37 protein-coding genes are annotated in these 53,637 nt (G+C 65.2%); 13 read left to right on the forward strand and 24 right to left on the reverse strand.

Annotated features, from left to right (window positions below; all coding sequences use genetic code 11):
• Positions 1-125: 125 nt before the first annotated feature.
• The gene (locus RMO51_RS21970) at positions 126-1,172 is read left to right on the forward strand and encodes an adenylate/guanylate cyclase domain-containing protein (RefSeq protein ID WP_310398135.1); all 1,047 of its coding nucleotides are present in this window, start codon (positions 126-128) and stop codon (positions 1,170-1,172) included.
• Positions 1,173-1,318: 146 nt separating this feature from the next.
• Here RMO51_RS21970 and RMO51_RS21975 read toward each other — a convergent pair whose 3' ends face one another.
• The 14 genes from RMO51_RS21975 to RMO51_RS22040 all read right to left on the reverse strand — a co-directional run bounded on the left by RMO51_RS21975 (position 1,319) and on the right by RMO51_RS22040 (position 27,022).
• Positions 1,319-4,627 (reverse strand): cyclic nucleotide-binding domain-containing protein, encoded by a 3,309-nt coding sequence (locus RMO51_RS21975; RefSeq protein ID WP_310398136.1) that lies wholly within the window; start codon positions 4,625-4,627, stop codon positions 1,319-1,321.
• 173 nt (positions 4,628-4,800) lie between these two features.
• A complete protein-coding gene (locus RMO51_RS21980; protein WP_310398137.1) occupies positions 4,801-6,228 on the reverse strand; it encodes a T9SS type A sorting domain-containing protein in 1,428 nt (475 codons plus the stop codon).
• A gap of 400 nt (positions 6,229-6,628) precedes the next feature.
• The gene (locus RMO51_RS21985; protein WP_310398138.1) at positions 6,629-7,492 is read right to left on the reverse strand and encodes a glycoside hydrolase family 16 protein; all 864 of its coding nucleotides are present in this window, start codon (positions 7,490-7,492) and stop codon (positions 6,629-6,631) included.
• A 42-nt stretch (positions 7,493-7,534) separates the two neighbouring features.
• On the reverse strand, positions 7,535-8,791 hold the full coding sequence (locus RMO51_RS21990; RefSeq protein WP_310398139.1) for a PKD domain-containing protein: 1,257 nt from the start codon (positions 8,789-8,791) through the stop codon (positions 7,535-7,537).
• Between the two features lie 46 nt (positions 8,792-8,837).
• Positions 8,838-10,370: a RagB/SusD family nutrient uptake outer membrane protein gene (locus RMO51_RS21995; protein WP_310398140.1), complete on the reverse strand. Its 1,533-nt coding sequence runs from the start codon at positions 10,368-10,370 to the stop codon at positions 8,838-8,840.
• Between the two features lie 21 nt (positions 10,371-10,391).
• Positions 10,392-13,538 carry a TonB-dependent receptor gene (locus RMO51_RS22000; RefSeq protein WP_310398141.1) on the reverse strand — a complete coding sequence of 1,049 codons (3,147 nt, stop codon included), beginning with the start codon at positions 13,536-13,538 and terminating at the stop codon, positions 10,392-10,394.
• A gap of 73 nt (positions 13,539-13,611) precedes the next feature.
• A complete protein-coding gene (locus RMO51_RS22005) occupies positions 13,612-16,032 on the reverse strand; it encodes a glycoside hydrolase family 3 N-terminal domain-containing protein (protein ID WP_310398142.1) in 2,421 nt (806 codons plus the stop codon).
• Between the two features lie 451 nt (positions 16,033-16,483).
• Positions 16,484-18,502, reverse strand: a complete 2,019-nt coding sequence (locus RMO51_RS22010) for a 7TM diverse intracellular signaling domain-containing protein (RefSeq protein ID WP_310398143.1) — start codon at positions 18,500-18,502, stop codon at positions 16,484-16,486.
• A 184-nt stretch (positions 18,503-18,686) separates the two neighbouring features.
• Positions 18,687-21,260, reverse strand: coding sequence for a DUF5686 family protein (locus tag RMO51_RS22015; RefSeq protein ID WP_310398144.1), 2,574 nt, complete (start codon positions 21,258-21,260; stop codon positions 18,687-18,689).
• Between the two features lie 703 nt (positions 21,261-21,963).
• Positions 21,964-22,155, reverse strand: a complete 192-nt coding sequence (locus RMO51_RS22020; RefSeq protein ID WP_310398145.1) for a hypothetical protein — start codon at positions 22,153-22,155, stop codon at positions 21,964-21,966.
• A 116-nt stretch (positions 22,156-22,271) separates the two neighbouring features.
• Positions 22,272-23,081 carry an aquaporin gene (locus RMO51_RS22025; RefSeq protein WP_310398146.1) on the reverse strand — a complete coding sequence of 270 codons (810 nt, stop codon included), beginning with the start codon at positions 23,079-23,081 and terminating at the stop codon, positions 22,272-22,274.
• Positions 23,082-23,176: 95 nt separating this feature from the next.
• Entirely contained in the window at positions 23,177-24,511 is a 1,335-nt protein-coding gene (locus RMO51_RS22030) for a family 1 glycosylhydrolase (RefSeq protein WP_310398147.1), read from the reverse strand.
• A gap of 92 nt (positions 24,512-24,603) precedes the next feature.
• Complete coding sequence (locus RMO51_RS22035; protein ID WP_310398148.1) at positions 24,604-26,298, reverse strand: GMC family oxidoreductase; 1,695 nt, start codon at positions 26,296-26,298, stop codon at positions 24,604-24,606.
• Positions 26,299-26,404: 106 nt separating this feature from the next.
• Positions 26,405-27,022, reverse strand: a complete 618-nt coding sequence (locus RMO51_RS22040; protein ID WP_310398149.1) for a gluconate 2-dehydrogenase subunit 3 family protein — start codon at positions 27,020-27,022, stop codon at positions 26,405-26,407.
• A gap of 651 nt (positions 27,023-27,673) precedes the next feature.
• Between RMO51_RS22040 and RMO51_RS22045 the strand changes: the two genes are divergently transcribed.
• Both RMO51_RS22045 and RMO51_RS22050 read left to right on the forward strand, forming a co-directional pair.
• Positions 27,674-28,138: a hypothetical protein gene (locus tag RMO51_RS22045; protein ID WP_310398150.1), complete on the forward strand. Its 465-nt coding sequence runs from the start codon at positions 27,674-27,676 to the stop codon at positions 28,136-28,138.
• Between the two features lie 65 nt (positions 28,139-28,203).
• A complete protein-coding gene (locus RMO51_RS22050) occupies positions 28,204-28,554 on the forward strand; it encodes a DUF3140 domain-containing protein (RefSeq protein ID WP_310398151.1) in 351 nt (116 codons plus the stop codon).
• Positions 28,555-28,810: 256 nt separating this feature from the next.
• On the opposite strand, the gene RMO51_RS22055 is transcribed toward RMO51_RS22050, so the two are convergent.
• Positions 28,811-30,802, reverse strand: coding sequence for a hypothetical protein (locus RMO51_RS22055; RefSeq protein WP_310398152.1), 1,992 nt, complete (start codon positions 30,800-30,802; stop codon positions 28,811-28,813).
• Positions 30,803-31,206: 404 nt separating this feature from the next.
• On the opposite strand from RMO51_RS22055, the gene RMO51_RS22060 reads away from it, so the two are divergent.
• The gene (locus RMO51_RS22060) at positions 31,207-33,285 is read left to right on the forward strand and encodes an OmpA family protein (RefSeq protein ID WP_310398153.1); all 2,079 of its coding nucleotides are present in this window, start codon (positions 31,207-31,209) and stop codon (positions 33,283-33,285) included.
• Positions 33,286-33,385: 100 nt separating this feature from the next.
• Here the strand turns inward: RMO51_RS22060 and floA are convergent, their stop codons facing one another.
• The 3 genes from floA to proS all read right to left on the reverse strand — a co-directional run bounded on the left by floA (position 33,386) and on the right by proS (position 36,626).
• Complete coding sequence (floA, locus tag RMO51_RS22065; protein ID WP_310398154.1) at positions 33,386-34,387, reverse strand: flotillin-like protein FloA; 1,002 nt, start codon at positions 34,385-34,387, stop codon at positions 33,386-33,388.
• 21 nt (positions 34,388-34,408) lie between these two features.
• Entirely contained in the window at positions 34,409-34,879 is a 471-nt protein-coding gene (locus RMO51_RS22070; RefSeq protein WP_310398155.1) for an NfeD family protein, read from the reverse strand.
• A 271-nt stretch (positions 34,880-35,150) separates the two neighbouring features.
• Entirely contained in the window at positions 35,151-36,626 is a 1,476-nt protein-coding gene (proS, locus tag RMO51_RS22075) for a proline--tRNA ligase (RefSeq protein ID WP_310398156.1), read from the reverse strand.
• A 272-nt stretch (positions 36,627-36,898) separates the two neighbouring features.
• Here proS and RMO51_RS22080 point away from each other — a divergent pair, with 272 nt between their 5' ends.
• Positions 36,899-38,341, forward strand: a complete 1,443-nt coding sequence (locus RMO51_RS22080; protein ID WP_310398157.1) for a hypothetical protein — start codon at positions 36,899-36,901, stop codon at positions 38,339-38,341.
• A 78-nt stretch (positions 38,342-38,419) separates the two neighbouring features.
• The gene (locus tag RMO51_RS22085) at positions 38,420-39,991 is read left to right on the forward strand and encodes a hypothetical protein (RefSeq protein WP_310398158.1); all 1,572 of its coding nucleotides are present in this window, start codon (positions 38,420-38,422) and stop codon (positions 39,989-39,991) included.
• 525 nt (positions 39,992-40,516) lie between these two features.
• Here RMO51_RS22085 and RMO51_RS22090 read toward each other — a convergent pair.
• A complete protein-coding gene (locus RMO51_RS22090) occupies positions 40,517-41,557 on the reverse strand; it encodes a hypothetical protein (RefSeq protein ID WP_310398159.1) in 1,041 nt (346 codons plus the stop codon).
• 155 nt (positions 41,558-41,712) lie between these two features.
• Between RMO51_RS22090 and RMO51_RS22095 the strand changes: the two genes are divergently transcribed.
• Genes RMO51_RS22095 through RMO51_RS22105 form a run of 3 tightly spaced genes read left to right on the forward strand, consistent with a single transcriptional unit; the run spans position 41,713 to position 44,514 of the window.
• Positions 41,713-43,953, forward strand: coding sequence for a S9 family peptidase (locus tag RMO51_RS22095; RefSeq protein ID WP_310398160.1), 2,241 nt, complete (start codon positions 41,713-41,715; stop codon positions 43,951-43,953).
• Between the two features lie 31 nt (positions 43,954-43,984).
• A complete protein-coding gene (locus RMO51_RS22100; RefSeq protein ID WP_310398161.1) occupies positions 43,985-44,200 on the forward strand; it encodes a hypothetical protein in 216 nt (71 codons plus the stop codon).
• Complete coding sequence (locus RMO51_RS22105; RefSeq protein ID WP_310398162.1) at positions 44,197-44,514, forward strand: hypothetical protein; 318 nt, start codon at positions 44,197-44,199, stop codon at positions 44,512-44,514. The genes RMO51_RS22100 and RMO51_RS22105 overlap by 4 nt, the downstream gene beginning before the upstream one ends.
• A 4-nt stretch (positions 44,515-44,518) precedes the next feature.
• Here RMO51_RS22105 and prmC read toward each other — a convergent pair whose 3' ends face one another.
• Positions 44,519-45,376 (reverse strand): peptide chain release factor N(5)-glutamine methyltransferase, encoded by an 858-nt coding sequence (gene prmC / locus RMO51_RS22110; protein WP_310398163.1) that lies wholly within the window; start codon positions 45,374-45,376, stop codon positions 44,519-44,521.
• 55 nt (positions 45,377-45,431) lie between these two features.
• Here prmC and ribD point away from each other — a divergent pair, with 55 nt between their 5' ends.
• The 4 genes from ribD to RMO51_RS22130 all read left to right on the forward strand — a co-directional run bounded on the left by ribD (position 45,432) and on the right by RMO51_RS22130 (position 49,009).
• Complete coding sequence (gene ribD, locus RMO51_RS22115) at positions 45,432-46,475, forward strand: bifunctional diaminohydroxyphosphoribosylaminopyrimidine deaminase/5-amino-6-(5-phosphoribosylamino)uracil reductase RibD (RefSeq protein WP_310398164.1); 1,044 nt, start codon at positions 45,432-45,434, stop codon at positions 46,473-46,475.
• Between the two features lie 99 nt (positions 46,476-46,574).
• A complete protein-coding gene (locus RMO51_RS22120) occupies positions 46,575-47,057 on the forward strand; it encodes a GAF domain-containing protein (RefSeq protein WP_310398165.1) in 483 nt (160 codons plus the stop codon).
• Positions 47,058-47,097: 40 nt separating this feature from the next.
• The gene (locus tag RMO51_RS22125; protein WP_310398166.1) at positions 47,098-47,802 is read left to right on the forward strand and encodes a hypothetical protein; all 705 of its coding nucleotides are present in this window, start codon (positions 47,098-47,100) and stop codon (positions 47,800-47,802) included.
• A gap of 31 nt (positions 47,803-47,833) precedes the next feature.
• Complete coding sequence (locus RMO51_RS22130) at positions 47,834-49,009, forward strand: glutathionylspermidine synthase family protein (RefSeq protein ID WP_310398167.1); 1,176 nt, start codon at positions 47,834-47,836, stop codon at positions 49,007-49,009.
• A 195-nt stretch (positions 49,010-49,204) separates the two neighbouring features.
• Here the strand turns inward: RMO51_RS22130 and RMO51_RS22135 are convergent, their stop codons facing one another.
• The 4 genes from RMO51_RS22135 to RMO51_RS22150 all read right to left on the reverse strand — a co-directional run.
• A complete protein-coding gene (locus RMO51_RS22135; protein ID WP_310398168.1) occupies positions 49,205-49,867 on the reverse strand; it encodes a phosphatidylserine decarboxylase family protein in 663 nt (220 codons plus the stop codon).
• Positions 49,868-50,159: 292 nt separating this feature from the next.
• On the reverse strand, positions 50,160-51,446 hold the full coding sequence (locus tag RMO51_RS22140) for a Glu/Leu/Phe/Val dehydrogenase (protein ID WP_310398169.1): 1,287 nt from the start codon (positions 51,444-51,446) through the stop codon (positions 50,160-50,162).
• A 183-nt stretch (positions 51,447-51,629) separates the two neighbouring features.
• The gene (locus RMO51_RS22145; protein WP_310398170.1) at positions 51,630-52,622 is read right to left on the reverse strand and encodes a phosphatidate cytidylyltransferase; all 993 of its coding nucleotides are present in this window, start codon (positions 52,620-52,622) and stop codon (positions 51,630-51,632) included.
• Positions 52,623-52,724: 102 nt separating this feature from the next.
• Positions 52,725-53,637 (reverse strand): CPBP family intramembrane glutamic endopeptidase (locus RMO51_RS22150; RefSeq protein ID WP_310398171.1); only part of this gene is annotated, 913 nt, incomplete at its 5' end.

The raw sequence follows: 53,637 nt of genomic DNA on the forward strand, positions 1-53,637 counted from the left end.
CTTGCCGAAGCATCTCGCTCGCATCGTTGAACAATAGAGTTACCACCCCACGCGAGATGCTTCGGCAAGCGTACGCCAGATGAAGCATGACGTTCTTTTATTGGTTGATACCGACCAACAAGCTTATGAAAACAAAAATCCTGGTGGTCGACGACGAAACCGACCTGGAGCTGCTCATCAAGCAGAAGTTTCGGCGCAAAATCCGCGAGAGCACCTACGAGTTCGTCTTCGCCACCAACGGGCAGGAGGCACTGGAACGCATCTTGGAACACCCCGATACGGCCGTCATCCTCTCCGACATCAACATGCCGGTCATGGACGGCTTGACCCTGCTCACCCACACCCACGCCCAGCACCCGGCCATGAAAACGGTGATGGTGTCGGCCTACGGCGACCTCGGCAACCTGCGCACGGCCATGAACCGCGGCGCGTTCGACTTCGTGGTGAAGCCCGTCGATTTCACGGACCTGGAGCTGACCATTGAGAAAACCGCCGACCAGGTGCGCCAGCTCCACGACACGCTCCGGGCCATTCAGGAAAACAACATCCTGCGGATGTACGTCGACGAAACGGTGCTCAACTTCATGACCCGGCCCGACTTCGAGAACCGCCTGCTGGCCAGCGAAACCGTGGAGGTGACGGTGGTTTTTCTCGACATCTGCGGCTTCACGGCGCTGGCCGAAACGCTGCCCCCCACCGCCGTGGTGAGCCTGCTCAATACCTATTTCGACCTGGTGGTGAAGGAGATAATTGCCCAGGGCGGGCACGTCGACAAGTTCATGGGCGACGCCGTGATGGCCGTGTTCCGCGGCGAGCACCACCTCGACCGCGCCATCGACGCGGCGCTCTCGGCCCGCTCGGCCCTGCAGCAGAGCGACACCGCGCTGCCCGCCGGCTTTGAGTACCGCCCCGAGGTCAGCATCGGCGTGAACACGGGCGAAGTCGTGTCGGGCAACATCGGCTCGGCCTCGCTCAAGCGCCTGGACTACACCGTTATTGGCGACGTGGTAAACATGTCGCAGCGGCTGCAGTCGGCGGCCAAAGCCGGCCAGCTCATCATCAGCGAAGCCGTGTACCTGAAGGTGAAAGAGTCCTTCCAGTGCCGGTTCGTGAGCGAGGTGACGCTCAAGAACAAGGCCCAGCCCGTGAAAATCTACGAGGTGGTGGAGTAGGGCAAACGTTTAGTTGTTAGTTGCTAGTTGTCAGTTGTCAGTTGTTAGGGCGCAAAAAGCACGTCGTGCTTCATCTGGCGTCCGCTTGCCGAAGCAGGACGTGTTTTTTGCGCCCTGACAACTAACAACTGCCAACTAACAACTAGCTACCCCGCCAGCTCGCGCATCTTCTCGTTTTGCTGGCGGATGCGCTGGCACAGCATCCGCATGATGTTGCGCAGCACCTCGCCGCGCTCTTCCATCACGTCGTAAAAATCTTCCTGGTCGAGGCGAAAGGCCAGCCCCTGCCCCAGCGCCGCTGCCGAAGCGGAGCGGGGCTCGGCATCGAGCAAAGCCAACTCGCCGAAGAAGTCGCCGGGGCCGAAGGTGGCCAACTGCTGACTGCCGTTGAAGATGCCCACCTGGCCGTCATGCACGATGAAAAGCGAGGTACCGATGTCGCCCTTGGCAAAAATTGCGTCGCCGTCTTGGAAGGTTACCTCTTTCATGATGGGCACGATGCTGCTCAGCACGTTTTCGGGCGTGTGGGCAAACAAGGCGGTGCTCTTCAGCACCACCACGCGCTCCAGGGCAGACACGCGGGCTTCGGAATTGGCGGGTGAGTGGCTCATGATGGTCAAAGCAGAAGGCGAAACGGGAAGCGGCTGCCCCGCGTGGGCGGCCAGGGCGGCCGCGGCCACCTGCGCGCTTTCGGCCAGCAGCGCGGTGGCCGAGTGCAGGTAGGGCCGCAGCAGGGCGGCCGCGTCGGCCTCGGTGGGGCACCAGTGGCGCAGCGCCACGCTCAGCGTCCAGTCGGTGAAAGCCGCGGGGCCGCGCCGCAGCAGGAGCGCGGGCAGGGCTTCGGTGCGGGCCGCCGCCCCAACGCGGGGCGCGGCCACAACGGCTACGGCGCCGCCGCCGCCATCGGTGGCGGCCAGTCGCGCGGCGCGGCCCGGGCCGGCGGGGGCGGTGAGCACGGCAAAGAGCTGGGCTTTTTCGGCCACCGGCGCATCGTCGAGCAGGGCCTGCAGGCCTTGGTAAAGGGGGCGCGGTATCAGGTTGTCGAGGATTTCGAGGGCGTTGGCCTGGCGCTCGCGGGCGGCGTGGGCCACGTTGCGCTGCGCCGTGGCCACCAGGTCGCCGTCGTAAAGCTGGGCCAGCAGGCCGAACACGCGCTGGTGCAGCTGCGTCAGCTCGTAGTCCACGGCCGCGCGCAGGGCCGGGTCTTGGTCCGTTACGAGGCCGCCCAGCAAGTGGGCCGCCAGGCTGAATTCCTCGCGCAGCAGCGCTTCAAATACGGGCGCATCGGTGGGCACGGCCGCAAAGCGGCGCAGCGCCCGTAACGCCACCGCGCGCGAAAACAGGTCGGGGCCCTGGGCCAGCTCCACCAGCGCCGCGCGGCTGGCCGGGGTGTTGAGGCGCTCCAGCACGGTGGCCAGCCGGTGCGGGTGGCGGGCGCCGGTGGCGTTGCGCAGGGCGTCGCGCACCAACGGCACCACGGGCGGCCCCAGCGCCACGAGGCTGTCGGCCGCCGGCTGCCACCGCTGCTTGTCGCCGAGGGCCGGGAGCAAGTGGTGCGCCAGTCCGGGGTGGCCCAGCGTACCAATCGCCGCCAGCGCCGCCGCCGCTACCCCCGGCGCGCTGCTTTGCAGGCTGGCCTCAACCAGTTGGCTTTGCGCATCGGCCGTGAAGAAAGTCAGTAGCGCCAGCGCCGCGCGCTGGGCGGCGGGCGTCGGGTTGTGCACCAGCCCCTGAAGGCTGCGCCGCGCCGCGGCGTGGGCCGGCGCGGCGTCGAAGCAGCCGCGAATGGCGCCCTGCCGGGCCGCTGGGTCGGGGCCCGCCAGCAGCTCGGCTACTATCGGGGCTTCGGGATTGGCGGCGGCCAGCTGGTCGGCCGCGGCCTCGCGCACGGCGGGGGCGGGGTCGCGCAGGGCCAGGGCTTCCAGGGCGTCAGCGGGCAGGGGGCGGACGTCGGGCGTGGTGAGCAGGGCCAGGCGCACCCGCTCGTCGGCGTGCGCCAGCAGGCCGGGGGCGTGGCCGGCCAGGGCGGCGGGCTCGCGCTGGCGGAGCCAGGCCACGGCGTTTAGTACCTCCATGGGGCGGGCGCTGCGCAGGTGCGTCAGCACCACTTGCCGGGCGGCGTCGGGCAGGGCCAGTTCGGCCGTTTCGGCGAAGCGGCGGCCCAGGCCGTCCTTGAGCTCGGCGAGGTAGCTGAGGTAGGTGCGCCGCAGAAACAGCAGCGCCAGCACCAGCAGCGCGCCCATCCAGGCAAAGGGCCGCCAGCTTTCGAGCTGGTTGGCGGCGCCCAACGCGAAGAACAGCAGCCCGGTCAGGCCCATGCCCAGCGGCTCGTAGAAGCCCTTGGCCAGCGTGTGGGCGGCCAGCCGCTGCGGGGGCGCCAGGGGCTGAAACAGCACGAGAAACACGGGGTCGAACACGGTGCGGCGCAGCACTTCCAGCAGCAGGTAGAGGCCGCAGAAGTAGGCCAGCAGCCCGGTGGCCGTGTAGCCGCCCGCCAGGTGCAGTGCGCCGTAGCCCGCCAGCCCCGCCAGCGCCACCACCGGCAGCAGCCGCAGGCTCCACTGCACGCCGTAGCGCTCCAGCGCCTGCCGGCTCACCAGCAGTTTGAAGAACATGGCGGCCAGGTAAGTCAGGCCCAGTATCCAGCCCACCGACTGGGTGATGTCGGCCGAGTCGTGAAACTTCTGCTTCACGTTGATAAAAAACATGTACTCCACGCCCGTGAGCACCGCCGCGATGGCCACCAGGCTCAGGCACATGGCCAGCACCAGCTCGCTGCCCCCAAACAGCCGCCGGGCCAGGCCGGCTGGTTCGGTTGCCGGGCGCCGCGCCGGCCGCGCGGCCGCTTCCACCACGTGGGTGCCCAGCGTGGCGCGCAGCGTGAACAAGGCCCCCAGATAAGCCAGAAACGACACGCCCAGCAGCACCGGCAGTTGGGCATCGCCGTGGATGAGGGCCGCCAGCAGGGCGCCCAGGGCCTTGGCCGGCATGTCGCCCGAGCTGATGATGCTGAACAGCCGCTTGCTCTGCCGCACGTCGAACACCACCGCCGACACGCCCCAGAACTCCAGGTTGGTGAGCAGGTAGATGACCCGGTAGCCCGCCATGATGGCCACGGCCGCCGCCACCGAATGGCCCACGGCCACCAGCACGCCCAGCACGCCGGTGAGCACCACCACGGCCAGCAGCACCCGCACGGCCAGCTTCTTCAGCAGCAGGTGGTGCTCGAAATGGGTGTAGACCTTGCCCGCGGCCATCATGGCCCCGGCGCCGGCGATGTAGCCCAGCGGCAGGCTGTGCTCGGGGTCGTGTTCGAGCAGCAGCACGTTGGCCGCCACGTACACCAGCACCGAGCCGATGCCGAGCAGGAAATTGTGCAGCAAAAACAGCCCCACGGTGCGGGCTTCGCTGGCTTTGATGCCGAACAGGCGTTGCAGGGAGGTGGCCGAAATCATGCGGAAAAGCGCCGGCACCACCGGGCACGGCTCCTGCCAAAGATACGGGGGCTGCGCGTCCGAGTGAAATATCGGCCCCGCGCCGGGCCCGGGCCTGGCAGTGCCGGCTGGTTCAAACAAAAAAGCCCCCGGCGAGTCCGCCGGGGGCCTTGCTGGCGGGTTGGGTCCGCGCCCTATTTTACGCTCAGCGGGCGGGTGAGGGCGGCGCCGTTCACGGTGAGGCGGCAGGTGTAGAGGCCCGGGGCCAACTGCGCGGCGCTGAGCGCGGCCGAGTGCTGCCCGGCCGGCCGCGGCTCATCGGTGATAACCTGCGCCACGCGGCGGCCCAGGTTATCAAATACGGCTAGGCTCACCACGGCGGCCTTGTCCAGGCGGAAGGGCAACTGGGTGAGGCCCGAGGTGGGGTTGGGGAACGCGGGCGCGAACGCGGCACCGGTCGTTTGCACGGTGCGGGTGGCCGTGGGCACGAAACCCACCAGGCTCGGGCCGGTCCAGTCGTCGAGGTACACGCGGCGGCGAACCAAGGTGTTGGGCGCCACCAGCAGCACAATTTCGTTCAGCCCGGTATTCGGCGTCGCGCTGGGGGCGTTCACAAAGCTGAAGGACAGCGTCTCCCAGGCGTTGGTGGCCGTGGTGGTGGCGGTGTATTCGGAGTTGCGGCCGGCGGGGTAGTTGGTGGGCCCGGCCACGGTGGAGTCTTGCAGCGAAATCTGGAACAGAATGCCCGGCGCCGGGCTAAACACCCGCAGGGTCATGCGCAAGGTGTTGGTGCGGAAGGGCGTCACGTCGGCCAGGGCCGCGCCGCGGGGGTGCACCACCAGCGCGTCAAACTGGTTGGTGGAGCGGGTGTAGCGGGCCACCCGGGTGCTGTTGGCCGCCGCGCCAGCGGCCGGGCTCAGGGTGTCGGCGTTCAGGCCCCCCGACGACTTGTAGGCAATGTACTTGATGGCGCGGGTACCCTGGAAATTGTCGTAGAGCTGGCTCACGGCCGCGCCCGCGGTGGGCCCGGCCAGCAGCTCCGGCCCCGTGATGTCGTCGAAGTAGTAGGTGGCGCCGTTATTGGTGTTCGGGGCCACCAGAAACACCATCTGGTCCACGTCGGTGGGCAGCACCGCGGGGTCGAAGTTGCCGGCGCTACCCGCGGCGTAGGTGAAAGTCAGCGTTTCCCAGGCGTTGGCCACGGTGGTGGTGGCGCTAAAATCGCCGCCAAATTTGCCGTTTGGGTACATGTTGGTGTTCGCCTTGGTGCTGTTCTGCAGCACGGCCTGTACCACCACGCCCGCCGCCGGACTCCGAAACTTGATGGAAATGCGCTTGGTGCCCGCCACGTACGCCGACACGTCGGCCATGCGGCCCGTAATCGGCTTCACGCCGACGATGGCGAACTGCGCCGCCGCACTCCGCGTGTAGAGCGCGCAGGTGCTGCTGCCGTTCACGGCGTTGGCGCCGGGGTTGGGCGCGTTTTGGGTGAAGGTGCCTTCGGCCACCGGGTACGCCACCAGGCGCGTCGTCTCGAAGTTGTCGTACAGCGTTTGGGCCACGGCCGAAGTGGCGCCGGTCAGCACGGCCGCCAAGCACAGCAAGGGGGTAAAAATCTTCATGCGAGTTGAGGAAAAAAGTGAAAGAAACGGCTGCGGTCAGGTCGCCGCGAGGGTTTATTCTTCAGCAGGAAATAAAAGGGCACCCAGCGCACCACCAAGTAGTCGTCTAAAAGCAGACGAGTTGTTAGTCAGACGTTTATTAAGAAGCCAACAACTAATGCCGGACAACTTATTGGCCGGGAAAATGCGCCGCGTCCGCGTCCGGCCGGCCAACGGGGGGGCAGCGCCGGGCTCCCACGGGCCAAGCGCCGCCACCGCCCTATCCGGTCGGCCTACTTGTTCCCACCAAAATGCCAACCGGAATAATGGGCGCCCCCGCGGCTGCGGAGGCGGGCAAGCGTGTGCGATTAGGTGGCTGGCCGCGCCGGGCCAAATGCCTCGCGCGGCCAGCCGCCGCAACCTATTTGTATTGCAGGTGGCGCACGTAGTCCACCTGCATCTGCCGCGGAAACACGGTGCTCGCGTCGGGGTTGCCGTCGAAGTCGCCGCCCACGGCCACGTTCAGAATCACGAAAAACGGGTTGTTGAACGGATAAGCATTGGAGCCGACGTCGGCCTTAGTGAAAGTAAAGTACTGCACCCCATCGAGGAAGAAGCGAATTTGGTCCTCGCTGCGCACCGCCGAGTAAATGTGAAAATCATCGGACAAGTCGTTGGGCTGCACCGCGGTGGTGCCCTTTAGCACACGGGTGGTGCTGCCGAAGTGCATGGTGGAGAGCAGCTCCTTGGGCCGGCTGCCCTTCAGCTCCATGATGTCGATTTCGCCGCACCGGGGCCACTTGTTCTGGTCAATGTCGGCCCCGAGCATCCAGATGGCCGGCCACACGCCCTTGCCCTTGGGCACCTTGGCGCGCACGTCGGTGCGCCCAAACACAAAGCTTTGCTTGCCCTTGGTAAGGATGCGGCCCGAGGTGTAGGCGTTGCTGCCCGATTGCTGCTGGCGGGCCTGAATGGTGAGGTTGCCGCCGGCCAGGAACACGTTTTCGTTCGAGTTGGTGTAGGCTTGCAGCTCGTTGTTGCCCCAGCCGCCACCGCCCAGGTCGTAGCCCCACTTGGCCTGGTCGAGGGCGCCGCCGTCGAATTCGTCGCTCCACACCACCGTGTTGTAGTCGGCGTAGTTGCGGGCTTCCGAGTTCGGGGCCGGGGCCGCCGGCGGGGGCGTGGGCGGGGGCGTGAATTTGTCCGATTTCTCGGTGCAGGCCGCCAGGCTCAGGGCCAGCAGCCAGCCGGCGGGTTGCCGGAGCTTAGCCAGAAAAAATAGCATGGTATAAATGAGGAAGTGGTGAATAGAGCAAAAACAGACGGTTTATTTGGCCACCAACTTGAAGGTGAAAACCGTGCCCCCGGCCGAGCCGCTGCCCGCGCGCAACGTCATTTTCTGGGCGTCGATGGACAAAATCCGGTACACGCGCTCGGTGGGCGAGGCGTCGGTGGTGCCGATGAACGCGCCGGCCCGCGACAGGGTGAATTGCGCCAGCCCAGTGCCCACGGCGGGGCCCAGCACCAGCGGCGAGGTGCCCGACTGCGGCGCCTGGCAGCTGAAGCCATTGGCGGAGAAGGTTTCGGCCTTGGCATCGTAGGTGTACACGTTGGCCGCCGAGAACGTGTACTCGTCGTCGGACTGGCAGGCGGGCAGCGCGCCGGCCGCCACGCCCCCGAAATAGGTGGAGGGGGAGGCTTCGGTGCCGACCACAATGGGGGCCGCCACGGTGTTGTCGAGTACCCAGGTTTTGGAGGTGCCGCCGGTGAGCAGCAGCCGGATGGGGGCCGTGGCGTCGTAGGGCGCATACGTGATGGTGGTGCGGGTGCCGTCGGCGTTGGTGCCGCGCAGGCGCAGGCGGGTGTCGGTGGCTTCCAGGATGTCGTAGGTTTTGTTGGCCACCGAGTCGGTCAGCCCCACGAAGGCGCCCTTGGTCTGGAGCACAATCTGCGGGTTGCCGCCGGCATTGGGCCGGAAGGTGTAGGTGCCCGCGTAGCTGCGCGAGGCGCCGCAGGCGGTGCCCTGGAAGGTTTCGCCGGCGCTCTCGTAGTTGATGGTGAAGCCGTTGCTGAACGTGAACTGGTCGTTGAGCTGGCAGGCGGGCAGGGTGTCCGAGGCCGAGATGCGTACGCCGGCGGCCGTTTCGCGCACAATGGCCTCGGGCTCGCCCGAAAACGCCCACACCCGGGTGCCGCTGCCGGCGCAGTCCACCAGCTTGCTGAAGGCCGCGTTGGCGCAGGCATCGCCAACGGTGACGTTTTGCTTGGCGGGGAGGCTCGTGCCGCCGCGGCCGGCCGATATCAACGACACCTCGTAGGTGCCGCCCCGGGTATAGGCGTGCGTGACCTGGTCGCCGGAGGCGCGGGAGTTGTCGCCGAAGTCCCACTGGTACAAAAAGCCGTCCTGGCTGGTGCTGGTGAAAGAAACCGCGGCGGGAAACTCGGTGGTGTTGGCCTGAAAAGTGAAGCTGGACTGCGGCACCGGACCCTCCAGCTTGCTGTCGTCGCCTTCCTTTTTGCAGGAGGCCAGCAGCAGGGTGCCGGCCAGTAGCGCCCAAACGGCGCCCTTGCGAATATTGTTCATGTCAAATTAAGCTGAAGTCGTGGGTGGGAAGTGGCGGGGGCCGGGCCTAGTAGCCGTCGTTCTGCGTCAGGCCGGGGTTGGCGTCGAGCTCCGATTGCGGAATGGGCAGCACCAGGTTTCTGTCGGTAGGCACGCCGCGTTGGATGCCCAGCGTGCGCAGGTAGGCCGACTGCTGCGCCATGCGCGAAACCAGCCGGCCCGTCCGCTTCAGGTCGAACCAGCGGTCAAACTCGAAGGCCAGCTCGTAGAGCCGCTCCCGCAGCACGGCGTCGGTGAAGTTGGGCGTGCTGGCCGTCAGGTCGCGGGCCGAGGGGGCGTCGATGGGCAGCCCGAAGGCCCGGCGCCGCACCTTGTTGATGGCTTCCAGGCCCCCATCGGGCCCGCCGGTGGGCCCGACGGCCTCGGCCAGAATCAGGTACACGTCGGCCAGGCGCAGCACCGGAATGTTGAGGGGCGAGTCCCAGATGTTGGTGTTCACCTTGCCCACAAACCACTTCTTGCAGTTGTAGCCAAACGGCGAGCCGGGGGCCTGCCCGAGCTGCGCGGGCACCGAGCTTTCGGCCGGATACGCGTCGCCGGGCACCCAGATGGTCACGGCCTTGCGCGTGTCGCCGGCTTCATAGCCGGCCACGAAGTCCGGCTCCGGGATGTTGAAGCCGTAGCCGCCCCCGGCGGGGGTTGTGCCCGAGCCGCGGGGCGCAAAAAACTCGTTGCCGCTGAAGCCCACGTTGTTGCGGTCGTAGCCGTTGCGGCCGCTCACGTACTGCACTTCAAAGAGCGACTCCTTGCCGTTCTCATTCTCGACCTTGAAGTTGTCGCCGTAGTTGGCCCACAGGCTTTTGCCCGAGTTTTTGATTACTTCCAGGGCCCACTTGGCGGCGTCCGGCTTATTGCCTTCGGTGAGGTACACCTTGGCCAACAGGCCCGCGGCGGCCCACTTGGTGGCCCGGCCCAGGTCGGCGCCGCTGTAGGAGGGCTCCAGGTTGCCGAAGGCATCGGTCAGGTCCTGCTCGATTTGCTTGTACACCTCGGCCGCGGCCGTCCGCGGGATGTTGACCGCCGCTGCGTTGGCGGGCGGCGTCGTGAATAAGGGCACGTCGCCGTAGGCCCGCACGAGGTCGAAGTAGTATTTGGCGCGCAGGAACTGCGCCTCGCCCAGGCAGCGCTTCTTAATGGCGGGGTTCATGGCCGCGATGTCCGGCACTTTTTGCAGCACCAGGTTGGCCCGCTGCAGGCCAATGAAGCACCCGCTCCAAAGGCGGTTCGCCACGGTGTTGGTCGTCGGAATGTTGTAGTCGTCGAGCTGGGTGTACTCGATGCCGTCGCTACCGCCGCCGCCGCCCGTGGTCGACACGTCGGCCATGATGTCCATGCCCCACAGCGCGAGGTTGTACTGGCCTTCCTTGGTAAGTTCGCTGTAGGAGGCCGTTACGGCCTGAATGGCGTCGTTTTCGGTTTTGTAAAAGTTGACGTCGGTTATCTGGTCGGTGGGGGCTTCTTCCAGAAATTTCTCCCCGCAGCCGGTGAGCAGGCCCAGCGTTAGCAGCAGCGCCCCGCAGGTGTATTTTGAGATGGTCATGATGGGTGGGAATTAAAAAAGTTAGAACCCGATGTTGAGGCCGCCCAGGAACACGCGCGTCTGGGGGTACACGCCCAGGTCGATGCCACTGGCGCTTACTTCCGGGTCGAAGCCGGTGTAGCGGGTCAGGGTGGCCAGGTTTTGGGCCGTCACGTAGAAGCGCACCTGCGAGGCCGCGATGCGGCCCAGGATGCTCTGCGGCAGGGTGTAGCCCAGGGTCAGGTTCTTGAGGCGCGCGAAGGAGCCATCCTCCACGAAGTGGCTGGACACGCGCAGGTTGGTGTTCGGGTCGCCGTCGATGGCGCGGGGCACGTCGTTGCTGGTGCCGGGGCCGGTCCAGCGGTCCAGCACGCGGGTGGTGCCGTTGTTGGCCCCGTACAGGGCACTTTCCGTGATGAAGCGGTTGATGTTGTACACGTCGTTGCCCTGCACGCCCTGAATGAAGAAGCTCAGGTCGAAGCCCTTGTAGCTGAGGTTGTTGGTGATGCCATATGTGAAATCCGGGTTGGGATTGCCAATGAACGTCCGGTCGCCAGCCGTGATGACGCCGTCGCCGTTCAGGTCCTTGAAGCGGATGTCGCCGGGCGCGGTGCCGGTTTCCTGCTTGGGGGCCGCGGCTACTTCATCGGCCGTCTGGAACAGGCCTTCCTTTACAAAGCCATAAAACGAGCCAAAGGCCTGGTTCACGTCGTAGCGCACCACGGCGCTGTTGCTCAGGTAATTGGGGCCATTGTAGGGCGCCCCCAGGCCCAGCGACTCCAGGCGGGTTTTGTACGCCGAGGCGTTCAGGGTCGTGGTCCAAATCAACCCATCCCCGGCTCCCTGCACGTTGCGCGAGGTGAAGGAGAAATCGATGCCCCGGTTGTAGGCCGAGGCCGCGTTGGCGTTGACGGACTCGTACGTGCCCGACACCAGCGACGGCGGAATGGGCGCAATCAGGTTGGGCGAGCTGCGGTTGTACAGGTCCAGGCTGGCTTCGAAGCGGTTGTCGAGGAAGCCGACGTCCACGCCCAGGTTGGTTTGGTTGTTGTTTTCCCAGCGCAGGTCGGCGTTGGGCAAGCGGATGGGGGCGCCGCCCGTGTTGATGGTGCCGTCCGGCCCCAGCGGGTAGATGGCCCCAAAATTGATGGTGTAAAGGTTGGCGAAGCGACCGGCGTTGTTCGGGTTGCCCACCCGGCCGTAGCCCGCGCGCAGCTTCAGGCTGCTGATGGTGGAGTTGTCCTTCAAAAACTCCTCGTCCGAAATGCGCCAGCCCGCCGACACGCCGGGGAAGAAGCCGAATTTTTCGCCGGGCGGAAACACCGACGAGCCGTCGTAGCGGGCCACCGCCGAGAACAGGTACTTACCGGCAAACTCGTAGTTGAGGCGGCCAAAGTAGCTGGCCAGCCGCTGGGGGTCGTTGATGGTGCCGCCGTTGGTGAGCTGGGTGTTGATGGGCCCGGCGTTGATGACCGTCAGGTCGTTGCGCACGTAGCCCTGGCGGTTGGCCACCACGTTGCTGAAGTTGAATTCCTGGGCCGACTGGCCGAGCAGCACGGTCACCTGGTGCTTGTCGGCAAACAGGTGGTCGTAGGTCGCCGTGTTTTCAATCAGGTAGGTGGGTGCGTAGCTGGCCGTGGCTTCGGCGCTGGCCGTGGAGTAGCGCTGGGTGAAGCCGGGCAGCTCGGGTCCCTTCGGCGTGAACCGGTTGAAGTTGTCAAAGATGAAGTCAACCCCCACGTTGGTGCGCAGGCGCAGCCCCTTCACCGGCTCCAGCTCGGCGAAGAAGGTGGTCAGGGCCCGGTTGCGCACAAACTTCTGGTCGTTTATCAGCGCGCTGGCCAGCGGGTTCTCCTCGATGAAGTTGTCGGTGGGCGAGCTGGGCTGGTACCAGAAGCCGTCGGGCCGGTAGGGCCGCACGGTGGCCGGAATGCGCAGCATCTGCTGCACCGTGCCGTACTCCGTGTTGCCCCGGGTGCCGTCGGCATTGATGCCGCCGTTGCTCGTCACCTGCCGGTCCTCCAGGTGGGTTAGCTGGATGTTGTTGCCCAGCTTGAGCATTCTGCCAACTTGCACGTCGCCGTTGGCGCGCAGCGTAAACCGCTCAAAATTGGAGCCGACGATGATGCCATCCTGCTGAAAGTAGGTGCCCGACACGGCGTAGCGGGCCTTGTCGCTGCCGCCCGTGGCCGACAGGGAGTAGTTCTGAATCTGGGCCCGCCGGAACACCAGGTCCTGCCAGTCGGTGCCCTCGCCCAGCACCGCCGGGTTGCGCAGCGTGTCCACCACTATCGGGAGGCCCTTCGCCAGGCGGTTCTCGTTGTTGATGACCGCGTACTCCCGCGCGTTGAGCATGTTCAGCCGCCGCGCCACGTTCTGCACGCCGCGGTAGGCGTCGAGGTTGATATTCGTCTTGCCCGCCTTGCCCCGCTTGGTGGTGATGAGCACGACGCCGTTGGCCGCCCGCACCCCGTAAATGGCCGTGGCCGAGGCATCCTTGAGAATGTCAATCGTCTCGATGTCGTTCGGGCTGATGGCGTTAAGTTGATTGTCGCCGCCCTCGGGCAGCGGGAAGCCGTCCACTACGTACAGCGGGTTGTTGTTGCCGGCCGACGTGATGCCGCGCACCCGCACCGAGGTGCCCGCCGCGCCCCCGGGCGCGCCGCCGTTCGAGGTAATGGTGACGCCGGCCACCTTGCCCTGGATGGCCTGGCTGAGGTCGGCCACGGGCTGGCGCGCAATTTCCGGCGCGCCCACCGACGAGATGGCGCCCGTTACGCTGCCGCGCTGCTGGGTGCCGTAGCCCACCACCACCACTTCGTTCAGCTTCTGCTCGTCCACGGCCAGCGTGATGTTGATGACGCCGGTCGTGCCCACCGCCGTCTCCTGGGTGCGGTAGCCGATGTAGCTGAACACGAGGGTGGCGTTTTCCGGGGCGTTCAGAGTAAAGCTGCCGTCGGTGTTGGTCGAGGTGCCCAGCGTAGTGCCTTTAACCAGCACCGTTACGCCGGGCAGGCCGGCGCCGTCGGGGCCGGTCACCCGCCCGCTCACGGGTACGTCGGCCGCGGGCCGAGCCAGCGGCCGGGCTACGGCCGCCGCTGGGGCGCTGTGCGCCAGCGCCGGTGCTGCGCAGGCCAGCAGCACGGCTGCGCGGCGCAAGAGCGCAATCAAGTAACTGTTTCGCTTCATAGTGGGAGTTTTGAAGAGGTTGAAAAGACGCAGAAAGTCAAGAATGTCAAGCGGGAGCCGCCGCGGCCGCCGGCTATTTGGGGGTAGTTTTTTCGGCCGCGGTCGCGTCCGTCCGGGAAGGGTTGGGGGCCGCCGGTACGAAACCCGTGGTGCCCGCCGGGGCCGTGGTGGCGCGGGCGCTGGGCCCGCCCACGTAGCGGAACCGCGCCGACTGGGTGCCCACGCGCAGGGTATACCAGCCGTCTTCCAGCTGCGGGCGGCCCTGGCCGTCGGGGTAGCTCAGGTCGCGAAGCGGGTCGATGCTGAAGTTCAGCTCCCGGGTTTGGCCGGCGGCAAAGAGCTGTTTTTCAAAGTGCTTGAGCAGGCGCACCGGCCGGGCCACGCGGGCCACCTCGTCGGTCAGGAACCAGAGCACGGCCTCCTGGCCGGCGCGGGGGCCGGTGTTGGCCACCCGCACCGTGGCCCGCAGCCGCGCGGCCGGGCCGGTCAGCACGGTGTCGCTCAGCGCCAGGCCCGTGTAAGCGTAAGTGGTGTAGCTCAGGCCCTGGCCAAACTCCGTCAGCATGGAGCTTCTGTACTTCGGCCCGCGCTGCTCAAAGCCGGCGCCGAAGTCGCTCAGTTCTAGATTGTTTTCGTTGTTGTCGTGGTGGTAGTTCGAAATGTGCCCGGCGAACTGCGGGTAGGTGAAGGGCAGTTTTCCGCTCGGGTTGGTTTTGCCGCTGATGATTTCAGCCAGGGCGGGGCCGCCGCCGTAGCCCGGCAGCCCCGCCCAGATAATGGCCGACGTGCCCGCCGCCACGTCCCGAATGATGCTGGGCCGCCCGCCGATGAGCAGCAGCACCGTGGGCTTGCCGCTGGCCTGCGCCGCGCGGGCCAGCTGCTGCTGGTCGTTGGGCAGGGTCAGGTCCGAGGTGTTGCCCAGGCCTTCGGTGTAGGGCCGCTCGCCCAGGGCCAGCACCACGGCATCGGCCTGCTTGGCTGCCGCTGAAATCTGGGCCAGCAGCAATTTGCCCTTGGCGTCGCGGTAGGGCAGGGTTTCCACGCGGGCGCCCGGGTACTCCGTGCGCAGGGCCTCCACCAGCGTGGGCACGTCTTTGGGATAGGCTTTTTCGGGGCGGCCCTGCCAGGCCAGGGTCCAGCCGCCGCACAGGTTAGCCCGGCTCTCGGCCGAAGGCCCGATGACGAGCAGGCGTTTCACGCGGGCCGGCGCCAGGGGCAACACATTCCTTTCGTTTTTGAGCAGCACCACGGCCTCGCGCGCTGCGGCCACGGCCTGGGCGCGCAGGGCCGGGTCGCCCACGCGGCCCAGCCGGTCGGCGCGCGGCATGGGGTTCTCAAACAGCCCGATGTCGTCCTTTAACTGTAATACCCGGCCGGCCGAGAGGTCGACGCGGGCCGGCGTGAGGCGGCCTTCCTGCACCAACTCCTTCACGTAGCGGCAAAAAGCGGTGGTGTAGGGCGTCATGGCCATGTCCACGCCCGCGTCGATGGCCATCCAGGTGGCTTCCTTCTCATTGGCCGCCACTTTCTGGACGCGCACCAGCCGGATAATGTCCTCCCAATCAGTCACGGCCACGCCCTTAAAGCCCATCTGGCGGCGCAGCAGGTCGGTGAGAATGGCCTTCGACGCGTGCACCGGCTCGCCGTTGATTTCCCCCGAATTAATCATGATGGTTTTCAGACCGGCATCGATAGCGGCCTGAAACGGGGGGCGGAAAAACTCCTGCAGCCGCTGGTCGGGAATGAGGGCGTTGGTGCGGTCCCACCCGTTGCGCGGGTCGGAATAGCCCAGGAAGTGCTTGCCGCTGCCCGCCACTTTGTAGGGCGCAATTTCCGTGTTGGTTTGCAGCTCCCGCACGTAAGCGGCCCCTAAGACGCTGGCCACCAACGGGTCTTCGCCGTAGGTTTCGTAGAAGCGGGGCCAGTAGGCGTTCACGCCCAGGTCCAGCACCGGCGCAAACACCCAGTGGTGGCCCAGGTCGGCCGACTCCAGCACCGTGGCGCGGGCCGTTTGGCGGGCCAGCTCGGGGTTGAAGCTGGCGCCGAGGTTGATGTTGTGCGGAAAAATGGCAGTGCCGCTCACGTAGCTGGCCCCGTGCATGTGGTCGACGCCGTAAATGACGGGGATGCGCAGCCGCGACTCGCGCAGGGCGATGCGCTGCAGCGCCGCCGAATAGCGCACCCACTGGGCCGCTGGCACGGCCTCGCCGTTGATGAAGGAGCCAATGTGAAAATCCCGGACCAAGGCGGTGGCCTTGGCCGAATCCAGCACCACGTCTTTTTGCACTCCGGTGGTGTTTATCACCGAAATGTTGAGCTGCGTCATCTGCCCGATTTTCTCTTCCAGGGTCATCTGCGCCAGCAGTTGCTGCACGCGCGGGCTGAACGAGGGAGCAGGTTGCTCGGCCGCCGGGGTCGATGCCAGCGGCGCCACGGTCGCGGCGGGCACGGCACCCCGCTGGCAGGCGGCCACGAACGGCAGCGCCAGCAACACCGCGCGCCCAGCCGAAGTCCTGACGAGCGCTGCTAACAGCGGACGGAATTTAATCGCGGAAAAGACGACGACGGGGAAGCAAAACACAGACATCGTACAAGTGGTGGTGCCCAAATGTAGGAGTGAGTGTTTTGCAAATGCAACCACGAATAGGCCCTGAAAGGCACCTATTGGCCTTTTTCCGACCTGAGTTAGCTCGGCACTATACGCTTGCTACACACGCGTAAATTCATCTTTCTGGCTTGGGGTTGTAGCCGTGAGGTTTCCCCGGCTTTGACCTTCGAGCTAAAAAACAACAAAAAAAAGTTGCCGTATCCTAAAAAAAAAGAGCAGGAATCAAGTCAGTCCAAATACTACCCCCGCGCATTGGTCAACAGGGCTAAAAAAGCCGAAATTTCGGGCAGTGTTTTATTGCAATCGTTGCCGGAAAAAACAGGTGGCATATTCTGGATTAGGACGGCTCAATCTCAGCTAATTCGGCTTCCACCGTAGCGTCTAGCAGCACGTGGGTCCACGGCTCGCCGTCTTCGTGGTCGGGGGCCAGCCGGCGGCGCTGCAGGGCGGCGAGCACCTTTTGGGCGAAGGCCCAGCTGGTGGCCGGCCGCAGGTCCAGCACCCGCGCCAGTTCCGAGGGGGAGTAGTTGCCCCGGTGCGCGTGCAGCAGGAACACCGCGTACAGCGCCTTGACGATGCTGAATTTGCATTTTTGCAACAACGTGCCGGCCGTGGCCGACTCTACGTAGCGGCAGCGGGTGCAGCGCCGGGCGTGGGGCTCGCGGGCCTCGCAGCTTTTTTCGTGGCCGCATTTGCGGCAGCGGTAGCCGTCGTGGGCCCATTTCAGGTCGGCCAGGTAGCGAAGGCAGGCGTCCTTGTCGGGGTAGATTTGGCTGAATTCGCCAAAGTCTACTTCCCGGGCTTCGATGCGGGCCGCTTTCTCGGCGTGCAGGTCGCGGCTAAGTTCGCCGTTGAGTTTCTCGATGGCGGCCGACTGCAGCGCCAGCAAGCCGTTGGCTTCGAGCAGTTCCCGGTTTTGAGTGGCCACGGTTTCGTTCTGGCGGCGCAGCTCGCCGGTGCGCTGGGCCACCAGGGCCTCCAGTTCGGTGTTCAGCTGGTCCTTGAGGTGCTGGTTCTCGCGCATCTGCTCCACGAGGCGGTCCTGGGCCTGGTGCTTTTTGCGCAGTTGCTTGAGCAGGCGGTGCTGGGTGAGCAAGGTCGTGTCCATCATGCCTTTAATCTTCTCGCCCAGCGCGTAGCTCAGGATGACGACTTCCAGCACAAAGGCCACGTTGAGGCTGTACACGGTGTAGGCGTTGCTGTAGAAGTTGATGCCCAGCTTGCGCATGATGAGGAAGGTGAGGCTGGTGGCCACCAAAGCCTGGGCCAGCAGCAGGTAGCGGGCCGGCCGCAAGCCGCTGCGGAACGCCTGCCAGCCCACGTAGTACAGCATGCCGTAGGGCAGCAGGTACAGCCAGAAGCTGAAGCCTGAGTGCACCACGGCCGCGTCGAGCAGCAGCAGGCCCGTGCTGCCCAGCACCACCCCGCGCCCCAGCCGGTGCAGCGCCGGCAAGCGCGAGCCGGTGTCGAGAAAGCTGCTGGCGTAGGCGGCGAACGTGAGCAGCAGCAGCACCGGCGCCACGGCCCCGATGAAGTGGTTCAGGTCCGGCCCGTGGGGCCAAAAGTACTGGAAGCCCAGGCCGTCTTCCGACAAAAAAAGCAGGGCGCCGCTCAGCACGTACAGCACGTAGTACAAGTAGGTCCGCTCCTTTAGGAAGAAGAACAGAATCAGGTTGTAGAGCACCATGATGGCCAGGACGCCATAAAAGCACCCCAGCAGCCAGTATTGCAGCGACAGCTCCGGGATGAGGCCCGCGCCGCTGTGCAGCATGGCCCGGAAGCTGGTGCGGGTGTCGGAGCGCAGGCGGAGATAGTAGGTTGCGGTTTGGCCGGGCCGGGGCGGCAGGTCGAAGAGAAAGTTTTTGTAGGGGTGCGGGCGCGTGGCGAAAGGTTGGCGGGCGCCGGTGGCCACGCTGTCGTAGGCCGTGGCTGCCCCGCCCGGCACCGGCCGGAAAAACACCGCGCTGCCAATGTGGGAGTCGTACAGCTCCAGGTACCACGCGGCCGTTTCGGTGGGGGCGTGGCGCACCGTGAGGCGCAGCCAGTAGGTGCTGCGCGGGTGCTGGATGTTGGGCGGGTGGCCCGAGCCCCGCAGCTGCTGAAAGCGGCGGCCCCACGCCGGTCCCCGCACATCGGCCAGCGTGAGCCGGTCCGTGGGGTCTTCCAGCACGCTGTAGTAGTTTTCCTCCAGGTAGAGCTCCGGCCGGGCGGGGGCCATGACCAAGGTGTCTTCGGGGTGGGCCGCGGCCTGCAGGCTGCCCGGCAGCGCCCACGCCAGCAGCGCGGCGCGCCAGGCACATCGCAGCAGGCGGGCCCAACGGCGGGCGCGTGCCGCCAAAAGTAGAGGGTTCGGCATAGCGAAGCTAATTTACAAAAAGCTGGCTGGCCCCCGGCCGGTTAGCCCTGGCCAGGTAGCCGGCGACTAGCAAAACCGGGCCACCCGGGCCGCCAGTAAGCCGCGGCTGAGCCGGCTGACCGGGGCCGGATGGCTGCCGTTACCCGTTTACGTCGAACCGGGCAAGTCGGCCGTTCCCGGCCGCTCACAGGCGGAGCTGGGCGCTGAACTTGACGCCGAAGTTGCGGTGCCGGGGCGTGTTGGGGCCACTCTCCGCCGGCTGGTCGCGGTAAGTGACGCGGTGCAGGAAGTCGACCCGGATGAATTTGAAGATGTTCTCAACGCCGTAGCCGGCTTCCACGTACGGCTGCTGGTCGAGCGTGGGGATGGGGGGCAGCTCGTTGCCCTGCATGTCGCGGCGCGGCTGGTCCACGTTGGCCGCCGACAGGCTGCCGTAGAGCAGGTTGGCCGTGGCCACCAGGCGCCAGTTCAGCGCCCGAATGCCGGGAATGCTGTTCAGCAACAGCCCTTCGAAATGCTGGTCGAGCCGCAGCGACACCGAGCGGTCGGTCACGAACTCGAAGTAATTCATCAGGTTGAACGCGTTGGCGTTGTAGAACGGCGTCTGGTTGCCGAGCGGCGTTTTGAGGACGAGGTAGGGCACCGCGGTCGGAATCAGGCTGCCTTCCATCCGGTAGCCCAGGCGGCCCAACTGCCCCAAGGACACGCTGTGCGTGACGAGCAGGTTGAACTTCTGGTAGGGGGGCGGGTCGTTGCGTTCGCGCACGTTGCGAAACCCCACCGTGTAGCGGAACGTGAACACCGGCAGCCGCTTGAGCCCGATGGACTTGCGGCGGTTTTCGGTTTGCACCAGGTTTTCATCGGGCGCAAAACGCGACTCCAGCACCACTTCCGAGAGCGTAATGTTGCGGCCAATGGGAGCGGTAGGGCTGCGGTCGGACGTGCGGAAATAGGCAAAATCGTGTTGCGGCGTGATGTCCTGGTGGCGCAGGGTCACGGTTTGGGTGAAGCCGTGAAACAGGTCGCGCTGCATACTCACGGCGTATAGATTGCGCAGAATGGGGCGGCCCTGGATGAAGCGGCCAAACCGCGAGGCGGCCAGAAACAAGTTGTTGTCCGGCAGAAAGTCGTTGTCGAGCAGGGCCACTTGCTCCACGTCGTGCCGGTACTCGGCCCCGAACACCGTCCAGTGCCGCCGCTCGGCAATGTAGCTGCTGCGCAGGCCGTACTTGAGGCGCCCGTCCTGGGTGCCGTAGGCCAGGTAGCCCTGGGTGAGCCAGTCGCGGCTGATGTCGGGCGTGGTGCGGAAGCCGAAGCGCAGGCGGCTGCCCTCGTAGTCGTTGCGGGCGTAGCTGCTCAGAATGGGGCCGATGTCCCAGCGCCCCACCCGCTTGTAGCCATTCACGAACAAGTCGACCCAGTCGAGCACGTTGCGCACCGAAGGCAAGGCCTTGGCCGAGTCGAGCACGGCAAACGTCTGCTGCTCCGACAGCGTGAGCGTGTCGGGCCGGTGCTGGTCGAAGTACCCGTCGCCGGGCGGCGGCCCGCCGGGCACGCGGCGGCCGGCGTCCCCTTCCGCGGCTTCCATCAGCGTCGACACCACGGGCTGGTCGTAAAAGCCGCTCTCCTCGTGGAGCTTGTTCCGCACAAAATTGCTGCTCACCGTGGTGAAGCGCACCAGCATGGCGGCCTGCTTCTCGTAGGGCCGCACGCCCAGCACCAGCCGGGTGCGGGCCGGCAGGCCGGGCCCCTCGGTGGGCGAGGTCATGTCCTGGTAAATGCGCAGGTCGCTCACGAAGTTGAGGTTGGCGTCGGGGCTGGCCACCAGGTCGGCGCGGCGCAGGGCGTAGCCCTCGGCGGTAATCCAAATGGTGCCCTTGAAGGCCAGGTCGTGGGGCCGTTTGGGGGCCACCGCAATGCGGTAGCACCAGTCCCGGCCCACCATCACCGAGTCCTGCAGGGTGTAGTCGTACGTCAGGCGGCCGCCTTCGGCGATGGGCGAGGTAAAGTCCTTGCCCAGCACGTTCAGCCAGTTGGGGTAGAAATCAAAATTCTGGAAGTTCGAGCCCAGCATTTGCGAGAGCACCGAGCCCTCGCGCGGGCCCACGCCGCGCATTTGCCGGTGCAGCAGGTCTTCGCGGCGGCGCAGGGGGGCAAATTTCTGGTACACCCGGGAGCCCACCTCCGAAGCGAAAATGGGCAGCGGCGCGTCGGCATCGGCGGCGGCGGCGGCGCCCTGGCGCACGGCCAGGGCTCGGATGTCCTTAATGACCTTGCGCTTGGCCAGGTTGGCGGGCAGCTGGGTCAGGCTGGTTTCGATGCGGTTGTACGAGTCGAACTCGGCGGCTCGCAGGGCGTTGCGCCCGTTCTCGGGCTTGTGCTTCTGCACCTCGCGCAGAATGCGAAAGGCGGGGTTCTCGGGCTGGCGCGACAGCACCACCACTTCGGCCAGGGCCACGCCGCCGGCCCGGAGCCGGAACAGCACCGTTTGTACGGCGGCATCGGTGAGCTTGCGCCGCTGGGTGGCAAAGCCCATGGCCGACGCCGCGAGGGAATCGGCGGGGCCCGGCACGGCCAGTCGGAACTTGCCCTCGGCGTCGGCGGTGGCGCCCGTGCCGGTGTTGGGAATAAAAACCGAGGCGAACGGTACCGGCTCGCCGTTGGTAGCTTCCACTACCTGGCCACTCACTACGATACGCTGGGCTGCGGCCGGCAGCACCCACAGGCACGCCAAGAGCAACGAAGCAAGAAACCTCATAGAGATGGAAGAAACGGCCAAAGGGTAGAATTGTGGAATGTGGAAGCCACGCAATTTACGCAAAGCACCACACGCTCCCAACTAGTTCCGCCCCAAATTGTAGAAACTTAAGCTGAAGCAGGGTGCCCGGCGAAAAAAGCAAGTGCCGCAAGCCGGCCCAACGTAGAATTGCCAGCAGCCAGCAAACGCGCCCTGATTGCCAGCCATTAGCCGTGCGGCGGTGGCCAAGCCACTGCCGGGCCCGCCGGAGCCGCTTCACAAAGGCGGGGCGTTTACTTTTCATCAGGCCTTACGCAAACCGCCAGAGCGGTTTCGGCGCCAGGGCACGCGTTTTTGCAGCGACGCAGACACGCATCTTCACTGCGAGCACCAACTTGAAAACTGTTCAAGAAGCTAGTTGAGTTATTTTTTGGTGGCATGAGAACGATGTAGAGACGCCAGGATGCGGCTCTACATCGACCAGCGGCTAATTCAAACAGCTTCTGAGAACAGTAGATGCCCCGACCGCCAGTGAAGATGGGCCGGGTCGACCTGCGACTCCGGCCCGCCAGACGCTGGCGCCGGGCGGCATCGAAACAAAGGAGGTGGAGCCAAAATCGAGCAGCAGGCCGTGTTCGATGGTACCGGGGCGGGTTATCGCCCCACGGCCGCCCCGTAACGGAGCCGAAGGCTAGGGCAGCCAACGACTGGGCCGCCGCCTGGGTTAGCTGCCGGGGGCCGGCTGCACGCTTTCCCATTTCAGGGCGTCGATGATTTCCTGTTTGCGGTGGGCCAGCAGGTGCAGCTCCCTCAGGCGCGCGGCGGCCCGGCGCCAGCCGGCCAGATAGCCCAGCGCCAGGCCCGGCAATAAGCCCAGCAGCAGGAGCGGAACTTCTGATTTGGCCAGGTGGAGCATTGTCCAAAATTACCGGCCGCGGATGCGCAAGGAGTAGCCGACAGGTTATTAATTCTTCAACTTGGTGTGACGCACCGGTGGGGCCGCCGTTGGTTGCTGGCCGATACTGGCCAGTCTCACGCCTTCGGGTTTGGGTCGGGGTAATGAGGCGGAGTGGTGCCGCCGAAGGAAACCGGCCCCGGGCCGGGCCGCAGCGCGCGGGCCAGCGGGTGGCCGCGGCGCCATTTCCAGCCCACCACGGCCAGCCAGGCCGCCAGGGGCGGGGCGGTCCAGTACACCCACAGGCCCCGAAACTCGCCGGCCAGCAGCGCCGTGCCCAGCGAGCGGGCCGGGTTGAGGCTCATGCCCGAGAGCGGGGCCTCCAGAGTGATGTAAACAGCCAGCAGCGCCGCCACCAGCGCGCCCGTGGCTTTCTGCAGAGCAGGCGAGTGCAGCGCGACCAAGAGCACCAGCATCAGCCCCCCGGTGATGACGAATTCGGCGCCCCAGGCCAGGGCGGTGCCGCCGGGCTCGGGCTTGGGTTGGGTGAGCAGGTGGTGAATGGCGGGGTGGGCCAGCCAGCGGCCCACGGCCAGGTGCAGCAGCGCGGCCCCCGCAGCAGCGCCGGCTACTTGCGCCAGCAGGTAAGCCCCGGCATCGGCGCCGCTGATGCGGCCCAGCTGCCAGAAGCCGAGCGTGACGGCCGGGTTGAAATGCGCGCCCGAGCGCTGGCCCCAGGGGTTGTAAGCCAGGGCGCTTATCACCCCGGCCACCAGCAGGCCCACGGCCGCGCGGTGCGCCAGCGGGTGGGCGGGCAGGGCCCGCGCCACTGGCGAAGCGGGGTGCGTGGCCAGCAGCGTGGCCAGCCCGCTGCCCACCACGAAGCAGGCCAGGCTCACCCCTTCGGTCAGGTAGTAGGGCCAGTGCTGGCGCGCGCGCGGGAGCAAGGGGAACGCAGAAGGCATCAGAATTCACGAGGCCCGCGTGGAGGCAGGCCGCCAAAGGCCAAACGGTGGATGGCGGCCGTGGTTGAGTCGTTCCCCTATACCTCCACCTTCAGCGTGGCGGGGGCCGTGGTCACCTCAAACAACTCGCCGTGGGGCACGATGGTAATCTGGCCGTACTCCTGGAGCAGCATTCTGTAAGCGTCGGCCACGGGGCGGGGCTTGCGGTCGAGGTCGTAGAGGCCACAGGGGTTCACGGTGCCCACCTTGCGCTCCAGGCCAATGTTCCAGTCCACCTGGTCGATGAGCGAATACCAGGTGAAGCCCAGCACGGGCACGCCTTCCTTGCGCATGCGCAGCACGTTCACCCACTGCTTCCAGAGCCAGGTGGGGGCATCCCCAACTTCGAGCACGTTGGTTTCGGTGTGCATCACCGGCTTCTTGTAGCGCTGGTAGTAGTCGTGGGTGATGTTGTACCAGCCCAGCACGTCCATACTGGTCACAATTTCGCCGTTCGGCAGCATGATTTTCTCGTTGCGGCCGTAGTAGTCGTTGCCCATAATCTGGTAGCCGGGCGGCTCGCCGGCCATGAACCAGTCGTACTCGCGGCGGGTCAGCCCGTTGTCGTATAAGTAGTTCAGCACCTCGCCCTCGGGGTGGTGGGCGTAGAGCAAGTCGAGGGAAGTGAAGCGCAGCAGGTTCTCCAGCTGCACGGCCGGGGTGCGCTCGGCGCGCAGCTCGTGGGTGAACTCGGCCGACTCGCTCTGCACAATCACGCAGTCGGGCCGCTGCTTGGCAATCTGCTGGGTGCCCATGATGCTGGCCGCCACCAGGTGCTTGAGCGCCGTCACGAAGGCGTGGTCCGACTTGAGCTGCTCGTTCCAGATGCCGTCCTTGGCGCTCATCTTGGCCGTCACGTAAATCTCGTTCACCGGCGTGTAAAACCGCACCCAGGGGTAGCGCTTGGCCACCGCCCCGCAGTAGGCCGCAAAGTGCACCGGCAGCTCGGGGTTCTGGCAGTTGCCCAGCCAGTCGGGCACCCCGAAATGCATCAGGTCCAGGATGGGCGTGATGCCCAGGCGCTGCATCTCGGCCAGGGCCAGGTCGGCAAATTCCCAGTCGTACTTATTGGGCCCGCGCTGAATGCGGTAGTACGGCAGGCCGTAGCGCAGCACCTTGAGCCCCAATTCCTTCACCAGGCCCAGGTCCTCCTGGTAGCGGTTGTAGTGGTCGCACTCGGCCAGCAGGTCGCGGCGGGTCCGGCCATTATCAATGGTGGGGTAGCTGCACTCGATGCCCGTGGCGAACATGAAGTTGTTGGGCAAGCCCGTGGGTAGGCCGTTGCCGTTGTGGCCGGTAGCACCCCCAAATTGGTCGCCCTCGTAGTTGCCGTCGCCGAAATGGGCCTTGATTTCTGTGAGAAAGGACTTCATGGTGTAGTTGTTAGTTGTTCGTTGTCAGTTGTCAGGTCCGTTGAATGGCCGCCGGCGGCTGACAACTGACAACGAGCAACTAACAACTAAAGTCAAGAATCCCGCCGCCGCTGCTGCGCCAAAAACTTGTCGGCCGTGCGCAGGCTCAGGGCCATGATGGTCAGGGCCGGGTTCACGCTCAGGGCGCTGGGGAAGGTGGAGTTGTCGGAGATGTAGATGTTGGGCACGTCGAAGGCGCGGCCGTCGGCGTCCACCACGGCGTCGTCGCCGCTCAGGCCCATGCGGGCCGTGCCAATGACGTGGGCGTAGCGCCCAAAGGCCCAGATGTCGGTGGCGCCGGCGGCTTCCCAGATGCGGCGCATCAGGGCTTCGGCGTGGGCGTTCATGCGCTGCTCGTTTTCCTGGGCCGTGAAGTGCAGCCGCGGTTTGGGCAGGCCGCGGGCGTCCTTTTCCTCGGCCAGCTCCAGGAAGTTGTCGGCGTGGGGCAGGCAGTCGCCGAGGATGTTGATGCCGGCCACGTGGTTGTAGTTCCGCATGTAGTCGCGCAGGGGCTGGCCCCAGAGCTTGCGGCCCCGGGCCACCTGGCTGGCAAACGTCACGGGCATCACGCCGATGCTCTGCAGCAGGTAGCCGCCCGCAAAGTCCGCGTCCGCCGGCCGGTGGGTGTCCTGCGAAATCAAGCCGCCCGGAATGCCCTTGTAGGGCCGCACGGCTTCTTCAAACGTGCCCCACACCTGCAGGCCGGGGTGGGCCATCAGGTTGCGGCCCACCTGCCCGCTGGTCAGGGCCAGCTCGTTGAGCAGCAGCAGGCGCGGGGTTTCCACCGAGCCGGCGCAGAGGAACAGGTGGCGGCAGCGCTGCCGCATTTGCTCCCCGTTTTGGGTGTATACCACGCCGGTGACGCGGCCCCGGGCGTCGCGCTCAATCTCGGTTACGAAGCTGTTGGGCTGGATATCGGCCCCGTGCGCCACGGCCAGCGGAATGAACGTCACGTCCATGCTGGCCTTGGCGCCGTTGGAGCAGCCGGCCTGGCAGAAGCCGCGGTTGGTGCAGGCCTCGCGCCAGCCCACGCCGTCCTGATAGTAGCGGGCCGACAGCGCCGCGTTGGCCGCCGGGGAGGTGCGAATACCGATTTTCTCCGCCCCGCGCACCATGAGCTGGGCGGCGCCATTCAGCGGCAGCGGCGCCAGCGGGTAGCCCGTGCGCCGGGCCGGGCCCCAGGGGTAGGGCGTGGGGCCCGAAATGCCCAGAAACCGCTCCAGCTCCTCGTAGTACGGCTCCAGCTCCTCAAACCCCAGCGGCCAGTCCTCGCCTCGGCCGAAGTCGCGGTTCAGGTGCAGGTCGTCGGGCAGCGGGCGGGGCGTGTAGGCGGTGTAGTGCAGCGTGGAGCCGCCCACGCCGGTACCGGAGTTGTTGCGGCCCATGGCCAGCGGGTCGTGGCCGGCGGCCAGCCGCTCGTCGTTCCAAAACAGAAATGCCTGCGCTTTCTCGTCGGTGGCAAAATCCTGCCCGGGGTTGTGCCAGGGGCCGGCTTCCAGGGCCACCACCTTCAGGCCGGCCATGGCCAGGCGGGCCAGCAGCGGTGCCCCGCCCGCACCCAGGCCAATGACTACGCAGTCTACTTCGTCGGCCTCGGCCGGCACGGCCTGGGACTGCTCCAGCGGGGTATCAATTGGCGCAGCCGCAGTCGCGGGCTCGTCGGCCAGCAGCGCCCGCAGCAGCGGGTCCTGGATTTCCGGCTGCACCGGGTTTAGGACGCTTTCTTCAAGAACTTCTTCGTCGGGCATGGTTGGTAGTGATGAGGTGATGGAGGGATGAGGTAATGAAGTGAAAAATGCTTTGGGCGGAGAGCACGTCTAGAATTGACGTGTGCTTCTCGCCTTCATCACCTCATCACCTCATTTCTTCATCACTCGCAGCAGGTTCCCGGTCTTCTTTTTCATCGAGGCCGATGCTGGTCCAGGCCGGCAGGTCGGCCATTCCCGCGTAGCCAATTTCTTCCTGGGCCAGCGGGTGGGCGTAGTAATTTTCGGTGAGCTCAGCCAGCAGCTCCTCGAAGAAGCGGCCGGCGTCCAGCGTTTCCCAGGCGGCGCCGGGCGGGTGGCCATCGGCCAGGGCGCGCAGCACGGCGTCCTGCTGCTCGGGTGGCAGGCTCGTAAAGTCGGCTTGAAACAGCGCCTGGGCAACTTCCTGGATGCCGCCCAGGCCCAGGCGGTAAGCCTCGCGGTCGGGGGGCAGGGCGTCGTAGCGCCAGCCGTCCGACTCGCCCGTGGCCAGGCGCTGGTCCACGGCCGGGGCCAGGGCAATGGGCTGGCCGGGGCGGTCGGGCTGCGGAAACAGGCGGGCGGCCACGGCTTCAAGCAAGGCGTAGGTTTCGGGAGCGAGCAGTTGCGGCTCGTAAGTGGCGGAGGCGTCGAGTCGGCCTTGCAGGGCGGCGCGGGTAGCCTCGGAAACGTGGGCCGTGCCGAGCAGCGCGCGCACGGTACCGGGCGGATAAGGGGAAGCGGACATGCGAAGAAGCGGGAGCGGGAGCTGATGCTGCGCCGCAATGGGCGGCTCAGCTACCAACCCCTTACGTATGAAATCTTCCCGGGATGTTAGGAGGAATGGAGGGACGCTACATCTTTCTCATTGATAGCCCAGTCGCGCGAACCCACATTTGACGCCTTGGGGGTAAAGCCGCCGGTCAATTAAGGAAAGCGCCCGTGGCCTTGCCGCCACGGGCGCTGTTGTATCACGGGCCGCCGCGACCCCGGTAACGACGCGCGAGCACGGGAATGAGCAGTTGAGACAGGAAATTGCCCACTCACGTTCGGCGGCCGGTCCCGCGCCCAGGGCCCCCCGCCACGTTCGCGCAGCTTGTGGCGTTTCTGGAGCAGTTTCGAGGCCAGCGCACCGAACGGGGTGGGGGGTGGGGCTGGCCCGGCCCGTCGCTGGATGGCACTCGGACCAACCGTTCAACCACGGGCGGTGGCCAGCCCCAACGGGAACGACCCTGCACCCGGCCAGCAGCCCGTGTACCCAACTGAGAACCGCTCTAGCAACTACTGCCCAGACCCAAATTAGCCGGTTTGCGTATAGCAAGGCTGAGGATTTTGGGCCTGGCGCGTCGATGCGGGCACCCTTATTTCTTTTGTTCAACGCACTTCTCGCCCCGTTGTCATGGCTGCCAAATCGCCGGCTAAACCCGCACAGAAACCCGCCGCGGCGGCCCGGCGCACTCCGGCCGATACCTACACCGACCCGCCGCTGCGCGAGCGGCTCAAAGAGGAAATCAGGGCCGGCGACAAGGGCGGGGAGCCGGGGCAGTGGAGCGCCCGGAAGTCGCAACTGCTGACGGCCGCGTACAAAAAGGCCGGCGGGGGCTACAAGCACCGCGCAGCCACCGAGGCGCAGCAGCACCTGCAGGCGTGGACGGGCCAAGCGTGGCAGACCGCCGACGGCCAACCGGCCCGGCGCGCCGGCGGTACCACCCGCTACCTGCCCCAGAAAGCCTGGGACGAACTGTCGCCCGCCCAGCAAAAGGCCACCAACGCCAAAAAGCAAGCCGGCTCCCGCGCCGGCCACCAAACCGTCGACAACACCGCCGCCGCAAAGGCCGCCCGCCGACACGCCCGCGACGAATAGGCCCGGCCTCGCTGCCGACTCCAGCATTTCCCTGCCGCTTTCTCTCACTCACGTCCTTCTCTCCCATGGCCACCGCCCCCAAATCCAACGACGACATCCGTGCCCAATTCAAGCAGGACGTCAACATGACCGCCGCCGAACTGGCGAAGTGGCTGCAAACCGAGGAATCCAAAACCGTGGGCCAGGCCAGCGGCGACGGCAGCAGCATTGGCCACCATTCGGGCGAGCGAATCGTGGAAATTCTGCACAAAAAACAAGCCGACCTGACCGCCCACGACGACGAGCACATGCACAAGGTGCACAGCTACGTCAGCCGCCACCTGGCCCAGGGCCCGCACAATAAGGACGACGTGAAAACATCCCGCTGGCGCTATTCTTTAATGAACTGGGGCCACGACCCGCTGAAAGATAAATAGCGCTTCATTTTTTGCAGCAAACCTCGGCTGCCGACAACCCAACGACAGCCCCAGCGGGGCGGCATGTCGGTAGTAAAACCAGGAGGAGTAGGTTCATACAAGCCCCAGCGGGGCGGCACTTGCGCTAACGAGTGTCGCCCCGCCGGGGCTCAATAACCCGTTTTACCTGCCTTCGCTACCGCTATGCCGCCCCGCTGGGGCTGTCGTTGGGTTGTCGGCAGCCGAGGTTTGCAAGTTTTGGGTTGGTGTACGCCATCTACCGCCGCCCCCGCCCCACGCGCCACTCCGCCGTCAGCTCGAAGTAGGGCAGCAGCCGGCGCGTCTCACGGGCCAAATCCAGGGCCGTGTAGCTGCTGCCGATGAAAGCGCCCGGCCCGGTGGTGTAGGTCGAAAACGTGCGCAGCCACTGCAGCCACACGCTGGCCACCAGGTTGAAGCCGGCCGTGGCGTGGCGCTCCACGGCCAGCTCGGGGCCCTGCTGCCGGGTGATGCCGCGCAGGTAAATGAGTGAGGAAGCCGGGCCGGTGGGCGCGTCCGAGAGCAGGGCGGCGCGGCCGTAGTTGCGCTGCTCCAGCAGGCGGTAGCCCAGGCGCAGGCTGGTGCCGCCCTGGCGGCCGGCCCAGCTCTGGCGCAGGCCCACCGTGAGGTCGTGGGTCACGCTGGTGTCGAGCGGGCTTTCCCGGAACCGCGCCCAGTCGAGCTGGCCCACCCGGTTTTCGCGGCGCACGTAGTCGGCCAGCAGCAGCAGCCGGGGCCGCAGCTGGTAGCTGATGCTCTGGGTTTGCTCCAGCACGCGGCTGGCGCGGTTGCGGGCCTGCTCGCTCTCCCGGTCGCGCACCTGGTAGCTCACCCACAGGTGGTAAGTCGAGCGCAGGCTCAGCTTACCGGGCGCCCAGGTGAAGCCCGGCTCCCAGTGCAGCAGCCGGTCGGTGTAGTTTTCGGCGCTGAGCCCGGCCCGGATGAACACCGTTTGGCGCACTTCGCCGGCCACGCCCAGCGTGGTGCGGAAGGCCCCGGCCCAGCGGCCGGTCCAGGTCAGGCGCAGCAGGTGCTGGGCCTCGTCGCGGGTTTGCTGGTTGTCTTTGCTGGGGGCGTCCACCCGCAGCAACTGGGCGGTGCCCAGCAGGCCCAGCGCGTGGCGGGCCGTGGGCAGCCAGGTGAGGGCGAATTGGTACTGGGTGGTTTGCTCGGTAATATCCTTCACCTGCTCGCGGGTGAGGGCATTGGCCAGCCGAATGGCGCTCAGGTTGCGGGAATTGTCGAGGTAGTAGGCCCGGGTTCGCTCGCGGTAGCTCAGGTTGAGGCTGGTTTGCAGCGCGGGGCGGGCAAAGCGCAGCTCCTGGCGGGTGTCCAGCTCCCGCTGGCGGTAGCCCACGTCCTGCAAAGTGTCGGCATCCGCGCGCTGGCGGCGGTACCCAAACGCCCGGGTGGGCAGCAGCACGCTGTTGTCGGAGCGCAGAGTGGTGAAGGTGTTGAGGCGGTAGGAAGCGCCGGCCTGCGCGGCCACGGTATCGGACTGAATGCGCTGCACCGAGCCCTGCAGGTAGTCCTCGGCGCGGTTGGTGCGGTAGCCCAGCCGGCCCTGCACCGTGAGCGGCGCATTGGCCAGAAACGTCCGCTCGCCCGCGGCTTCGGCCACCAGGCGCTGCATGGTGCGGGGGCCCAGCGCCGCGCGGGTGCCCAGCACGCGCACCGCCAGCGGGGGCGCGGCCGGCCCACTGGCAAAGAAAATAGCCGCCGCGTCGAAGCCATAAGCCACGCCCGCGTCGTTGCGGCCGTTGCGGCGGTCGGTGGCCAGGCCGCCCAGCGCCGTAACCCGCAGCTGCGACAAAGTATCGGTGGGGCTGGCCGGCCGCAGGCGGCGCTGGTAGCCCAGGCGGCCCAGCCACAGGCCGGTGCGGGTGGCGTTGGCCCGGCTTTGGTCGTAGTGGAGTTGCTGGCCGAGCTGCCAGTGGTTGGCCGCGTCGAGGGCGAACACGTGGGCCACGTCGGCGCCGTAGTCTTCCCGCACGAAGGGCGGCGTGCCCCGCGAGTCGTAAATCATGTCGGTGCCCAGGCGGTAGCGCAGTTGCTGGCGCGGGCCCAGCCGCAGGTAGCCCCGCGCGCCGGTGGTCTGCACGAAGGTGCTCAGGCCCACCCGCCGGGCGCGGGCCACGAGCAGCAGCGCGGTGTCGGCCCCGGCCGGGCGCAGCCCGCTGAACACGGGCCCAAACGGCGTGGCGCCCACCAGCACCTGGGCTCTTGCCACCAGCGGCAGCAAGGCCAGCGCAACCAACAACAGTCCCGCACTACCGGCGCGCCGAACCCTGGCGCGGCCCGCGGCAGCTCTCAGGTTGCCATACCAGTCGTTCGGCTCTCCTCTCCGCGGGAGCGGGGCCGGCCCCGTAGGGGTCGCGTGAGGTTTCCGGCCGCGCCCTGCACACGAACCCGAGAACCGCTCTAGATGCGCCGAAAACCACCGGATTGCCACGCCTGCGCGGCCGGCGAATGACCCCTTCGCAGTGCCGCAGTGGGAAGGTAACACATCGGTTCGGGAGGCCCACCAAATAGTTTTTTAGTAGGTTAGCTGTTGAAATCTTCTTTGCTTCGTAGATGGGTTGGCGCGGTTTATTGCGTTTAAAGCTAGTGTTTCCTTATTCTGCTATTGGTACTATGAATAGTTATCCGATGAGTCGCCTGCTGGCCCTGGGGTTGGTGGCCTTGCTGCTGGCGGTGGCCGCGCCGGCCCGGGCCCAGCGCGTGCTGTGGGCCGCCCGCCTGGTAGCCGCCTCCTCCCAAAAAGCCGACGGCAAAGACCCCTTTTCTCCCTCGCAGGTGCTGAGCACGCCCAATGCCCTCCCGCTCGGCCAAATCAGCAACGACGCCTGGATTCCGCGCAAGGAGGGACCCAATGAATTCATCGAAGTGCGCTTTGCCCGCTCCATCGCCGCCCAGCAGGTGACGGTGGTCGAAAATTTCAACCCCGGCGCCATCACCAAAATTGAGCTGGTGGATACCAAAGGCGAGCGCCACGAGGTGTATTCCAACGACAAGCCCGGCCCCCTGCCCGAGGCCTACCGCACCCTGGAAGTGCGCTTCCCGGCCGCCGAGTACCGCACGCTGGGCGCGGTCGTGCACATGAACACGGCCAAGGTAGAAGGCGTGAACCAGATTGACGCCATCGGCATCGCCGACGTGGCCTCCACCATGGTGAAGCAGGCTTTTGAAGGACCCAAAGGGCCCGATGCGGTGAACTCCGCCCAGTTCGACTCCTCGCTGGTGAACCTGGGCCCGAACGTAAACACCCGCTACGTCGACACCCACCCGGTTATTTCGCCCAACGGCCGCACCCTGTACTTCGCCCGCGAGAGCAACCCTGGCAACGTGGGCGGCAGCCGCGACCCGCAGGACATCTGGTACTCGACCCTGACCAGCGGCAAGAACAAAACCTGGAGCCCGGCCAAGAACATGGGTAGCCCCGTGAACACCCCCGACGACCCCAACGGCCTGGCCTCGGTGTCGGCCAACGGCCAGAGCGCCATCCTCATCAACATTTACAACCGCGACGGCACCCTCGACCCGCTGGGCTGCAGCCTCACCAAGCGCAGCCGCGTGGGCTGGACCCAGCCGGTGAAGCTCGACATCAAAGACTTCGTGAACAACGACAAGGAACACGTCGACTTTTTCCTGGCTACCTCGGGCAAGGCCCTGCTCATGGCCGTGGACCGCCCCGACGGCCTGGGCGGCCAGGACCTGTTCGTGAGCTTCCCGGTGCCCGAAACCACCAACACCTGGACCAAGCCGCGCGGCCTGGGCCCCAACGTGAACACGGCCAAGGCCGACTTCGCCCCTTTCCTGGCCGCCGACGAAAAGACGCTGTACTTCGCCAGCGAGGGCCGCGGCGGCTACGGCAAGTCCGACATTTTCTACACCAAGCGCCTCGACGACACCTGGACCAACTGGAGCCCGCCCCGCAACCTGGGCCCGGTGGTGAACTCGCCGGATTTCGACGCCTACTACACCATTTCGGCCGCCGGCCAGGACGCCTACCTGGTGTCGTCGCGCAACGGCATCGAGAACTCGCGCGACATCTTTCGCATCTCGCTGGCCCCCGCCTTCCAGCCCGAAGTGGTGACGCTGGTGACCGGCCGGGTGGTCGACGTGAGCACCGGCAAGCCCATCCGGGCCATCATCCACTACGAAAACCTGCTCACGGGCGAGGAAATCGGCGTCACCGAAACCGACCCCGTCGACGGCTCCTACACCATCGTGCTGCCCACCGGCGTGCAGTACGGCTACCGCGCCGAAGCCAAGGGCTACCTGGCCGAAAACGCCAGCCTCGACGTGACGGCCAAGGACAAGTACTCCGAGCAGAAGCAGGACCTGTTCCTGGTCCCCTTCAACGTGGGCCAGACCGTGAAGCTGAACAACATCTTTTTCCAGCAGAGCCGCTACTACCTCAGCACCAGCTCCTACCCCGAACTGGCCCGCCTCATCCGCATCATGAAGGATTACCCGACGGTGGAAATTAAGATCAACGGCCACACCGACAACCAGGGCGACCCCGCCCTCAACCTCAAGCTGAGCCAGGACCGGGTGAACGAAGTGAAAAAGTACCTCAGCAGCCGCGGCGTCAAAGGCGACCGCATCACCACCGAAGGTTTCGGCGACACCAAGCCCGTGGCCAGCAACGACCAGGAAGAAACCCGCTCCAAAAACCGGCGCGTTGAATTCACGATTACGAAAAAGTAGTGCCTTCGGAAATTAAAAATTGAGAATTAAGAATTAAAAATGCCCGCTTGACGATTCAGGCGGGCATTTTTAATTCTTAATTCTCAATTTTTAATTGACCCTACGACTGCCGCCCCTCCTCCCGGCCGGGCTTGATGCTGCCGCTGCTTCCGCCGGGGTTGGCAATGGAGTCGCGCATTTCGGTGTCGGCCTGCACGTTGCGCATCTTGTAGTAGTCCATCACGCCCAAATTGCCGCTGCGGAAAGCTTCGGCAATGGCCTTGGGAATCTCGGCTTCGGCCTCGACTACTTTGGATTTGGCTTCCTGGGTTTTGGCGCGGTTTTCCTGCTCCACGGCCACGGCCATGGCCCGGCGCTCCTCGGCGCGGGCCTCGGCCACGCGCAGGTCGGCGCTGGCCTGGTCGGTCTGAAGCTTGGCCCCGATGTTCTCGCCAATGTCCACGTCGGCAATGTCGATGGACAGGATTTCGAACGCCGTGCCCGCGTCCAGGCCCTTGGAGAGCACCAGCTTGGAAATCTTGTCGGGGTTTTCCATCACCTCCTTGTGCGACTTTGACGAGCCGATGCTCGACACAATGCCCTCGCCCACCCGCGCCAGAATGGTTTCCTCACCGGCCCCGCCCACCAGTTGCGCGATGTTGGCCCGCACCGTGACCCGGGCAATGACGATGAGCTGAATGCCGTCCTGCGACACTGCGGCCACGCTGGGCGTGTTAATCACCTTCGGGTTGACGCTGGTGGTCACGGCCTCGAACACGTTGCGGCCCGCCAGGTCGATGGCCGTGGCCTGCTTGAAGGTGAGCGGAATGTTGGCCTTGTCGGCCGAAATCAGGGCCTTGATGACGCTGGGCACGTTGCCCCCGGCCAGAAAATGGGTTTCCAAGTCGTTGGCCGTAATCTGCAGGCCGGCCTTGGTCGAGGTTATCATCGAGTTGACGATGAGCGACGGCGGCACCTTGCGCACCCGCATAAACGCCAATTGCAGTAGGCTTACCCGCACCCCCGAGAACAGGGCCGTCACCCACAGGCTAACCGGGAAAAAATAGAGAAAGACCAGCAGCACGACGGCTGCGATGGCCAGGGGAATGAAGGGAAAATCCATGGCGTAAAGTAACGCCGAATTCTACGCCGCGCCCGGCGCCGCGGCCACTACAATACGGTTCTCCTCAATGCCCAGCACGCGCACCTCGCTGCCGGTGGCCACGAACTCGCCGCGCGTCACCACTTCCCGCCGCTCGGCCCCGAACAGGGCCGTGCCCGCCGGCCGCAGGGCCGAGAGCGCGCGGCCCACGGTGCCCGGCGCCACGTCGGCCCGCCGCGCGTCGCGCACCGACGAGTTGTTCACGCTGGTCAGGGCCACCCGCGCCAGGTTTTTGGGCCGCAGCCCCACGAACACAATCAGCCCGCTCAACACCACCACGCCGGCCAGCGCGTAGTGGCCCCCCGGCGTGCCCAAGTCGCGGTAGCCGAGCCAAACGCCCGCCACCAGCAGCACAAACCCCACGAAGCCCACCACCGTGGTGCCCGGGATGAAGATAACCTCAGCCGCCAGGAACAGCAGGCCGAACAGCAACAGCAGCGCAATGGTGAGCATGGGCGTGGTGATGAGGTAACGGAGTGATAAGGTGATGAGGTGATGAGGTAAAAGAACGTCATGCTGAGCGTAGCCGAGGCATCTCGCTCGCTTCGTCCGCCCGGCAAACCTCACCCCCGACCCCTCTCCAAAAGAGAGGGGAGCCTGACGTCAGCGCATGTCCGGTGCCCCCTCTCCACGGGAGAGGGGGTCAGGGGGTGAGGTTGACGGGAGAACGAGGCAATACGGCGCGGACGCCAGATAACACGACGTTCATTTCTAATTTAATGAATCAATACGCCCGGGCGAAGTACGCGCGCCGTACGCTCGGCTGGCCCGTCACCATGCAAACGCCATCCTCGTCGGGCTCGTTCAGGGCCAGGCAGCGCACGGTGGCCTTGGTTTCGTCCTTGATGCGCTCCTCGGTTTCGGAGGTGCCGTCGTAGTGGGCCAGCACGAAGCCGGCCTCGTCGTCCAGCACCCGTTTGAACTCGTCGTAGCTGTCGACGCGGGTGGTGTGGGTTTCGCGGAATCTCCGGGCTTTGGCGTAGATGTTCGCCTGAATATCGGTCAGCAGCTGGTCCACGCTGGCCACGATGTCGGCCAGGGGCAGGCTCAGCTTTTCCTTGGTATCGCGGCGGGCCACTTCTACGGTACCCGCGTCGAGGTCGCGCGCGCCGATGGCCAGGCGCACGGGCACGCCCTTCATTTCCCACTCGGCAAACTTGAAGCCGGGGCGCTCCGTGTCGCGGCTGTCCACCTTCACGGCAATGCCCCGGGCAATAAGGCCCTGCTGGATGGGCCGGATGCGCTCCAGCAGCGCGTCCAGCTCGCCGGTTTTGTAGATGGGCACGATGACCACCTGAATCGGGGCCAGTTTGGGCGGCAGCACCAGGCCTTCGTCGTCGGAGTGCGCCATCACCAGGGCGCCCATCAGGCGGGTGCTCACGCCCCAGCTGGTGCCCCACACGTGCTCCAGGCCGCCTTCCTTGGTGGCAAAAGTCACGTCGAAGGCCTTGGCGAAGTTCTGGCCCAGGAAGTGGCTGGTGCCGGCCTGCAGCGCCTTGCCGTCCTGCATCAGCGCCTCGATGCAGTATGTGTCCTCGGCGCCGGCAAACCGCTCGTTGGGAGTTTTCACGCCCTTCACTACGGGCAGGGCCATGTGCTCCTCGGCAAACTCGGCGTACACGTCCAGCATCTGGCGGGTTTCGGCCACCGCTTCCTCGGCCGTAGCGTGGGCCGTGTGGCCTTCTTGCCACAGAAACTCGGCCGTGCGCAGAAACAGGCGGGTGCGCATTTCCCAGCGCACCACGTTGGCCCACTGGTTGATGAGCAGCGGCAGGTCGCGGTAGCTCTGCACCCAGTTCTTGTAGGTGCTCCAGATGATGGCCTCCGAGGTGGGGCGCACCACCAGCTCTTCTTCCAGCTTGGCGGCGGGGTCCACGCGCAGCTTGCCGGGGCGGTCGGGGTCGGTTTGGAGGCGGTAGTGGGTCACCACGGCGCACTCTTTGGCGAAGCCCTCGGCGTTTTTCTCCTCGGCTTCAAACAGGCTTTTGGGGATAAAAATGGGGAAATAGGCATTTTCGTGGCCGGTGCGCTTGAACATGTCGTCGAGCTGGCGCTGCATTTTTTCCCAGATGGCGTAGCCGTAGGGCTTGATGACCATGCAACCGCGCACGGCCGAGTTTTCGGCCAGGCCGGCGCGCTTCACTAACTCATTGTACCAAAGTGAGTAATCTTCTTGACGGGTGGGCAACTTTTTGCTCATGGAAGGCATCTAAAAGGTAATTGAAATAGCTCCGAACTCTGGTACAAGATTTGACTTAACCAAATGGCACCGTTTCGAAGTCAAATTACGTTACTAATGCGCGGACCGCCGATTGCCCGCGCCAGGTCTGTTTGCCGCGTTGAGGCTGCCAGAACTGCCCGTTTTTCGCCGCCGTTTGGTCGAATAGCAGTTGGTTGCTAGCCTCTTCGTCCCGCGGCCACCGTTTGCGTCGTTACTTTACCGTAAGCCCCTCCACTCTCATATCTTTAGCCATGAAAAACCTGCTCACCGCTTTCCTGCCCGCTTTGGCCTTGTTTGCGCTGGGCGGCTGCGCGGGCACTTCGGCGCTCACTTCTTCGGAAGACGACGGCGTCTATTATTCTTCTCAGGACCGCACCACGGCCGTCGTGAGCGCGGCCCCCGCCCCGGCCAGCACCGACGAAGCCGCCAACCCCGACTACAATGGCAGTGCCGGTAGCTCATCGGCCCGCCAGGGCAGCGGCTCGGACCAGTACTACGACAATACCTACACCTACATGCGCGGCGTGCCGGGCCGGGGCCTGAGCTACTACTCGCCCTATGGTCCTTACACCAGCCTCGGCTACGGCGTGGGTCCCTTCGGCGGCTACGGTGGCGGGTTTGGCGGCTACGGCTACGGCGGATTTGGCGACTTTTACGACCCGTTCTACAGCCCTTTTTATAGCCCCTTCTACAGCCCCTTCGGCTACGGGTACGGCTCGGGCATCAGCATTAGCTTTGGGTTTGGGCGGCCCTGGGGGTACGGTGGGTTCGGCGGCTACGGCCGGCCCTATGGCTACGGGTACGGGCCCGGTTTCTATGAGCCGTACTACTACGGCGGCCCCCGCTACGGCGGCTACTACGGGCGGGGCGGCTATTACGGCAACAACTACTACGGCGGGAATTATGGCGGTGGAAATTATGGTGGCGGCAACTACGGCTCCGGTAACAACGGCCGCCCGCGCACCTCGCGCCAGCGCAGCGACCGGGCCTCGGATGGCCGCTACACCTCGGGCGGCAACGCAGGCACTCCCGTTGGTGGCACCCCCGGCACGCCCAGAACCGGTGGCCGCATGCGAAGCAGCGACCAGGTGCTGGCCCCCAATCCCGGCCCGGGGCTGCAGGCTGCGCCGACTGTCGTTGCTCCCGAACGCACCCGGGCCCGCAGCGAAACGGTAACGACCACACCCACCACCCAGCCCGACCGGGCCGAAGAATCATTCAACCGCCCCCGGCGCATAGAGCGCGCCGAAAGGCCTCAGTATCGCAATATGGAGCAGTCCGCGGCCGGTCAAACCCCGCTGGATGCCAGTTCCGAACGGAGCCGGGTGGCGCGCGAGGAAAACCGCGGCCGCTGGCGCAGCACCGACATCGTGCCCTCAAGCGACCAAGTGCAGCCGCAGGAAGCCGTGGCGCAGCCCCAGGAAAGTACGCGCCGTCGGGGTGGCCTATTCCAAAGCCCACCCTCGCAGCCGAGTGACAACCAAGGTCAGGCCGCTGAGCAGCCTACGCGCCGCACCTACGAGCAGCCTCGCCAAGAGCGCACCGAGCAACCCCGCCAGGAGCGGACGTACGAGCAGCCGCGGCAGGAACGGACTTATGAGCAGCCGCAGCGTTCGTATTCGGCCCCGTCCAACAGTGGCGGTGGGAGTAACGGAGGCGGGGGCGGCGGCGGTCGGAACCGCGGCCGCGACTAGGCAACTTACCTCTGCTTTTTGCAAAAACTTTTTCCAAGTGAGCCGGCCCAACGGCTGGCTCCTTTTCTTCCTGCTCCTATGAAAAAACGGATAATCGGGCTTAGCCTGGCCCTCGCAGCGGGGTCGGCCGGCTACGCTTTTGCCCAGGGCGCGAGCGATGCCCTGCGCTATTCCCGCCTGCAATTTGGCGGCCCCGCCCGCACGCTGGGCATTGGGGGCGCCAATGTGGCCCTGGGCGCGGATTTTGGCAACCTGAGCAGTAATCCGGCCGGCTTGGGCCTGTTTCAAAAGTCGGAGGTGCACTTCACGCCGGGCATTGGTCTGGGGCAGGGTGACGCCCGCATCGAGGGCGGTCCGGCCGGCGCGCAAACGGAGAATAAGAACAGCTTCCACATTGCCAGCGCGGGCCTGGTGCTCACCAACCGGCGCCCCGACAGCGACCAGAGCACCAACTGGCGCGGTGGCGCTTTTGCGCTGGGCTTTAGCCGACTGGCCGACTTCAACGCCAGCTCGCGGTACCAAGGCTCAGTCGGCAACAACCAGTCGTACCTGGCCCGCTTGCGGCCCGATGCGGACGGGGCCCGCGGCGAAAGCGCCTTTAACGACTTGGATGACCAGGTCGACAGCAACGATTACCGCACGGACCTGGGCTTGGCTTACGGCGCTTACCTGGCCAACATTCGAACTTCCCGCACGGGGGCCGATTCGGCCGTCGTGCTGCGGCAGCAGGGCAATGTGCTGACGCAAAGCGAGCTGATTACGAATTCGGGGTCGGTGTCGCAGTTTGATTTGGGCTACGGAGCCAGCTACCGCGACCGGCTGTACATCGGCGGGGCCCTGGGCATTCTCGGTTCCAACTATTCCCGGGTGCGCACGCTGACCGAGGCCGACAACGACCCCAACACGTACTTTAATAGCCTGACCAGCAGGGACGAACTGAAGACCACCGGCACCGGCATCAACGCCCGATTGGGGCTGATTTACCGGGCCAGTGACAAAGTGCGGGTGGGGGCCTCGGTGCAGACGCCCACCTTCATGCGGCTCAATGACACGTACAGCGAAAGTCTGACGGCTAATTTTAGTGCGACGGGTACCGACAGGGTGCCCGGCGACCTGCCGGTGGGCGACGCCCCCCGGGTATTGCGCACACCGCCCCCGTACGCCTACACCCTCACCACGCCCTTCCGGGCCAACGGCGGGGTGGCCGTCACGCTGGGCAAGTACGGCTTCGTGACCGGCGATGTGGAATACGTGGGCTACGGCCAGGCCCGCCTGAACAACGACTCGCAGGACGCCAACGGCGACGACTACACGTTTGCCGCCGAAAACAACGACATTCAGGCCCGTTACCGCAATACCGTGAATCTGCGCCTCGGGGCGGAAGGCCGCTTCGACGTGTTTCGGGTGCGGCTGGGCTACGCCCGCTACGGCGACCCCTACCAGGCCGACGCCAACAACGAGCGGGTGCAGAACTACTACACCGGCGGGGTGGGCCTGCGCCAAGGCAACTTCTTCCTCGACGCCGCCGCCGTGTACACCACCGTGGACCAGATTTACACGCCGTACTCGCTGGAAAATGGCTCGCAGCCCGTTATCAGGGTGAATAACAACCGCTACACCACCAGCGTGACGGCGGGCATCACGTTCTAGCGCGGCCAGCTGTAATCCCCGTCATTAAAAAGGCTGCTCGTTACGGGGCAGCCTTTTTTAGTTACTTAAACTCCATTCAAACAAGGCATCATCTGAGCTTGTCGAAGCACCCGGCGTGGGGCAGTAATCCTTCTTAGAAGCTGTTTGAATTAGCCGCTGGTCGGTGTAGAGACGCATCCTGGCGTCTCGTCGTTGAACGCAATGGGCCGACCTGCGCGCACGACGAGACGCCAGGATGCGGCTATACATCGTCCTCATGCCACCCAAAAATAACTCAAACAGCTTCTTAAGGAGTTGAGGCGATGCTCTGGCAAGCTCAGCACGACGTTCTGCTATTTTCCCGCGGCCTATCTGGACGGCTTTTTAAAGCGGCTCCCAGGTCAATGGATACGGCGCGACCGGCGAAACCTCACGAGACCCCTGCGAGGCGGGCCCCGGTTCGCTTAAAGCGCGAAGCCCAAGGAGAGGGGAGCCGAGAAAGATGTATACTGACCTGGAAACGGCCTTTCAGTAGCCTGTTTTATTTTATTTCTGCACCTTGACGCTGCATTTGAGCAGCGGCGCGGTGCCGGCGGCCACGTCGGTTACGAGAAGGAGTCCGTTATACGTCGTCTGGCCGCTTTCACTGGTGCGGAAGGCGATTACCTGGTCTTTGGCCAGCGCGCCGGTCGACGAACTATCCGGCGCAAACGAGCTCCCGCCGGTGAAGGCCGCAACAAAGGCGTCGGTGGTCACGGCTCCGTTGAATTGAGTTATCGTAAAAGCGGTGCGGCGCAGCTCGGTGGCCCGCCGGTTGGCCGGGGGCCAGGCTTGCAGCGAGAGGTTGACCACCGAATTGTTCGTGGGCGTGTTGAGGCTGATGGCGGTGCTGTTGGCCGCGCATATCAGGTCAATCAGTTGCTGGTTGGCCTGCACCGACGCATCCTGGTTCACGAGGGCGTACTTGGGCAGCAGTAGGCCAGAGCGCAGGTTCAAAAAGACGCGGGCGCGGGCCTGGGCCGGCAGCCGAACCGAATCGGGAGTGGTAACGGTGCTGGGCACGGGGCGTATCAACGCCGTGTAGCTGTGAAATACCGCGGTGGAGTCCGGGTTGCGCACCGTGAGGCGGTAGGCGCGGCTGGCGCTTTGCCCGGTGGCGTCAGTCACGGTGTAGCGCCACAATTCCGTACCCGAGGTGGAGCGGGCCGTGAATCGGTTTTGAAACACGTATTCGCCGCCCCGCGGAGCATTAGCGGCACCTGTTTCGACGGGCGTAATCAGCGAATCCAGGTAAACCAATTCCTCGTCATCAGGGGTGTCAGTGGGGTCGTACGCCGTGAGCGGCAAGGGATAAACGATGGGGTTCTTGGTGGGCTCGTACTTGACCGTGATGAGCAGGCGTTTCAGGCGGTTGTCGTTGCCCACGGCGTAGGCGCGGGTCGAGAGCGTGTCGTTGGGGTTGGCCAACCGATTGCCGGACACCAGGGCGGCAGTGCCGATGAAATCGAGCCGCACGGGGCCGTTGGTCTTGTCGCCGCAGGCGGTAATGAGGGCGGGCAGGGCCAGCAACAGAAAGCGAATGCGCATGGTGCAAAGGTAGCGGGAGCCACGGCCCGGCAGGTGCTGCGGGTGGCTGTTACCTTTAACGCCCGGTTTCTTTCCTTATTTTGGTTGCTGGTTGATTGTTGCCGGTTTCTGGTTTGGAAACCCGAACTTTCAATCTTCTCTCTTTATCCCCCGCTATGCGTTTTCGCTTTTTCGTTTTGGCCGCGCTGCTGGCCGCCAACGGCCCGGCCCTGCTGCCCGGCTTTACTTCTGCCCCCGCCCTGGCCCAGCAGAAGCTGCCTCTGACCCTGGACGATATCTGGGCCAAGCCCACGTTCCGGGCGGCCAGCGTGCCGGGCTTTAACTGGATGAACGACGGCCGCTACTACTCGGCGCTGGAAAACGGCAGCCTGGTGCAGCACGAGGTGACCACCGGCAAAACCGTGCAAACGCTGGTGGCCGCCGCCGACCTGCAAGTGGCCGGCGCTGCTAAGCCCCTCGACGTGGACGGCTATTCCTTCAACGCCAACGAGCAGAAAGTCTTGTTCACCACCGCCACCGAGCCCATTTACCGGCGCAGCGCCCGGGCCAGCTACTACGTATTCGACCGCGGCGCCAAGCAGCTGACGCCGCTGAGCGCGGGCGGCAAGCAGGGCTACGCCACGTTCTCGCCCGACGGCCAGCGCGTGGCCTTCACCCGCAACAACAACGTGTTTGTGACCGACCTGGCCACGATGAAGGAAACCGCCGTGACCACCACCGGCGCCAAGAACCAGCTCATCAACGGCTCGGCCGACTGGGTGTACGAGGAGGAATTTGGCTTCGCGCAGGGCTTTTTCTGGTCGCCGGATAGCAAGCAGCTCGCCTATTATACTTTCGATGAAAGCCAGGTACCCGAGTACGACATGCAGGAATGGGGCGGCCTTTACCCCAAGGAAAACCGCTTCAAGTACCCCAAGGCCGGCGAGAAAAACTCGGTCGTGAGCGTGAGCACCTACGACGTGGCCAGCGCCCGCACCACCAAGATGGACGTGGGCCCCGAGCCTAACCAGTACCTGCCTCGCGTGCAGTGGACCCAGGTGCCCGGCACGCTCAGCATCCAGCGCCTCAACCGGCTGCAGAACAAGCTCGAAATCCTGCACGCCGACGCCGGCACCGGCAAAACCAAAGTGGTGCTCACCGACACCAATCCGGCCTACGTGGAAATCAACGACGACCTGAACTACCTGGCCGGCGGCAAGCAGTTCGTGTTCACCAGCGAGAAGGACGGCTACCAGCACCTCTACCTGCACGACATGAGCGGCCGGCAGGTGCGTCAGCTCACCCGGGGCAACTGGGAAATCAGCGCCATCAACGGCTTCGACCCCAAGACCGGCTTCGTGTACTACACCAGCACCGAAGGCTCGGCGTTGCAGCGCCACCTGTACCGCATCAACCTGCAGGGCACTGGCAAAAAGCGCATCAGCGAGGCCGGCAACGGCACCGACGTGGTGAACATGAGCCCCGACACCAAGTATTTTCTCAACACCCACTCCTCGGCGGGCGTGCCGGCGGTGGTGAGCCTGCGCGAGGGCAGCACCGGCCGGCTGGTGAAAACCCTGGAGGATAATGCTAAACTGCGCCAGACCCTGGCCCAGTACGACCTGGGCAAGTTCGAGTTTCTGACCTTCAAAACCTCCGAGGGCGTGGACCTGAACGCCTGGATGATAAAGCCCAGCAACTTCGACCCGGCCAAGAAATACCCCGTGCTGATGCACGTGTACGGCGGCCCCAGCTTCGGCAGCGGCAGCACCCAGACCGTACTCGACAACGCCGGCGGCGGCACGGCCCTCACCAACTACCTCTGGCACCAGATGCTGGCCGCCCAGGGCTACATTGTGGTTTCGGTGGAAAACCGGGGCACTTCGGGCCGGGGCGCCGCCTTCCGCAAGGCCACTTATGCCAACCTGGGCAAGCTCGAAACCATTGACCAGGGCGAGGGCGCCAAGTACCTGGCCACGCTGCCCTACGTCGATAAGGCGCGCATTGGCATCTGGGGCTGGAGCTACGGCGGCTACATGACCTCGCTGGCCCTGACCAAAAACCCCGACCTGTTCAAGATGGGCATTGCCGTGGCCCCGGTCACGAACTGGCGCTACTACGATACCGTGTACACGGAGCGCTACCTGAAAACGCCCCAGGAAAACGCCGCCGGCTACGACGACAACTCGCCCGTGCAGTTCGCCCAAAACCTCAAAGGCAAGTTCCTGCTCGTGCACGGCACCGGCGACGACAACGTGCACTTTCAGAACTCCATCGCCTTCGTCGACGCCCTCATCAAGGCCAACAAGGACTACCAGACGCTGTACTACCCCAACCGCAACCACGGCATTGGGGGCGGCAACACTCGCCTGCACCTCTACCGGCAGATGACCAACTTCGTGCTGCAAAATTTATAGGCCGCCCTAATTTTTGGGCGTAAATTGACGTATGAAAACCTACCTCTTGAGCATCGCCGACGAACCCACCGACCGCGCTGTGCGAGCCGCGCTGGCCGATTTACTCGCCAAGCGCCTCGTAACGATTGAATCAGAGAGCGACAGCGCTCCGCCGCCGACGGAAGCCGCCATCGAAAGCGACATCCTGCAGGCACGGCAGCAACCTGGCATTTCACTGTCGGAAGCCAAAACCCGGTTCGGACTGTGAGTGAACTGCCGCTGGCCGTGGTCGTAACCCCGGTTTTTATGGACCGGCTGTTCGGGCTTGAGCAGTACATAGGCCGCGAAAATCCGGCGCGGGGCCGCCGGTTTGTAGACGAGCTATTCGATTTCATTTACAGCGCCGTTGGGCCTTACCCGTTGGCTTTCCCAGCCTACGTATTGGCTAACCATCCAACTTTATCGTTGCGACGGGCAGTGTTTCAGCGACGCTACAACCTGATATACGAAGTCACTACTTCAGAAGTAAAGTTTCTGACAGTTTTTGGCACGGCGCAAAGTGCGGCCGACGTTTCCTTGTAGTCAGCTAACTACGCGTGCCCCGCACCACGCGCGGCTTGCCGAACATGTCGGGCAGCACGCGCACGTCGGCAAACCCGCGGGCGACGAGCAGCGCCGCCGTTTCCGGGCCCAGCGCCTCGTTGATTTCCAAGTAGAGGCCGCCGCCCGGGCCGAGCAGCTCGTGGCCGACCGCGCACAGGCGGCGGTAGAACAGCAGTGGGTCGTCGTCGGGCACGAACAGAGCCGCGGCCGGCTCCCAGGCCAGCACATTGGCGCGCATCAGGGGCCGCTCGCTTTCGCGCACGTAGGGCGGGTTGCTCACCAGCACGTCGAGCGAGCCGGGGGCCAGGCCGGCGGGTAGGGCTTGCAGGATGTCGACTTGCTCGAAGGCCACGGCCGGGGCGTAGCGGGCGGCATTGCGGGCGGCCACGGCCAGGGCCTCGGCCGAAATGTCCACGGCCAGCACCTGGGCGTTGCGCAGGGCGTGGGCCAGGGCCAGGGCCAGGCAGCCCGAGCCGGTGCCCACGTCCAGCACCCGCAGTCCGGCGCGGCCCCGCTGCTCCAGCTTGATGACGCGCACCAGCTCCTCGGTCTCGGGGCGCGGAATGAGGGTGGCGGGGGTCACCTCCAAGGCCATGTCGCCGAAATAGGCCGTGCCCAGCACGTACTGCACCGGCTCGTGGGCCAGCAGGCGGGCCAGCAGCGGCGGCAGGGCCGCTCGAGCGGCGGGGGGCACGGGCTGCTGGGCGGCCATCATGCGCTGCAGCGCGTCGATGTTCAACAGGTGCTCCACCACCAGCACGGCAATGGCCTGCGCTTCGGGCTCGGGGTAAATGGCTTGGAGGGCGGCAGCAAGGGAGGTCGTGAATTCGCGCGTGGTCATTGGAACAAAGCTAGGCCCCCGGCGTAGCTACGGCCCTCGCCCTACCTTCGCCCCGATGAATCCTGACAACCCCGACGACGCCGTTTTCATGCGCCGCGCCCTCGACCTGGCGCACCTCGGCACCGGCTACGCCCGCCCCAACCCGCTGGTGGGCTGCGTAGTCACGCACCAGGGCCGCATCATCGGCGAGGGCTGGCACCGGCAGCATGGCGGCCCCCACGCCGAAGTGAACGCCCTGGCCGCCGTGGCCGACCCGGCCCTGCTGCGGCACAGCCGCGTGTACGTGACCCTGGAGCCCTGCGCCCACCACGGCAAGACCCCGCCCTGCGCCGACTTGCTCATCGAAAAAGGCGTGCCCGAGGTCGTGGTCTGCAACGAGGACCCGTTCGCGCTGGTGGCCGGCCGCGGCATTGGGAAGCTGCGCGCCGCCGGCGTGCGGGTCGAAACCGGCCTGCTCGCCGACCAGGGCCGTTGGCTGAACCGTCGCTTTTTCACCTTCCAGGAAAAAAAGCGGCCTTACCTGGTGCTGAAATGGGCCGAAACCGCCGACGGCTTCCTGGCCGGGCGCTACTTCCAGCCGGTGCAAATCAGCAGCCCCCAGGCCGGTCTGCTCACCCACCAGTGGCGGGCCGAGGAGCAGGCCATTCTGGTGGGCACCCGCACGGCCCTGCACGACAACCCCCGCCTGAACGTGCGCGACTGGTCCGGCCCCCAGCCCACGCGCCTCGTTATCGACAAAAACCTGTGCCTGCCGCCCACCCACCACCTGCTCGACGGCTCACAGCCCACGCTCATCTACACCTACCGCCAGCCCCACCACGCCACCAACCTCGACCACATCCGGCTCTCGGAAGCCGACGACCTGCTGCCCCAGGTGCTGGCCGACCTGCACCAGCGCCAGGTCCAGTCCGTGCTGGTCGAGGGCGGCCCCACGGTGCTGAATGCCCTGTTGCACGCCGGCTTGTGGGACGAAATCCGGGTGTTCCGCGCGTCCCGGAAGCTAGGCCAGGGCATTGCCGCGCCGCGCCTGGGCCTGAGCGGCTTGCGCGAGAAGTTGAACGTTGGGCCCGACGAGTTGTTCTGGTACGTGAACGAGTAATTTTTTTAGTTGTCAGTCGCTCGTTGTCAGTTGTCAGTTTAAATGACCAACTCAACGGACCTAACAACTGACAACGAACAACTGACAACTAACTCAAACATGGCCGAAACCCTCGCCTTCGACCCTAACCTCACCAAAGCGGAGCAGTACGAGCAGTTGCTGCCCCAAATCGAAGCCCTCACCGCCGTCGAGCCCGACCTCACGGCCAACCTCGCCAACACCGCCGCCGCGCTGCGCCAGGCATTTGGCTTCTTCTGGGTTGGGTTTTACCTGGTGAAGGGCGACGAGCTGGTGCTGGGGCCGTTTCAAGGGCCCATTGCCTGCACCCGCATCCGGCACGGCCGGGGCGTGTGCGGCGCCAGTTGGGCCCGGGCCGCAACCATCCTCGTGCCCGACGTGGAAGCCTTCCCCGGCCACATTGCCTGCAGCTCCGATTCCAAGTCGGAAATTGTGGTGCCAATCATTAAAGCCGGCCAGGTCGTAGCCGTGCTTGATGTTGACAGTGACCGGCTCGATGACTTTGCTGCTGCCGACCAGGCCGCCCTGGAGCAGCTGGCGCAGCTGGCGGCGCAGTGGTTTTAGGCATTGCCGTGTTACTTTCAAGCTCTTTCCAACCCGTCCCATGAAAAAGCATTTTCACTCCCTCGGCGACTGGCGCCGCAACGTGCTCATGATTGCCGCCGCCAGCAGCCTCGGCCTGGCCCTGCCCGCCTGCTCTTCCAATGACACCGTGGAGAGCCGCCGCGACCAAGCCGGCGGCGACCAGGGCAACGGCGCCGAGGGCGGCTGGGGCGGCGAAACCTACAGCCAGGGCGTTATCACCGAAATGACCGAGGTGAAGGCCGGCGAGTGGAAAATCACGGCCGAGCGCCCCGCCGGCAAAGAAGAAGTGGCCGCCGTGCTTCACCACCTCGACGGCAAAACCGACACCCTGCAAGGCCAGGCCCTGCAACGCCAGATGCAGGAATACAGCCGCGCCAACCCCGAAAACCGCGCCCAGGGCAACGGCCTGATGAACGTGCTGATGTGGAGCAGCATCGGCTTCATGGCCGGCCGCTTCCTTACCCCCAACATGGGCTACTACGCCAATCCCGGCGTGATGCGGCAAAACCAGGGCTGGCGCACCAACGTGGCCAACGAGCGCGCCACCGGCCGCGGCTTTTTCGGGCGGGGCTTCAGCGGCAGCGGCACCTCCGCCACCGCCGGCATTCAGGAAAGCCGCTCCACCGCCAGCGCCGCGCCGCGGCCCAGTGCCCGCAGCAGCGCGCCCGCCGGCCGCAGCAGCGGCTTTGGCAACCGCGGCGGCTTTCGGGGCTTCGGCGGGTAATTATTTGAGTGAGTAGTGAGCAAACAGAAACATGGTAAACCTGCTTCCGCTTCCCGGCGATGTCTCCCCCGCCGTGCGCGCGCTGGGCTGGGAATGGGCCATTGAGGAAGCCTGCCAGAACTACGTGGCCAAGGAAGCCGTGCAGTTGGCCGAGGGCGAGGCCGAAATCCTGCTGCAAGCCGCCGACACGCTGTACGACATGCTGGTGCAAGCCATCCCAGACCCCATCTCCGATGATTTTCTGCAAAAGCTGGCCATCCCGGCCAACCTGTGGGCCGCCGTGCGCCACTCCTGGAACGACGAGCGCCACTGGCACCTCTACGGCCGCTTCGACCTGGCCCTGACGGCCGACGGCCCCAAGCTGTTAGAATTCAACGCCGACACGGCCACCAGCCTGCCCGAAACCGCCGTGGTGCAGTGGGCCAGCCTGGTGGCTGCGGGCCAAGGCGAAGAAGGGCAGCAGGCCAACGGCCTGTTCGAGTGCCTGGAGGACCAACTCCGCCACTGGCGCGGCCTCAACAACGACCGCCAGGCCACGCTGCTGCTCGCGTACCTACCCGGCAGCGCCGAGGACGAGGCCAATTGCGCCGTGCTGGCCGAAGCCGCCCGCACGGCCGGCTTCGCCGATGTGTACATCTGCCCCGTCGACGACATGAAGGTGTCAGTAGACGGCGCCGACCGCGGCGTGTGGGCCGAAACCGTCCCCGGCCAGTGGCAGAAGTTCGACTTCCTGTTTAAGCTCGTGCCCTGGGAAATTTTGGCGGAAGAAGAGCCCGACCTCACGGCGGACTTCACCAACCTGCTGCTCACCCGCGACGTCATCATTGCCAACCCCGCCTACGGCCTGCTGTTCCAAAGCAAGGGCCTGCTGGCCCACCTCTGGGAAGCCTTCCCGCACCACCCGCTGCTGCTCGAAGCCAGCCGGCAGCCGCTGGCGGGTCACCACGTGCGCAAGCCCCTTTTCGGCCGCGAGGGCCAGAACGTGGCTGAAACCCAAGCCGATGGCCGAGCTGGCGCCGAAGTGCCGGGCGAGTTTGGCAACCAACCCCAACTCTACCAGCGCTGGGCTGAGTTGCCCACCGATGCCCAGGGCCGCCGCTACCAAGCCGGGGTGTTCTGGGCCGGCGAGGCCTGCGCCATTGGCTTCCGGCGTGAGGCCGGGCTCATCACCAATCTATCGGAGTTCGTGCCGCATGTGCTTGTCTGAATCACGGATTCCTGCGGATTTTGCGGATTCCACGGATTTCGCGCACGGCGCAAAGCACTGTTCTTTCGAGCTACGAAAAGAAAAAAGGCCATTCAATCGAATGGCCTTTTTTCACGGGTTATACCTACATGCTTTACTCAAAAAAGGACGTGCACAAAATCCGTAGAATCCGCAAAATCCGCAGGAATCCGTGATTCAGACTTTCAGCTGACAGATGACGGTTTCGCCGCCTTTCACCTTCTGGCCCAGGGTCACCTTCACTTCGGTGTCCATCGGCACGAACACGTCGACGCGGGAGCCGAACTTGATGAAGCCGAACTCCTCGCCCTGGCTCACTTCGTCGCCTTCGTTCACGTACCACACGATGCGGCGGGCCATGGCGCCGGCAATCTGGCGGAAGAGGACCAGCGGGCCGGCGTCAGACTCGACCACCACGGTGGTGCGCTCGTTTTGAGTGCTGCTCTTGGGGTGCCAGGCCACCAAGTAGTTGCCGGGGTGATACTTAAAGTATTTCACCAGGCCCGAAATCGGGTTGCGCGTCACGTGCACGTTGATGGGCGACATGAAGATGCTGATTTGCTTGCGCTCGTCCTCGAAGTACTCGGGCTCGAATACGGTTTCAATCACGACCACCTTGCCATCGGCCGGGGCTAGCAGCAGGTCTTCGTGGGTGAACAGGTGGCGGAAGGGGCTGCGAAAAAATTGCAGGATTAGCAAAAAGATAATGACCGTGGCCCCGGCAAACAGCCGGTTGACGAGGTCATTCCCCTTGTTGTATTGAAATACCAATAGGTTGAGCGCCAGCAAAACCAGTAGCGTAACGAACAGAATTCGTCGTCCTTCTTTGTGAATCTTCATAAATCGCAGATGGTGCTGATTACCCGAGATGTCGCTGATTTCAACGAACTCGCTCAGGGTAACAACAGAAGCGGCATATAGTAGCGGCCAGACAAATTACGGCCAGAAATAAAGAAGGCACGGACCATGGGGCCCGTGCCTCTGCTTACGTAACAAAATGACAACTAACCGAACGGCTCGTCGGCCAGTTCGTGGCCCGCGCGGGTGGCCGAAACTTTCATCGTCGCTGCGCTACCCGCCGCGTCGCCTGTCATCCGCAACGCCTCGGGCAATCAGCACCATCTGCGATGAATTAGAAGCCGCCGCGGAACTTGTAGGTCTGCGCGACTTTGTCGATGGCCACGACGTAGGCCGCGATGCGCATCGGGATGTTGTATTTCTGGCTGGTCTGGTACACCTTCTCAAAGGCGTCGTTCATGATGCGGTCGGCGCGGTCGGTCACCATGTCAAGGCTCCACTTGAAGCCCTGCTTGTTCTGCACCCACTCGAAGTACGACACCGTGACGCCGCCGGAATTGGCCAGAATATCCGGCACCACCAGAATGCCCTTCTCGTTGATGATGGGGTCGGCCGAGGCCGAGGTGGGGCCGTTGGCGCCTTCCACGATGAGCTTGGCTTTGATGTCGTGGGCGTTGTGCTCGGTGATGACGTCCTCGACGGCGGCCGGCACGAGCACGTCCACCTCGGAGGTCAGCAGGTCGTCCGGGTCCATCGACGTGGCGCCCTCGAAGCCGTAGAGACGGCCGTTATGGGCGTTTTTGTAGGCAATGGCTTCGTCGATGTTGATGCCGTTGTCGTTCCAGTACGCGCCGGAAATGTCGGAGACGCCCTTGATTTTTACGCCCTGGGCGTGCAGCAGGACGGCGGCCCAGGAGCCCACGTTGCCAAAGCCCTGGATGGCGGCCGACACCGCGGTCGGCTCCAGGCCCAGCTTTTTCAGCGCGGCCATGGTCGATACCATCACGCCGCGGCCGGTGGCCTCGGTGCGGCCCAGCGAGCCGCCCATCACCAGGGGCTTGCCCGTGACGACGGCCGGCGAGGTGGTGCCGTTGGTTTTGGAGAATTCGTCCATCAGCCACGCCATTTCGCGGGGGCCGGTGCCCATGTCGGGGGCCGGAATGTCGCGGTCGGGGCCGAAGATGTCCTTCAGGGCCAGGGTGTAACCGCGGGTCATGCGCTCAATCTCGCCGGCGCTCATCGCGGTGGGGTCGCAGATGATGCCGCCCTTGGCGCCGCCGTAAGGGATGTCCACCACGGCGCACTTCCAGGTCATCCAGGCCGCCAGGGCCTTTACTTCGTCGAGGTGCACGTTTTTATCGTACCGAATGCCGCCCTTGCTGGGGCCCAGAATCGTGTTGTGAATCACGCGGTAGCCCTCGAACACGCGGATTTTGCCGTTGTCCATCGTCACCGGAATGTTGACGATGACCTGCTTGTCGGGCGCTTTGAGCACGTTGTACGTCTCGTCGTCGAGGCCGAGGATTTCGGCCGCGATGTTGAAGCGCGACATCATCGATTCGAGCGGGTTTTCGCGGTCTACTATCGGAGCCGGCTCTTTATACACGGTTTGGGCTGCCATTCGGAGGGGGATTAAATGGAAAGTGTTGGGTGGGAGTATGCGTACGGTTTAGGGCCGCAAAGGTATAGTTTTTGGCAGGATGCGGCATGCGTCTTTTTCGGGGCGACCGCACCCCCCGACTCCCGCTTTTGAGGAGAGGGGAGAGGGGGGCAGGGGGTGCGGTGGGACCCGGGCACCCGCGCCCTACCCGGCCAGCAGTTGCAGCAGGGCCAGCACCGGCAGCACCAGCAGGAAGGCGTCGAACCGGTCGAGCAGGCCGCCGTGGCCGGGCATGATGCTGCCCGAATCCTTCACCCCCACGCTGCGCTTGAGCATGGACTCGGCCAGGTCGCCGAGGGGCGCGAACACGGCCACCACGCCGGCGGCCACGAGGCGGTGGGCCAGCGGCAGGTCGGGCAGCAGGGAGCCCAGGGCCCAGCCCACCAGCAGCGTGAGCAGGAAGCCGCCGGCCCAGCCCTCCCAGGTTTTGGCGGGCGAGATGCGGGGCGCCATTTTGTGTTTGCCGAAAGTCTTGCCCGCGGCAAAAGCGCCGATGTCGGACGCCCAGATGAGGAAGAGCAGGGCGAAGACCCGACGGTAGTCGTAGGCATTCGGATGTACAGAACCTGCAGACAAATTATAATTATCAGGAATTAAGGCAAAATTGTAAGCCAGCCCAATTAGTAAGCACATGGGCAAAGACACGTAAACCAGTCCAGCAAGGGTTACCCCAATATTGCTGAAAGGCTTGTCGTATCGCGGCCACAGAAGCATCTCACGCAGCATCAACAGGACTGGCAACAATAAGAACGGCCCGAGTATCCAGGCAAATGGCAGGATTACTGTGTGCCAGCCTGGGTTGCCAGCCGTCGCAAAATCTATCCGAGTGATGTCGGCGTACATGTTGAACTTCAAAATAGCCGATATAGCAAATACATAAACACTCACCCCCACCCCAATCCACGCGGCCGGCGCGTACCCGCCCGCCCGCATCATCCGGTAGAACTCCCACAGCATGATGGCCTGCACCAGGCCGAAAAATAACCCGAACGTCCAGGGGCCGAACCACACGCAGCCCAGCAGCAGCGCGGCGCCGATGATGCCCCAGATGAGGCGCAGCCGCAGGTTGCTGGGCTTGCGTTTCGCGGCGGGGGCATTGGAAGAAACAGGAGCAGTCGGGGGCGTAGAGTCGGGCAAGTCGCGGGGGGTGTGGAGACGCGTCCTGGCGTCTCGTCGTGGCTGATGGCGTGAAGTCTGCGCAGCCTTCACCGGTCACCGGCGAGCCGCAAAGATGCGTCCCTACGGTTCATTGCGCCGCCCGGCTACGCCGGCGCTGCTCAGGGTGAGCATGGCGGTGGGCGCGGGCGGGGCCGTCATGCGCTGATGCAGTACGTAGAGCAGCCCGGCCGAAAGCACGGCCGAGGGCAGCACCAGCGTCCAGGGCAGGGTGTCGGTGGAGTCGGGGTTGAAGCCCCAGCCAAACTGCCCGCGCTGGGCCAGGTACAGCACCACGAGCTGAAAGGCATTCTGGGTGAAGTGCGCGGCCATGCTCACCAGAATGTTGCCGCTCCAGAGGTACAGATACCCCAGCACCAGGCCCAGCACCAGGCGCGGCACGAACCCGAAAAACTGCAGGTGAATGGCCGAAAACAGCGCCGCCCCCAGCCACACGCCCACGTGCGGCGAAAACCAGCGCACCAGGTTCTTCTGAATTACGCCCCGGAACACCAGCTCCTCGCCCACGGCCGGCACCACGGCAATGACGACGACGGCCCCCAGAAAGCGCCCCGCGGAGTTGAACTGGGTGAGAAACTTAATGAGGCCCTGGGCCCGGTCCTCGCTGGCCCGCGCCCACAGCTCAAACCCGCGCAGCGCCTCGGGCAGGTGCGCCCCCGCGTTCCAGGCAATGACGACGGACATGAACGGCAGGACGACGACGATGAGCGCCGCCGCGCCCAGCAGCCACCAGCCGGCGCCCAGCCGCCGCGGGCTGAAATACTCGGCCCAGCCGTAGCCCAGCGCCGAGGCCAGCGCCAGCGCCCCGCCCGCGCAGGCCGAAATCAGCAGCAGTCCCTGCGCCGCCATCAGCAGGCCCCAGCCCTGGGGGTAGCCGGTGGGGTACGCCATGACCTTCGCGGCTTCCGTCAGCGAGAGCCCGTAGCCCACCCGGGCCCAGGTAAAAACCAGGGTGTAGCCCACGCAGGCGCCCGCC

Origin of the sequence: Hymenobacter sp., from assembly GCF_031398885.1 — a bacterium.
Taxonomy (GTDB): Bacteria; Bacteroidota; Bacteroidia; order Cytophagales; family Hymenobacteraceae; genus Hymenobacter.

What these genes read in the sequence shown, in the direction of transcription:
- RMO51_RS21970 (WP_310398135.1), top strand. Translation starts at nt 126, where the DNA reads ATGAAAACAAAAATCCTGGTGGTCGACGACGAAACCGACCTGGAGCTG.
- RMO51_RS21975 (WP_310398136.1), bottom strand. Translation starts at nt 4,627, where the DNA reads ATGATTTCGGCCACCTCCCTGCAACGCCTGTTCGGCATCAAAGCCAGC.
- RMO51_RS21980 (WP_310398137.1), bottom strand. Translation starts at nt 6,228, where the DNA reads ATGAAGATTTTTACCCCCTTGCTGTGCTTGGCGGCCGTGCTGACCGGC.
- RMO51_RS21985 (WP_310398138.1), bottom strand. Translation starts at nt 7,492, where the DNA reads ATGCTATTTTTTCTGGCTAAGCTCCGGCAACCCGCCGGCTGGCTGCTG.
- RMO51_RS21990 (WP_310398139.1), bottom strand. Translation starts at nt 8,791, where the DNA reads ATGAACAATATTCGCAAGGGCGCCGTTTGGGCGCTACTGGCCGGCACC.
- RMO51_RS21995 (WP_310398140.1), bottom strand. Translation starts at nt 10,370, where the DNA reads ATGACCATCTCAAAATACACCTGCGGGGCGCTGCTGCTAACGCTGGGC.
- RMO51_RS22000 (WP_310398141.1), bottom strand. Translation starts at nt 13,538, where the DNA reads ATGAAGCGAAACAGTTACTTGATTGCGCTCTTGCGCCGCGCAGCCGTG.
- RMO51_RS22010 (WP_310398143.1), bottom strand. Translation starts at nt 18,502, where the DNA reads ATGCCGAACCCTCTACTTTTGGCGGCACGCGCCCGCCGTTGGGCCCGC.
- RMO51_RS22015 (WP_310398144.1), bottom strand. Translation starts at nt 21,260, where the DNA reads ATGAGGTTTCTTGCTTCGTTGCTCTTGGCGTGCCTGTGGGTGCTGCCG.
- RMO51_RS22020 (WP_310398145.1), bottom strand. Translation starts at nt 22,155, where the DNA reads ATGCTCCACCTGGCCAAATCAGAAGTTCCGCTCCTGCTGCTGGGCTTA.
- RMO51_RS22030 (WP_310398147.1), bottom strand. Translation starts at nt 24,511, where the DNA reads ATGAAGTCCTTTCTCACAGAAATCAAGGCCCATTTCGGCGACGGCAAC.
- RMO51_RS22035 (WP_310398148.1), bottom strand. Translation starts at nt 26,298, where the DNA reads ATGCCCGACGAAGAAGTTCTTGAAGAAAGCGTCCTAAACCCGGTGCAG.
- RMO51_RS22040 (WP_310398149.1), bottom strand. Translation starts at nt 27,022, where the DNA reads ATGTCCGCTTCCCCTTATCCGCCCGGTACCGTGCGCGCGCTGCTCGGC.
- RMO51_RS22045 (WP_310398150.1), top strand. Translation starts at nt 27,674, where the DNA reads ATGGCTGCCAAATCGCCGGCTAAACCCGCACAGAAACCCGCCGCGGCG.
- RMO51_RS22050 (WP_310398151.1), top strand. Translation starts at nt 28,204, where the DNA reads ATGGCCACCGCCCCCAAATCCAACGACGACATCCGTGCCCAATTCAAG.
- RMO51_RS22060 (WP_310398153.1), top strand. Translation starts at nt 31,207, where the DNA reads ATGAATAGTTATCCGATGAGTCGCCTGCTGGCCCTGGGGTTGGTGGCC.
- floA (WP_310398154.1), bottom strand. Translation starts at nt 34,387, where the DNA reads ATGGATTTTCCCTTCATTCCCCTGGCCATCGCAGCCGTCGTGCTGCTG.
- RMO51_RS22070 (WP_310398155.1), bottom strand. Translation starts at nt 34,879, where the DNA reads ATGCTCACCATTGCGCTGCTGTTGCTGTTCGGCCTGCTGTTCCTGGCG.
- proS (WP_310398156.1), bottom strand. Translation starts at nt 36,626, where the DNA reads ATGAGCAAAAAGTTGCCCACCCGTCAAGAAGATTACTCACTTTGGTAC.
- RMO51_RS22080 (WP_310398157.1), top strand. Translation starts at nt 36,899, where the DNA reads ATGAAAAACCTGCTCACCGCTTTCCTGCCCGCTTTGGCCTTGTTTGCG.
- RMO51_RS22085 (WP_310398158.1), top strand. Translation starts at nt 38,420, where the DNA reads ATGAAAAAACGGATAATCGGGCTTAGCCTGGCCCTCGCAGCGGGGTCG.
- RMO51_RS22090 (WP_310398159.1), bottom strand. Translation starts at nt 41,557, where the DNA reads ATGCGCATTCGCTTTCTGTTGCTGGCCCTGCCCGCCCTCATTACCGCC.
- RMO51_RS22095 (WP_310398160.1), top strand. Translation starts at nt 41,713, where the DNA reads ATGCGTTTTCGCTTTTTCGTTTTGGCCGCGCTGCTGGCCGCCAACGGC.
- RMO51_RS22100 (WP_310398161.1), top strand. Translation starts at nt 43,985, where the DNA reads ATGAAAACCTACCTCTTGAGCATCGCCGACGAACCCACCGACCGCGCT.
- prmC (WP_310398163.1), bottom strand. Translation starts at nt 45,376, where the DNA reads ATGACCACGCGCGAATTCACGACCTCCCTTGCTGCCGCCCTCCAAGCC.
- ribD (WP_310398164.1), top strand. Translation starts at nt 45,432, where the DNA reads ATGAATCCTGACAACCCCGACGACGCCGTTTTCATGCGCCGCGCCCTC.
- RMO51_RS22120 (WP_310398165.1), top strand. Translation starts at nt 46,575, where the DNA reads ATGGCCGAAACCCTCGCCTTCGACCCTAACCTCACCAAAGCGGAGCAG.
- RMO51_RS22125 (WP_310398166.1), top strand. Translation starts at nt 47,098, where the DNA reads ATGAAAAAGCATTTTCACTCCCTCGGCGACTGGCGCCGCAACGTGCTC.
- RMO51_RS22130 (WP_310398167.1), top strand. Translation starts at nt 47,834, where the DNA reads ATGGTAAACCTGCTTCCGCTTCCCGGCGATGTCTCCCCCGCCGTGCGC.
- RMO51_RS22135 (WP_310398168.1), bottom strand. Translation starts at nt 49,867, where the DNA reads ATGAAGATTCACAAAGAAGGACGACGAATTCTGTTCGTTACGCTACTG.
- RMO51_RS22140 (WP_310398169.1), bottom strand. Translation starts at nt 51,446, where the DNA reads ATGGCAGCCCAAACCGTGTATAAAGAGCCGGCTCCGATAGTAGACCGC.